This window comes from Pseudomonas tructae, from assembly GCF_004214895.1.
Taxonomy (GTDB): domain Bacteria; phylum Pseudomonadota; class Gammaproteobacteria; order Pseudomonadales; family Pseudomonadaceae; genus Aquipseudomonas; species Aquipseudomonas tructae.
Genome location: NZ_CP035952.1, coordinates 57672 through 114272, shown reverse-complemented (window position 1 = coordinate 114272; position 56601 = coordinate 57672). Strand labels below are relative to the sequence as shown.

The 56601-nt window shown below is 62.0% G+C and carries 50 protein-coding genes, 1 other RNA gene and 1 pseudogene (1 of these 52 cut by a window edge); 34 read left to right on the top strand and 18 right to left on the bottom strand.

The genetic code is table 11. The annotated features are described in order from the left end of the window. The first annotated feature begins 185 nt into the window (after positions 1-185). Both EXN22_RS00530 and EXN22_RS00525 read left to right on the top strand, forming a co-directional pair. Positions 186-2084 carry a cytochrome c/FTR1 family iron permease gene (locus tag EXN22_RS00530; RefSeq protein ID WP_130261970.1) on the top strand — a complete coding sequence of 633 codons (1899 nt, stop codon included), beginning with the start codon at positions 186-188 and terminating at the stop codon, positions 2082-2084. A gap of 60 nt (positions 2085-2144) precedes the next feature. Further along, a complete protein-coding gene (locus EXN22_RS00525; protein WP_130261969.1) occupies positions 2145-2621 on the top strand; it encodes a YaiI/YqxD family protein in 477 nt (158 codons plus the stop codon). Positions 2622-2679: 58 nt separating this feature from the next. Here EXN22_RS00525 and elbB read toward each other — a convergent pair whose 3' ends face one another. After that, positions 2680-3348 carry an isoprenoid biosynthesis glyoxalase ElbB gene (elbB, locus tag EXN22_RS00520; RefSeq protein ID WP_130261968.1) on the bottom strand — a complete coding sequence of 223 codons (669 nt, stop codon included), beginning with the start codon at positions 3346-3348 and terminating at the stop codon, positions 2680-2682. A 113-nt stretch (positions 3349-3461) separates the two neighbouring features. Here elbB and EXN22_RS26790 point away from each other — a divergent pair. Further along, positions 3462-4484: pseudogene (locus EXN22_RS26790) on the top strand (sterol desaturase family protein); the annotation flags it as partial. Positions 4485-4589: 105 nt separating this feature from the next. On the opposite strand, the gene EXN22_RS00510 reads toward EXN22_RS26790, so the two are convergent. After that, on the bottom strand, positions 4590-5234 hold the full coding sequence (locus EXN22_RS00510) for a DedA family protein (RefSeq protein WP_130261967.1): 645 nt from the start codon (positions 5232-5234) through the stop codon (positions 4590-4592). Between the two features lie 207 nt (positions 5235-5441). On the opposite strand from EXN22_RS00510, the gene hemB reads away from it, so the two are divergent. Next, positions 5442-6452, top strand: coding sequence for a porphobilinogen synthase (gene hemB / locus EXN22_RS00505; RefSeq protein WP_130261966.1), 1011 nt, complete (start codon positions 5442-5444; stop codon positions 6450-6452). Between the two features lie 19 nt (positions 6453-6471). Beyond that, positions 6472-8703, top strand: coding sequence for a polyphosphate kinase 1 (ppk1, locus tag EXN22_RS00500; RefSeq protein ID WP_130261965.1), 2232 nt, complete (start codon positions 6472-6474; stop codon positions 8701-8703). Here the strand turns inward: ppk1 and ppx are convergent. Further along, positions 8690-10192, bottom strand: coding sequence for an exopolyphosphatase (gene ppx / locus EXN22_RS00495; RefSeq protein ID WP_130266737.1), 1503 nt, complete (start codon positions 10190-10192; stop codon positions 8690-8692). The two genes, ppk1 and ppx, sit on opposite strands and share 14 nt — an antisense overlap. A gap of 241 nt (positions 10193-10433) precedes the next feature. On the opposite strand from ppx, the gene trxA reads away from it, so the two are divergent. The 6 genes from trxA to EXN22_RS00465 all read left to right on the top strand — a co-directional run bounded on the left by trxA (position 10434) and on the right by EXN22_RS00465 (position 16472). Continuing rightward, positions 10434-10763 carry a thioredoxin TrxA gene (gene trxA, locus EXN22_RS00490; RefSeq protein ID WP_130261964.1) on the top strand — a complete coding sequence of 110 codons (330 nt, stop codon included), beginning with the start codon at positions 10434-10436 and terminating at the stop codon, positions 10761-10763. 229 nt (positions 10764-10992) lie between these two features. After that, a complete protein-coding gene (gene rho, locus EXN22_RS00485; protein ID WP_028942380.1) occupies positions 10993-12252 on the top strand; it encodes a transcription termination factor Rho in 1260 nt (419 codons plus the stop codon). Between the two features lie 121 nt (positions 12253-12373). Then, positions 12374-13840 carry a 4-hydroxy-3-polyprenylbenzoate decarboxylase gene (ubiD, locus tag EXN22_RS00480; RefSeq protein ID WP_130261963.1) on the top strand — a complete coding sequence of 489 codons (1467 nt, stop codon included), beginning with the start codon at positions 12374-12376 and terminating at the stop codon, positions 13838-13840. After that, the gene (locus EXN22_RS00475) at positions 13841-14809 is read left to right on the top strand and encodes a CDP-6-deoxy-delta-3,4-glucoseen reductase (RefSeq protein ID WP_130261962.1); all 969 of its coding nucleotides are present in this window, start codon (positions 13841-13843) and stop codon (positions 14807-14809) included. A gap of 276 nt (positions 14810-15085) precedes the next feature. Then, a complete protein-coding gene (locus tag EXN22_RS00470) occupies positions 15086-15751 on the top strand; it encodes a gamma-glutamylcyclotransferase (protein ID WP_130261961.1) in 666 nt (221 codons plus the stop codon). A gap of 79 nt (positions 15752-15830) precedes the next feature. Beyond that, positions 15831-16472 carry an energy transducer TonB gene (locus tag EXN22_RS00465; protein ID WP_130261960.1) on the top strand — a complete coding sequence of 214 codons (642 nt, stop codon included), beginning with the start codon at positions 15831-15833 and terminating at the stop codon, positions 16470-16472. Between the two features lie 26 nt (positions 16473-16498). Here EXN22_RS00465 and EXN22_RS00460 read toward each other — a convergent pair whose 3' ends face one another. Next, positions 16499-17476 carry an NADPH:quinone oxidoreductase family protein gene (locus tag EXN22_RS00460; RefSeq protein ID WP_130261959.1) on the bottom strand — a complete coding sequence of 326 codons (978 nt, stop codon included), beginning with the start codon at positions 17474-17476 and terminating at the stop codon, positions 16499-16501. 156 nt (positions 17477-17632) lie between these two features. On the opposite strand from EXN22_RS00460, the gene EXN22_RS00455 reads away from it, so the two are divergent. Beyond that, positions 17633-18037, top strand: a complete 405-nt coding sequence (locus EXN22_RS00455; RefSeq protein WP_130261958.1) for a flagellar basal body-associated protein FliL — start codon at positions 17633-17635, stop codon at positions 18035-18037. Here EXN22_RS00455 and EXN22_RS00450 read toward each other — a convergent pair whose 3' ends face one another. The 4 genes from EXN22_RS00450 to EXN22_RS00435 all read right to left on the bottom strand — a co-directional run bounded on the left by EXN22_RS00450 (position 18038) and on the right by EXN22_RS00435 (position 23384). Beyond that, positions 18038-19153 carry an ABC transporter permease gene (locus EXN22_RS00450; RefSeq protein ID WP_130261957.1) on the bottom strand — a complete coding sequence of 372 codons (1116 nt, stop codon included), beginning with the start codon at positions 19151-19153 and terminating at the stop codon, positions 18038-18040. After that, on the bottom strand, positions 19153-21876 hold the full coding sequence (rbbA, locus tag EXN22_RS00445; protein ID WP_130261956.1) for a ribosome-associated ATPase/putative transporter RbbA: 2724 nt from the start codon (positions 21874-21876) through the stop codon (positions 19153-19155). The genes EXN22_RS00450 and rbbA overlap by 1 nt, the downstream gene beginning before the upstream one ends. After that, positions 21873-22838 carry an HlyD family secretion protein gene (locus EXN22_RS00440; protein ID WP_407691939.1) on the bottom strand — a complete coding sequence of 322 codons (966 nt, stop codon included), beginning with the start codon at positions 22836-22838 and terminating at the stop codon, positions 21873-21875. The genes rbbA and EXN22_RS00440 overlap by 4 nt, the downstream gene beginning before the upstream one ends. 96 nt (positions 22839-22934) lie before the next feature. Continuing rightward, positions 22935-23384 carry an EVE domain-containing protein gene (locus EXN22_RS00435; RefSeq protein WP_130261955.1) on the bottom strand — a complete coding sequence of 150 codons (450 nt, stop codon included), beginning with the start codon at positions 23382-23384 and terminating at the stop codon, positions 22935-22937. A gap of 178 nt (positions 23385-23562) precedes the next feature. On the opposite strand from EXN22_RS00435, the gene EXN22_RS26135 reads away from it, so the two are divergent. Beyond that, complete coding sequence (locus EXN22_RS26135) at positions 23563-23703, top strand: hypothetical protein (RefSeq protein WP_165392175.1); 141 nt, start codon at positions 23563-23565, stop codon at positions 23701-23703. A gap of 18 nt (positions 23704-23721) precedes the next feature. Here EXN22_RS26135 and EXN22_RS00430 read toward each other — a convergent pair whose 3' ends face one another. The 4 genes from EXN22_RS00430 to EXN22_RS00415 all read right to left on the bottom strand — a co-directional run bounded on the left by EXN22_RS00430 (position 23722) and on the right by EXN22_RS00415 (position 25129). Continuing rightward, entirely contained in the window at positions 23722-24330 is a 609-nt protein-coding gene (locus EXN22_RS00430; RefSeq protein ID WP_130261954.1) for a 5-formyltetrahydrofolate cyclo-ligase, read from the bottom strand. Positions 24331-24409: 79 nt separating this feature from the next. Next, positions 24410-24587, bottom strand: a non-coding RNA gene (gene ssrS / locus EXN22_RS00425) — 6S RNA. 18 nt (positions 24588-24605) lie between these two features. Then, positions 24606-24923 (bottom strand): cell division protein ZapA, encoded by a 318-nt coding sequence (locus EXN22_RS00420; RefSeq protein WP_130261953.1) that lies wholly within the window; start codon positions 24921-24923, stop codon positions 24606-24608. Further along, entirely contained in the window at positions 24920-25129 is a 210-nt protein-coding gene (locus tag EXN22_RS00415; RefSeq protein WP_130261952.1) for a TIGR02449 family protein, read from the bottom strand. Before EXN22_RS00415 ends, EXN22_RS00420 begins: the two co-directional genes overlap by 4 nt. 152 nt (positions 25130-25281) lie before the next feature. On the opposite strand from EXN22_RS00415, the gene EXN22_RS00410 reads away from it, so the two are divergent. The 10 genes from EXN22_RS00410 (at position 25282) to gcvP (ending at position 37524) form a co-directional block, all read left to right on the top strand. Beyond that, complete coding sequence (locus EXN22_RS00410) at positions 25282-25836, top strand: YecA/YgfB family protein (protein WP_130261951.1); 555 nt, start codon at positions 25282-25284, stop codon at positions 25834-25836. A gap of 22 nt (positions 25837-25858) precedes the next feature. Beyond that, the gene (pepP, locus tag EXN22_RS00405) at positions 25859-27193 is read left to right on the top strand and encodes a Xaa-Pro aminopeptidase (RefSeq protein WP_130261950.1); all 1335 of its coding nucleotides are present in this window, start codon (positions 25859-25861) and stop codon (positions 27191-27193) included. Next, positions 27190-28383 carry a 2-octaprenyl-6-methoxyphenyl hydroxylase gene (gene ubiH / locus EXN22_RS00400; protein ID WP_130261949.1) on the top strand — a complete coding sequence of 398 codons (1194 nt, stop codon included), beginning with the start codon at positions 27190-27192 and terminating at the stop codon, positions 28381-28383. Before pepP ends, ubiH begins: the two co-directional genes overlap by 4 nt. Positions 28384-28385: 2 nt before the next feature. Further along, positions 28386-28868: a DUF4442 domain-containing protein gene (locus EXN22_RS00395; protein ID WP_130261948.1), complete on the top strand. Its 483-nt coding sequence runs from the start codon at positions 28386-28388 to the stop codon at positions 28866-28868. Positions 28869-28877: 9 nt separating this feature from the next. Further along, complete coding sequence (locus tag EXN22_RS00390; RefSeq protein ID WP_165392265.1) at positions 28878-30095, top strand: 2-octaprenyl-3-methyl-6-methoxy-1,4-benzoquinol hydroxylase; 1218 nt, start codon at positions 28878-28880, stop codon at positions 30093-30095. Between the two features lie 102 nt (positions 30096-30197). Beyond that, complete coding sequence (locus EXN22_RS00385; protein ID WP_130261946.1) at positions 30198-31199, top strand: extracellular solute-binding protein; 1002 nt, start codon at positions 30198-30200, stop codon at positions 31197-31199. A 113-nt stretch (positions 31200-31312) separates the two neighbouring features. Continuing rightward, entirely contained in the window at positions 31313-32935 is a 1623-nt protein-coding gene (locus EXN22_RS00380) for an ABC transporter permease (protein ID WP_130261945.1), read from the top strand. A gap of 121 nt (positions 32936-33056) precedes the next feature. Next, a complete protein-coding gene (gene gcvT / locus EXN22_RS00375; protein WP_130261944.1) occupies positions 33057-34139 on the top strand; it encodes a glycine cleavage system aminomethyltransferase GcvT in 1083 nt (360 codons plus the stop codon). Positions 34140-34187: 48 nt separating this feature from the next. After that, on the top strand, positions 34188-34571 hold the full coding sequence (gene gcvH, locus EXN22_RS00370) for a glycine cleavage system protein GcvH (RefSeq protein WP_130261943.1): 384 nt from the start codon (positions 34188-34190) through the stop codon (positions 34569-34571). A 79-nt stretch (positions 34572-34650) separates the two neighbouring features. Then, positions 34651-37524 carry an aminomethyl-transferring glycine dehydrogenase gene (gcvP, locus tag EXN22_RS00365; RefSeq protein WP_130261942.1) on the top strand — a complete coding sequence of 958 codons (2874 nt, stop codon included), beginning with the start codon at positions 34651-34653 and terminating at the stop codon, positions 37522-37524. A gap of 80 nt (positions 37525-37604) precedes the next feature. Here the strand turns inward: gcvP and EXN22_RS00360 are convergent, their stop codons facing one another. The 3 genes from EXN22_RS00360 to EXN22_RS00350 all read right to left on the bottom strand — a co-directional run bounded on the left by EXN22_RS00360 (position 37605) and on the right by EXN22_RS00350 (position 40084). Continuing rightward, positions 37605-37919, bottom strand: a complete 315-nt coding sequence (locus EXN22_RS00360; protein WP_130261941.1) for a DUF2388 domain-containing protein — start codon at positions 37917-37919, stop codon at positions 37605-37607. 91 nt (positions 37920-38010) lie between these two features. Then, entirely contained in the window at positions 38011-39678 is a 1668-nt protein-coding gene (locus EXN22_RS00355; protein ID WP_130261940.1) for a GspE/PulE family protein, read from the bottom strand. An 85-nt stretch (positions 39679-39763) separates the two neighbouring features. Then, positions 39764-40084, bottom strand: coding sequence for a hypothetical protein (locus EXN22_RS00350; protein WP_130261939.1), 321 nt, complete (start codon positions 40082-40084; stop codon positions 39764-39766). Positions 40085-40210: 126 nt separating this feature from the next. Between EXN22_RS00350 and EXN22_RS00345 the strand changes: the two genes are divergently transcribed. Next, positions 40211-40681, top strand: a complete 471-nt coding sequence (locus EXN22_RS00345; protein WP_010221186.1) for an Lrp/AsnC family transcriptional regulator — start codon at positions 40211-40213, stop codon at positions 40679-40681. Between the two features lie 3 nt (positions 40682-40684). Here the strand turns inward: EXN22_RS00345 and EXN22_RS00340 are convergent, their stop codons facing one another. Then, entirely contained in the window at positions 40685-42076 is a 1392-nt protein-coding gene (locus tag EXN22_RS00340) for a CYTH domain-containing protein (protein WP_130261938.1), read from the bottom strand. A gap of 126 nt (positions 42077-42202) precedes the next feature. Here EXN22_RS00340 and argE point away from each other — a divergent pair, with 126 nt between their 5' ends. Then, positions 42203-43360: an acetylornithine deacetylase gene (gene argE, locus EXN22_RS00335; protein WP_130261937.1), complete on the top strand. Its 1158-nt coding sequence runs from the start codon at positions 42203-42205 to the stop codon at positions 43358-43360. Positions 43361-43475: 115 nt separating this feature from the next. Next, positions 43476-44774: an amino-acid N-acetyltransferase gene (argA, locus tag EXN22_RS00330; protein WP_130261936.1), complete on the top strand. Its 1299-nt coding sequence runs from the start codon at positions 43476-43478 to the stop codon at positions 44772-44774. Between the two features lie 69 nt (positions 44775-44843). Here argA and EXN22_RS00325 read toward each other — a convergent pair whose 3' ends face one another. Continuing rightward, a complete protein-coding gene (locus EXN22_RS00325; RefSeq protein ID WP_130261935.1) occupies positions 44844-46220 on the bottom strand; it encodes a glutamine synthetase family protein in 1377 nt (458 codons plus the stop codon). A gap of 605 nt (positions 46221-46825) precedes the next feature. Here EXN22_RS00325 and EXN22_RS00320 point away from each other — a divergent pair. From EXN22_RS00320 to EXN22_RS00290, 7 genes are all read left to right on the top strand, one after another. Beyond that, a complete protein-coding gene (locus tag EXN22_RS00320) occupies positions 46826-48184 on the top strand; it encodes a glutamine synthetase family protein (protein ID WP_130261934.1) in 1359 nt (452 codons plus the stop codon). A 47-nt stretch (positions 48185-48231) separates the two neighbouring features. After that, a complete protein-coding gene (locus EXN22_RS00315) occupies positions 48232-49590 on the top strand; it encodes an aspartate aminotransferase family protein (protein WP_130261933.1) in 1359 nt (452 codons plus the stop codon). Positions 49591-49759: 169 nt separating this feature from the next. Further along, positions 49760-50857, top strand: coding sequence for a polyamine ABC transporter substrate-binding protein (locus EXN22_RS00310; protein WP_130261932.1), 1098 nt, complete (start codon positions 49760-49762; stop codon positions 50855-50857). Positions 50858-51020: 163 nt separating this feature from the next. After that, the gene (locus tag EXN22_RS00305) at positions 51021-52115 is read left to right on the top strand and encodes a polyamine ABC transporter substrate-binding protein (protein WP_130261931.1); all 1095 of its coding nucleotides are present in this window, start codon (positions 51021-51023) and stop codon (positions 52113-52115) included. Between the two features lie 59 nt (positions 52116-52174). Further along, positions 52175-53317 carry a polyamine ABC transporter ATP-binding protein gene (gene potA / locus EXN22_RS00300; RefSeq protein ID WP_130261930.1) on the top strand — a complete coding sequence of 381 codons (1143 nt, stop codon included), beginning with the start codon at positions 52175-52177 and terminating at the stop codon, positions 53315-53317. Beyond that, positions 53314-54234, top strand: coding sequence for an ABC transporter permease subunit (locus EXN22_RS00295; protein WP_130261929.1), 921 nt, complete (start codon positions 53314-53316; stop codon positions 54232-54234). The genes potA and EXN22_RS00295 overlap by 4 nt, the downstream gene beginning before the upstream one ends. After that, the gene (locus EXN22_RS00290; RefSeq protein ID WP_130261928.1) at positions 54231-55121 is read left to right on the top strand and encodes an ABC transporter permease subunit; all 891 of its coding nucleotides are present in this window, start codon (positions 54231-54233) and stop codon (positions 55119-55121) included. The genes EXN22_RS00295 and EXN22_RS00290 overlap by 4 nt, the downstream gene beginning before the upstream one ends. A gap of 47 nt (positions 55122-55168) precedes the next feature. Here EXN22_RS00290 and EXN22_RS00285 read toward each other — a convergent pair whose 3' ends face one another. Next, positions 55169-56329, bottom strand: a complete 1161-nt coding sequence (locus tag EXN22_RS00285; protein WP_130261927.1) for an AAA family ATPase — start codon at positions 56327-56329, stop codon at positions 55169-55171. A gap of 144 nt (positions 56330-56473) precedes the next feature. Here EXN22_RS00285 and EXN22_RS00280 point away from each other — a divergent pair, with 144 nt between their 5' ends. After that, a protein-coding gene (locus EXN22_RS00280) for an efflux RND transporter periplasmic adaptor subunit (RefSeq protein ID WP_130261926.1) crosses the window boundary here: on the top strand, positions 56474-56601 show its start. It continues 964 nt past the right edge of the window; 128 of the gene's 1092 nt are visible here — the first part of the coding sequence; the start codon lies at positions 56474-56476; its stop codon lies off the right edge, out of view.

The window sequence follows — 56601 nt, the reverse complement described above, 5'->3', positions numbered from 1 at the left end:
TTTTGCTTTGCAAGCTTGCCGTTGTGCCAGCATTTCCATATCGGCCGACGAACGGTTGTTCTTTAACACGCTGATGGATGACGCATTTGTCACAAAATTTTTCAAGGTTTCATCCGGCAAGCCTTGAGCCAAGCGCAGTGGAAGTGAACAATGCTTTACCTCGTATTTTCATTTGAGAGTCGCTCATGATTCGCCGTTCCCGCTTATTCGCCTGGCTGCTCTGGCCGGTGCTGGCGCTGAGCAGTGCCACGCTGCTGGCCGACAGCGTCGATGGCGCCGCCAAGGCCCTGCACCTGCTCGACTACATCGGCGCCGATTACCCGGCCACCGTCGAGGCGGGCAGGGTCATCGACGAAGGGGAGTACCGCGAACAACTGGAATTCATCGATGTACTGCAGGGCCTGATCGTGGCGTTGCCGGCGCGGCCGGAGCGCCAGGCGCTGGAGCAAGGTGTGGTCACCTTGCGTCAGGCGGTCAGCCAGCGGCAGGACGGCCCTGGCGTCGCCCGTCAGGCGCGGCAGCTCGGTGCGCAACTGGCGGTGGCGTATGAAGTCAGCCAGGCGCCGATCATCACCCCGGACCCGACGCGCGGTGCGCCGCTGTACGCCCAGCATTGCTCGGTGTGCCATGGCGATAACGGTGCCGGCGATGGCCCGGCCGGCCTTGGCCTGACCCCGCCACCGGCTAACCTGCGCAGTGCCGAGCGGCTTGACCGCTTGAGCCTGTTCGACCTGTACAACACCCTTGGCCTGGGGATCGAAGGCACCGACATGCCGTCGTTCGCCGACCAGCTCGATGAGCGTCAGCGCTGGGACCTGGCGACGTATGTCGCAAGCTTCACGGCCGATCCGGCCAAGGCCAAGGGCGACAAAGCCTACAACCTGGCCGACCTGGCCCGTCAGACCCCCGCCGAAGTCGAAGCCAGCGATGGGCCGCAAGCGCTGCTCCAGTTCCGTGCCCAGCGGGCGCAACCGCCGCAGGTCCAGCGTGGCCCGGCGCAGTTGCTGGACTACACCGCAGCGACTCTGGACAAGAGCCTGGCGGCCTATCAGGCCGGTGATCATGAGCAAGCCTATGACCTGTCGGTGGCGGCCTATCTGGAAGGCTTCGAGCTGGTGGAGAGCTCGCTCGACAACGTTGATGCCGCTGTGCGCAAAGACACTGAAAAGTCGCTGATGGCCTACCGTCAGTCACTGCAGGACGGCTTGCCCCTGGAGCAGGTGCAACAGCGCCTGGAGGCGGCCAAGGCCAAACTCAAGGACGCTGCGGGCCTGCTCGGCGGTGATGGCCTGAGCTGGTCGTTGAGCTACATCTCCGGCCTGCTGATCCTGCTGCGCGAAGGCCTTGAGGCCATTCTGGTGTTGGCGGCGATTCTGGCTTTCTTGCGCAAAACCGGTCAGCAGTCGGCGGTGCGCAGTGTCAATGTCGGCTGGGGCCTGGCCTTGCTTGCCGGGTTGGGAACCTGGGCGCTGGCGGCTTATGTGATTGATGTCAGCGGTGCGCAGCGCGAGTTGCTTGAAGGCTGCACGGCGCTGTTCGCCAGTGTCATGGTGCTCTGGCTGGGCGTGTGGATGCATGATCGTCGTCACGCAGCCGCCTGGCAGGACTACATCAAGAGCAGCCTGGTCGGTGGTGGCGGGCGTTTCGGCTTTGCCGTGCTGGCGTTCTTTTCGGTGTACCGCGAGCTGTTCGAGGTCATCCTGTTCTATGAAACCCTCTGGCTGCAGTCCGGACCTGCCGGGCACAACGCGGTGCTGGCCGGTGGCGCTACGGCGCTGTTGCTGCTGGTGGGGCTGGCCTGGGTGATTTTGCGTGGCTCGGCCAAGTTGCCGCTGGCGCTGTTCTTCAGCATCAACGCGGCGTTGCTGTGCGCCTTGTCGGTGGTGTTCGCCGGCCACGGGGTCAAAGCCTTGCAGGAAGCTGGGGTGTTTGGCACACGTCCGGTGGCATTCTTCGACTTCGACTGGCTGGGCATCCATGCTGACGCCTATTCACTGGCCGCGCAGGCGTTGGCATTGCTGGCCATCGCCATCCTCTACGGGCGTAGCCGCCTGGCCGAGAAGCGCCGCCAGCCAGCAGGTTGATTTGAAGCAACACGGGAGAGCAGGGATACTGTTCGCCCGTTTTTGTTGGAAATCTGTGCCATGCGCGTGTGGATCGATGCCGACGCCTGCCCCAAGGCGGCCAAGGATCAACTGGTCAAATTCGCCCTCAAGCGTCAGCTGGAAGTGGTGCTGGTCGCCGGGCAGAGCCAGATCAAGCCGGCGTTTGCCTGCGTCAAGCTGATCGTCGTGCCCAGTGGGCCGGATGCTGCCGACGATTACCTGGTCGAGCATGCCGTGCCGGGCGAGCTGGTGATTTGCAGTGATGTGCCGTTGGCCGATCGCCTGGTCAAGAAGGGCGTTGCCTGCCTCGATCCGCGTGGCAAGGAGTTTGACGAAGGCAACATGGGCGATCGCCTGGCGGTGCGCAATCTGTTTACCGACCTGCGCGAGCAGGGGCAGGTCGGTGGCGGGCAAGCGCCTTATGGCGATCGTGAGAAGCAGGCCTTCGCCAACTCGCTGGACCGTATCCTGACCCGCCTGAGTGGGAGCGGGCTTGCCCCGCGAAGAGGCCGTTAGCGGCAGCAGGTTGTCTTCGCGCACGAATCGCGGGGCAAGCCCGCTCCTACAGGGGTGTTCAGTCGTTTTCGTGGGTCAGTTCCAGTACCCGGTCGACCAGCTTGTAGATGCCGCCAGCAGCTTCACTGATGCTTTTTGCCAGCATGTAGGCCGGGGTGCTGACCAGTTTGCGCTGGGTGTCTTCGACGATGTCATGGACATCGCACTCTTCATGGGTGCCGCCCATCTTGACGATAGCGGCGCTGGTGCCAGCATCGTTGCCGATGGTGCAGACCACGCCGGGGCCGTAGATCTTGGCTGCCAGGGCCGGTGAGATGCAGATCAGGCCGACCGGCTTGCCGGCTTCGGCGAAGGCTTCAGCCAGGGCCAGGACATCCGGGTGCACGCTGCAGCCCGCGCCTTCCACGGCAAAGTTCGAGAGGTTTTTTGCCGCGCCAAAGCCGCCCGGCACGATCAGCGCATCGAAGTCCTTGGCATCGGCTTCGCGCAGGTCCTTGACCTCGCCGCGGGCGATCCGCGCCGATTCCACCAGCACATTGCGGGTCTCGGGCATTTCTTCGCCAGTCAGGTGGTCGATCACATGCATTTGCGCGATGTTCGGTGCAAAGCACTGCACTTGCGCGCCGCGCTGGTCGAGGCGCAGCAGGGTGATCACGCTTTCGTGAATTTCGGCGCCGTCATAGACGCCACAGCCGGAAAGAATCACAGCAACTTTTTTTGCGGTCATGCTCACTACTCCCGATTCGAGGCGCTAAATGTCCTCTAGTTTGGCAGATGTCGCCATAGGGTTTATGCCATTCCCGGCCTAATCTTGCAGGATAGGCTGGAGATGGAAGACCCATGGACCTGATCCTGTTGGCGGTACCGTTTTTCATTGTGCTGATCGTTGTCGAATTGCTTGCCGATCGGTTGCGGGGCGTGCGCACCTATCGCCTGGCTGATTCGATCAACAGCCTCAGCGCCGGCGTGCTGTCGACCACCACCGGCCTGCTGACCAAAGGCGTGGGCCTGGTGACCTATGCGCTGGCCTGGGAGCACCTGGCGCTGTTCGAGCTGCCGGGCGAGGCGTTGTGGGTGTGGGTGCTGGCGTTCGTCGTCTATGACTTTTGCTACTACTGGCTGCACCGCTTCGGCCACGAGCGCAACATCCTCTGGGCCGCGCATTCGGTGCATCACCAGAGCGAGGACTACAACCTGTCCACGGCCCTGCGCCAGACCAGCAGCGGCTTTTTGCTGTCGTGGATCTTCTACCTGCCGCTGGCCGTGCTGGGGGTGCCGCCGCTGGTGTTCATTACCGTTGCGGCGCTGAACCTGCTGTACCAGTTCTGGGTACACACCCGGCACATTCCCAAGCTGGGCTGGTTCGAATGGTTGTTCATCACACCGTCCAATCATCGCGTCCACCATGCGCAGAATCCTCTGTACTTGGATCGCAACTACGGCGGAGTGTTCATTGTCTGGGACCGTCTGTTCGGCACCTTCCAGGAAGAGGATGACAATGAGCCGGTGATTTTCGGCGTGACCACGCCACTGGCCAGCTGGAACCCGTTGTGGGCCAACCTGCAGTTCTATGCCCAGCTGTGGAACGATGCGCGCCGTGCCGAGCGCTGGCGGGACAAGCTGCGGATCTGGTTCATGCCCACCGGCTGGCGCCCGGATGACGTGGAGCGGCGTTACCCGCAGGCCAAGCAGGACCTGAGCCGCTTCAAGAAATTCGAGGTGCCCCTGGCCTGGCCGCAGCAGCTTTATGTGGCGATGCAGTTTGCGGTGTATGTGGGTTTGGGCAGTTACTTGATGGAGCGTGCCGAGCAGTTGTCGGTCGCCGCCCTGTTGCTGGGCTGCGGCTTGATGGCGTTTGGCTTGTTCGTGCTGGGGACGGCACTGGAGAATCGCCCCTGGGCGTTGCGGCTGGAGGTGCTGCGCCTGGGGTTGAATGTCCCGGCCATGGTGCTGGCCGGGATCACCGGGCTATGGCCGGTCGCTGCCCTGGCTTGGGTCCTGCTGCTTGGCTACAGCTTGCTCAGCCTTGTCGGCCTCTATGGCAGCCGCTTCCTTGCGCGCAACACGCGCAGCCTTGAAGCGCCGGCGCAGCCACAGGCAGCCGCCGAGCAGCAGCAGGCCGCCGAGCACCCATAGCTCGTACTTCTTCACGTTGCCGAGCAGGCCTTCGAGAATGGCGCCAAAGTGATAGGCTGCGGCGCCCAGGGCCAGGGCCCAGACGGCGGCGCCAATGCCGTTGAGCAGCAGGTAGCGGCGCGGCGGGTAGCCGGACAGGCCGATGGCGACCGGCATCACCGTGCGCAGGCCGTAGACGAAGCGAAAACTCAAGACCCAGATATCCGGATGGCGGCGTATGTGCTCCAGCGCGCGGTCGCCCATCATCTGCCAGCGCGGTTTGCGCGCCAGCAGCTTGCGCCCATGGCGACGGCCCATGAAGTACCACAGCTGATCACCCGCGTAGCTGCCGAAGAAGGCCACCACGACCACCAGGTTGATATCCATATATCCACGGAACGCAAGGAAGCCTGCGAGAACCAGGATGGTCTCACCTTCGAAAAACGTGCCGAGAAAAAGGGCAAAGTAGCCGAAATCCTGCAGGAATTGTTGGAGCATTTTCTGGGTGCTGGCGAAATGAACGCGAAGCCTAACCCTTCGTGGCCTCTGGGGAAAGTGTCCAAATGTGTCTCGACGTGAACATTTCCTACAAGGACAATGGCTGCGTCCTCAAGTCGCAGGGTTGCCCTTGGCTGTCATACAGGCGTCATAATGGCCGCTTATAACTGTCGCGCTCGCCCGCCTGCGCGGGCTCAGGAGTCTGCCGTGAGCTTTACCCCCGCTAACCGTTTGTTTCCTGCCACCCGTCTGCGTCGCAACCGTCGTGATGACTTTACCCGTCGCCTGGTTCGCGAAAATGTTCTGACTGTCGATGACCTGATCCTCCCGGTGTTTGTCCTCGATGGCGAAAACCGCCGCGAAGAGATCGCCTCGATGCCGGGCGTCGAACGTTTGTCCATCGACCTGTTGCTGGAAGCTGCGCAAGAGTGGGTGAACCTCGGGATTCCGGCCCTGGCCCTGTTCCCGGTCACTCCCGTAGAGAAAAAGTCCCTGGATGGCGCCGAAGCCTGGAACCCCGATGGCATCGCCCAGCGTGCCACCCGCGCCCTGCGTGAGCGCTTCCCGGAACTGGGGGTGATCACCGATGTTGCCCTGGACCCGTTCACCACCCACGGTCAGGACGGCATTCTCGATGAGGAAGGCTACGTCCAGAACGATATTACCGTCGATGCCCTGGTGCGCCAGGCGCTGTCCCATGCCGAAGCCGGCGCCCAGGTGGTTGCGCCATCGGACATGATGGACGGCCGCATCCAGGCCATTCGCGAAGCCCTGGAGCTAGCCGGTCATGTCAACGTGCGGATCATGGCCTACTCGGCCAAGTACGCCAGCGCCTATTATGGTCCGTTCCGCGACGCGGTCGGCTCGGCGCTGAACCTGGGCAAGGCCAACAAGGCCTCCTACCAGATGGACCCGGCCAACAGTAACGAGGCCTTGCATGAAGTGGCCGCCGACCTGTCGGAGGGCGCCGATATGGTCATGGTCAAACCGGGCATGCCGTACCTGGATATCCTGTACCGGGTCAAAGAAGAATTCAAAGTGCCGACCTTCGTTTACCAGGTCAGCGGCGAGTACGCCATGCACATGGCGGCAATTCAGAACGGCTGGCTCAGTGAAGGGGTTATCCTTGAATCCCTCACCGCTTTCAAACGGGCGGGCGCCGATGGCATCCTCACCTATTTCGCTGTTCGCGCTGCTCAATTGATGAGAGGGCAGTAACGCCCTTCAGGAACGCTAGATGAATAACGAAGTACTTACCGACGTTGCAGTCAAAGACGCCCAGCCTGTGCCCGAACAGATGGTCGAGACCCCGCCGGAGCCGCCTGCGGTAGCGGAGCCGGTGGTCGAGGCCCCTGCGCCGGTGCCGGTGGCCGCGCCTGCCATCGTCATTCCCGGTCTGGACGACAGCAGCCTGTACATTCATCGCGAATTGTCCCAGCTGCAGTTCAACATCCGCGTGCTGGAACAGGCGCTGGATGAGTCCTATCCGTTGCTTGAGCGGCTGAAGTTCCTGCTGATCTTCTCCAGCAACCTGGATGAGTTCTTCGAAATTCGTGTGGCGGGCCTGAAGAAACAGATCACCTTCGCCCGTGAACAGGCTGGCGCTGACGGTTTGCAGCCGCACCAGGCGCTGGCCCGTATCAGCGAGGTGGTGCACAGTGAAGTGGATCGCCAATACGCGATCCTCAACGACGTGCTGTTGCCGGAGCTGGAAAAACACCAGATCCGCTTCATCCGCCGCCGGCACTGGAACACCAAGCTCAAGACCTGGGTGCGGCGCTTCTTCCGTGACGAGATCGCGCCGATCATCACCCCGATCGGTCTCGACCCGACCCACCCGTTCCCGTTGCTGGTGAACAAGAGCCTGAACTTCATCGTCGAGCTTGAAGGTGTCGATGCCTTTGGCCGCGATTCGGGCCTGGCGATCATCCCGGCGCCGCGTTTGCTGCCGCGGGTCATCAAGGTGCCTGAAGATGTCGGCGGAGCGGGCGACAACTATGTGTTCCTGTCGTCGATGATCCATGCGCATGCCGATGACCTGTTCCAGGGCATGAAGGTCAAGGGCTGCTATCAGTTCCGCCTGACCCGCAACGCCGACCTGGCACTGGACTCCGAAGATGTCGAAGACCTGGCCCGGGCCCTGCGTGGCGAGCTGTTCTCGCGTCGATATGGCGATGCGGTGCGCCTGGAAGTGGCCGACACTTGCCCTAAACACCTGTCCGATTACCTGCTCAAGCAGTTCAGCCTGAGTGAGAGCGAGCTGTATCAGGTCAATGGCCCGGTCAACCTGACCCGGCTGTTCAGCATCACCAGCCTGGACAGTCACCCGGAGCTGCAATACACGCCGTTTACCCCGGCAATCCCCAAGCTGTTGCAGAACAGCGAGAATATTTTCAGCGTGGTCAGCAAGCAGGACATCCTGCTGATGCACCCCTTCGAGTCGTTCACCCCGGTGGTCGATCTGCTGCGCCAGGCGGCCAAGGACCCGCACGTCCTGGCCGTGCGCCAGACCCTGTACCGCAGCGGCGCCAACTCGGAGATCGTCGATGCGTTGGTTGACGCTGCGCGTAACGGCAAGGAAGTCACCGCGGTGATCGAATTGCGTGCGCGCTTCGACGAAGAGTCCAACCTGCAGATGGCCAGCCGCCTGCAGGCTGCGGGTGCGGTGGTGATCTATGGTGTGGTGGGCTTCAAGACCCACGCCAAGATGATGCTGATCCTGCGCCGCGAAGCCGGCGAGATCGTCCGCTACGCGCACCTGGGGACCGGTAACTACCACGCTGGCAACGCCCGCCTGTATACCGACTACAGCCTGTTGACCTCCGACGACGCCCTGTGCGAAGACGTCGGCAAGCTGTTCAGCCAGTTGATCGGCATGGGCAAGACCCTGCGCATGAAAAAACTGCTGCACGCGCCGTTCACCCTGAAAAAGGGCATGCTCGACATGATCGCGCGCGAAACCCAGTTCGCCCTCGACGGCAAACCGGCGCACATCATCGCCAAGTTCAACTCGCTGACCGATCCGAAGATCATCCGTGCGTTGTACAAGGCCAGCCAGTCCGGGGTGCGTATCGATCTGGTAGTGCGTGGCATGTGCTGCCTGCGCCCGGGCATTGCCGGGGTGTCGCATAACATTCAGGTGCGCTCGATCATCGGTCGCTTCCTCGAGCACACGCGGGTGTTCTACTTCCTCAATGGCGGCGAAGAGCAGATGTTCCTCTCCAGCGCCGACTGGATGGAACGCAACCTCGACAAGCGCGTCGAGACCTGCTTCCCGGTCGAGGGCAAGAAGCTGATCCTGCGGGTGAAAAAGGAGTTGGAGGGGTACCTGACCGACAACACCCACGCCTGGATCCTGCAACCGGATGGCCGCTACGTACGCAGCACGCCAACCGGCAACCAGAACCCGCGCAGTGCCCAGGCCGCTCTGCTCGAGCGCCTGAGCAACCCGGTGCTTATCGTACGCTGAGGACGAAGCCGACCCGGGCCAGCCATTCTGCTTCCAGGCCGAAATCGGCCTGGGTCAGCTGGTTCTCTTCCAGCCAGCCGGCAGGGAACTCGACGTCCAGGCTGTCGCCCTTGGCGTGCAGGGTGACCTTGGGCATCTGCTGGGTGCCGCGGATGTGGTGGAACAGGATCGCAAAGCGCAGCAGCACGCACAGGCGAATCAGTTTGACGGCGTCATCGCCGAACTCGGCGAACTTGTCCTTGGGAATGTTGCGCCGGTGGCCGCGCACCAGCAGGGCCAGCATCAACTGGTCTTCACGGGAGAAGCCGGCAAGGTCGGAGTGCTCGATCAGATAGGCGCCGTGCTTGTGGTAATGGTAGTGGGCGATGTCCAGCCCCACTTCATGGACCTTGGCTGCCCAGCCCAGCAATTCGCGCCAGATCCCGTCTTCCAGGTCCCAGGCCTTGGCCACCTGGTCGAAGGCATGCAGGGCCTTGCGCTCAACCCGTGCCGCCTGCCCCTGGTCAACGTGATAGCGCTCCATCAGCGAGGTCAGGGTGCGTTCACGCACGTCTTCGTGGTGATGGCGGCCGAGCAGGTCGTACAGTACGCCTTCGCGCAGGGCGCCGTCGCAGTGGTCCATGCGTTGCAGTTCGAGGGCGTCGAAAATCGCTTCGAGAATCGCCAGGCCCGCCGGGAAGATCGCCCGGCGGTCGGGCTTGACCCCGTCAAAGTCGATCTTGTCGGTTTCCCCCAGCTTGAACAGCTTGCGCTTGAGCCAGGCCAGGCCTTCGGCATTGACCTCGCCGTTACCCATGCCGCCGGACTTGAGGGCCAGGCCGATGGCGCGGATGGTCCCGGAGGAGCCGATGGCTTCATCCCAGGTCAGGCGGTGCAGGGCATTCTCGATGCTCATCAGCTCCAGGCGCGCGGCGGTGTAGGCCTGGGCATAGCGCGCCGGGGTGATCTTGCCGTCGCGGAAGTAACGCTGGGTGTAGCTGACACAACCCATCTGCAGGCTCTCGCGCAGCAGTGGCTCGAAACGCTGGCCAATAATGAATTCGGTACTGCCGCCGCCGATGTCGGCGACCAGGCGCTTGCCCGGGGTGTCGGCCAGCGTGTGGGACACGCCGAGGTAGATCAGGCGGGCTTCTTCACGGCCAGAGATGACTTCCACCGGGTGGCCGAGGATGGCTTCGGCGCGGCGGATGAATTCGCCGCGGTTGCGCGCCTCGCGCAGGGCGTTGGTGCCGACGATACGTACGGCACCGTCGGGCATGCCGTTGATCAGCTGGGCAAAGCGCTTGAGGCAGTCCAGGCCGCGTTGCATGGATTCTTCGCTGAGCTGGCGCTCTTCGTTGATGCCGGCGGCCAGCTGAACCTTTTCACCCAGCCGCTCAAGGATGCGGATTTCGCTGTGGTGAGCCTTGGCGACCACCATGTGGAAACTGTTGGAGCCCAGGTCTATGGCAGCGATCAAGGACAGATTCTTGGCTGTGGTTTGCGGCATGGTCATGGGTTCTCGGTCGATAACCCGGCAATCCTGCCACGATCCGGCGCTGGCGCCAACGCGCAGCGTATCAAGGCTTGATATGGGGCAGGTTGTGCGGGAAATATGACTTTCCCGTGACAGCAGCGATATGCGCGGTCATGCACAACTATAGTTACACTCAATCGTTCCCGGCTTCCTGTAGGCAGCGGGTGCGGCTATGATGGGCCACGTTTTTTTGCTTACGACCTTGGAGACTTCCATGAGCAGCGATCTTATCAAACACGTCACCGACGCCACCTTCGAAGCCGAAGTCCTGAAGGCTGAAGGCCCGGTGCTGGTCGACTACTGGGCTGAATGGTGCGGCCCTTGCAAAATGATCGCGCCGGTTCTGGACGACATCGCTTCTACTTACCAGGGCAAACTGACCGTCGCCAAGTTGAACATCGACGACAACCAGGAAACCCCGGCCAAGCACGGCGTGCGTGGCATCCCGACGCTGATGCTGTTCAAGAACGGCAACGTCGAGGCCACCAAGGTCGGCGCACTGTCGAAATCTCAGCTGGCAGCCTTCCTGGACGCCAATCTCTGAGTGAAAAAAGCCCCGCATTCGTCGGGGCTTTTCTTTGTCTGGTGACTAGACGCCAGAAAAAGCAGGTGTTACATTCGGCCTCGCACTGTTTCTTCGGTGCCCTCTGCACGCCGTCGCCGACGCATCCCTAATTCGAATCAGTACGCGATCCTGTCGCCTTCTTTGCGGCGCGGCTTCATTAAGCCAGAAGCTTAATTTCCCCTTCTTACATGATTACGTCACTCCCCTTATGAACCTGACTGAACTCAAGCAAAAGCCGATTACCGATCTGCTCGAAATGGCCGAACAGATGGGCATAGAAAATATGGCCCGTTCGCGCAAGCAAGATGTGATTTTCTCTCTGTTGAAAAAGCATGCGAAAAGCGGCGAGGAAATCTCCGGTGACGGCGTGCTGGAGATTCTCCAGGACGGCTTCGGCTTCCTGCGCTCGGCCGATGCCTCGTACCTGGCCGGCCCGGACGACATCTATGTGTCGCCAAGCCAGATCCGCCGTTTCAACTTGCGTACCGGCGACACCATCGTCGGCAAGATCCGCCCGCCAAAAGAAGGCGAGCGGTACTTCGCCCTGCTCAAAGTCGACACCATCAACTTCGACCGGCCGGAAAACGCGAAGAACAAGATCCTGTTCGAGAACCTGACGCCGCTGTTCCCCAACGAGCGCCTGAAGATGGAAGCCGGCAACGGCTCCACCGAAGACCTCACCGGCCGGGTTATTGACCTCTGCGCCCCGATCGGCAAAGGCCAGCGTGGCCTGATCGTCGCTCCGCCAAAGGCGGGCAAGACCATCATGCTGCAGAACATCGCGGCCAACATCACCCGTAACAACCCCGAGTGCCACCTGATCGTCCTGCTGATCGACGAGCGCCCGGAAGAAGTGACCGAAATGCAGCGCACCGTGCGCGGCGAAGTGGTTGCTTCCACCTTCGACGAGCCGCCAACCCGCCACGTGCAGGTTGCCGAGATGGTCATCGAGAAGGCCAAGCGCCTGGTTGAGCACAAGAAAGACGTGGTCATCCTGCTCGACTCCATCACCCGTCTGGCCCGTGCCTACAACACCGTGATCCCGAGCTCCGGCAAGGTCCTGACCGGTGGTGTCGATGCCCACGCCCTGGAGAAACCGAAGCGTTTCTTCGGTGCCGCGCGTAACATCGAAGAAGGCGGTTCGCTGACCATCATCGCCACCGCGCTGGTCGAAACCGGCTCGAAGATGGACGAAGTGATCTACGAAGAGTTCAAGGGTACCGGCAACATGGAGCTGCCCCTGGACCGCAAGATCGCCGAGAAACGCGTCTTCCCGGCCATCAACATCAACCGTTCGGGTACCCGTCGCGAAGAACTGCTGACCGCCGATGACGAACTGCAGCGCATGTGGATCCTGCGCAAGCTGCTGCACCCGATGGACGAAGTTGCAGCCATCGAGTTCTTGATCGACAAACTCAAGCAGACCAAGACCAACGATGAGTTCTTCCTGTCGATGAAACGCAAGTAATTCGACGCGGTATGCGAAAGCCGGGGAAACCCGGCTTTTTGCTGTCTGCACTTTGGCTATTCTGGCCGGGTTCAGCGTACACTTTGCACCCCGACCGATACGGCCAAGACGAGGCTTTTGCATGCAGTATCGCGATTTGCGCGATTTTATCCGCGGCCTGGAACAGCGCGGCGAACTCAAGCGCATCCAGGTTCCGATCTCTCCAGTCCTGGAAATGACCGAAGTCTGCGACCGCACGCTGCGCGCCAAAGGCCCGGCGTTGCTTTTCGAAAAGCCGACCGGCTTCGATATTCCGGTGCTCGGCAACCTGTTCGGCACGCCGGAGCGGGTAGCCATGGGCATGGGCGCCGAGTCCACCGAAGAGCTGCGTGAAATCGGCAAGCTGCTGGCTTTCCTCAAGGAGCCCGAGCCACCCAAGGGCCTCAAGGACGCCTGGTCGAAGCTGCCGATCTTCAAGAAGGTCATTTCCATGGCGCCGAAGGTGGTCAAGGACGCGCCGTGTCACGAAGTGGTCATCGAGGGCGATGATGTCGACCTCGGCCTGCTGCCGATACAGCACTGCTGGCCGGGCGACGTTGCACCGCTGATCACCTGGGGCCTGACCGTTACCCGTGGGCCGAACAAGGACCGCCAGAACCTGGGTATCTACCGTCAGCAGGTGATCGGCCGCAACAAGGTCATCATGCGCTGGCTGAGCCACCGTGGCGGCGCCCTGGACTATCGCGAGTGGTGCGAGAAGCACCCTGGGCAGCCGTTCCCGGTGGCCGTGGCCCTGGGTGCGGACCCGGCGACCATCCTCGGCGCCGTGACGCCGGTGCCCGATACCCTCTCCGAGTACGCTTTTGCCGGCCTGCTGCGTGGCAACCGCACCGAGCTGGTCAAGTGTCGCGGCAATGATCTGCAGGTGCCGGCCACCGCCGAGATCATCCTCGAAGGCGTGATCCATCCAGGCGAGATGGCGCCTGAGGGGCCCTATGGCGACCACACCGGTTACTACAACGAAGTCGACAGCTTCCCGGTGTTCACGGTCGAGCGCATCACTCACCGCACCAAACCGATCTACCACAGCACCTACACCGGCCGGCCGCCGGATGAACCGGCGATCCTCGGCGTAGCGCTGAACGAAGTGTTCGTGCCGATCCTGCAGAAGCAGTTCCCGGAGATCACCGACTTCTACCTGCCGCCCGAAGGCTGCTCGTACCGCATGGCGGTGGTGACCATGAAAAAGCAGTACCCAGGCCACGCCAAGCGTGTAATGCTGGGGGTTTGGTCGTTTTTGCGACAGTTCATGTACACCAAATTCGTTATTGTCACCGACGACGATATCAATGCGCGGGACTGGAACGATGTGATCTGGGCAATTACCACGCGCATGGACCCCAAGCGCGATACAGTGATGATCGACAATACCCCGATCGACTACCTGGACTTCGCCTCGCCGGTGTCGGGGCTGGGTTCGAAGATGGGCCTGGACGCAACGCACAAGTGGCCGGGTGAAACCACGCGCGAGTGGGGGCGGGTCATCGTCAAGGATGAGGCCGTCACCCGGCGGATCGATGAGCTATGGCATCAGTTGGGAATAGACTAAATGCAGGTAACCTTGCAGCCGTCCGGGGCCGTTTTGGCACTCAGGCCCGGAGAAAGGATTCTCGATGCGGCGCGGCGCCTGGGCTATGACTGCCCGCAGAGCTGCCGTAATGGTAACTGCCACGTCTGTGCCGCCCTGCTGGTGGAAGGCCGGGTGCGCCAGGACGGCGTGGAGCGTGATCACGGCGAACTGTTCACTTGTATCGCCGAACCCCTGGAGGACTGTGTCTTGTTGTGGGATGGCGTGCTGGCCCTGGGCGAGCTGCCGGTAAGGAAGCTGGCTTGTCAGCTCAGTGAGTGTGTCGAAGTCGGCGGCGATGTCTGGCGTGTGCGCCTGCGCGCGCCGGCTGGCAAGCCGCCACGCTACCACGCCGGGCAGTACCTGATGATCGAGCGCGACAGTGGTGACAAGGCGGCTTTCTCGCTGGCCTCGGCACCCCACAGCGGCCGCGATCTGGAACTGCATGTACTGGCCCGTGAGAACAGCGCCGTGGAGCTGATTGCGCAACTGCGGCGCACCGGCATGGCGTGGCTTGAAATGCCATTCGGTGACACGCACCTGGCCGAACTGCCTGACGGCCCGCTGGTGCTGATCGCTGCCGGTACCGGCATGGCGCAGATGCACAGCCTGATCGAACATTGCCGTGCCAGTGGTTTCAAGCATCCGGTGCACCTGTACTGGGGTGTGCGGTTGCCTGAAGACTTCTACCAGATCGAGCACTGGGATGAATGGGAGCGTCTGCCCAACCTGTTCCTGCACAAGGTGGTCAGCGACCTGTGTGGCTGGGAAGGGCGCTGCGGCATGCTGCACGAGGCGGTGTGCGAAGACATCAGCGAGCTGACCGGTGTGTATGTTTATGGCAGCGGTTCGCCAAACATGATCTATGCCACCCTCGATGCCCTGGTCGAAGCCGGCATGGATGCGCATCAGATGCGCGCCGATGTATTCGCTTATGCCCCGCGCAATTGAATGACGGAATAAGGCACGCTGCAACAGCGTGCCGGTTTACATAAAAGACAGTGCAGGTCGCGGTTATAAGCGGCTGATTCTTGCCGGCATTGAAAATAACTTTCACTACACTTGAAACAGTGCACCTGATATGGCTTCGGCACGACCGTTGTTATCGGTTCAGGGCGCCTGGGGGCTTGTATTCCGGCGCTTATCTGCCGTACGGTAACTCTGTGCACAGTGCCTTGCCTTATAGTGCAACGCTTTGGTAATTCACGGGGAAGTGTGGCGGCAGCTATGTCGGCGAGCGAAACGGTATCTTTGAATGTGGCCTATCCGCCGTTGCTTGATTTCGGCGAACAATTAACTCGCGAGCAACTTGTTCATTCCGTCCAGCACACCATGTCGCGGCATCAGGGTGGCCCGGTATGGTTGTTTGCCTACGGCTCGTTGATCTGGCGTCCGGAGTGCAACGCCGTTGAACGGCGTCGGGCGCGGGTGCATGGTTATCATCGCGGCTTGTACTTGTGGTCCCACGAGCACCGCGGCACGCCGGAATGCCCGGGTCTGGTCTTCGGCCTGGACCGTGGCGGTTCATGCAGTGGTTTTGCCTACCGGCTGCCAGAGGACTGCCTGCAAGAGTCGCTGCTGGCCTTGTGGCAGCGGGAGATGCCTTACCCTGCGTACCGTCCGCACTGGCTCAATTGTCGCCTGGAAGATGGCAGCAAAATCCAGGCCCTGGGTTTCGTCCTTGAACGGCATTTGCCCTGTTATGCCGGCAACCTGCCCGATACCTTGCTCAGCCAGATCTTCGCCAATGCCAAGGGCAGGTACGGCAGCACCCGCGACTATGTCGAGCAGACTCTGCACGCCTTGCGTAGCCATGCCATGCCCGATCGCAACCTGGAAGCTCGCTTCAGGCGCTGTCACGTGCAGTTGCAGGCCAACATTCTGTCTCAATAATGAGAATCGTTACTTTGTCTGGAAAGCGTTGAGGCGCTAGTATCGCGGTCTGAGGTTCAATGGACAGGCAGGATCAAGGATGAAGTGGTTCGCAGCGTCGTTGCTGTTGGCAGCCGGGGTGGCCCAGGCTGATATCAAACTGGAGTTTGTCGAAAAAACCATCCCGGTGTATCCGGCCGAGTTACGCAAGTCGGCCATTACCGGTTCGGTCAGGGTGGGCTTCAAGGTTCGCTTTGATGGGGTGGTCAGCGATGTGCAAGCCCTTCAAAGCAGTGACCCGGCATTTACCGCGGCTGCGCTGGAGGCCGTGCGCCATTGGCGTTTCAAACCGTGGACGGTATCGACCGAAAACCCGCCGATGGTCGATGTGGAGAATGACCTGGTCTTTCGTCTCAACGACAAAAGGCAGTGGATGGAGATCTTCGAGCGTGCCGGCCTGATCGTGATGACCTGCAGGCAGTTCAATGACGAGGTGGCGTTGTACCGCAAGGATGCGCCCACCCGCTCACTCAACGACATGCAAACCACCCGGGTGTCGATTCGTATGATCGCCCAGGCTACCGAAGGCGGTGCCACCAGTTTCAAAAAGTCGCGGGTTGCCTCGCAGGCTTTCGAGCAAGCACTGCCGGGGATCGTCGAGCGCTGTCGAACCTATCCTGGCCTGGACTTTGTCGATGTCTGGCCTTCGCCACTGCGCGAGAAGCTTGCCCAGGCGCTTTGAGGCCCCTGGGCAAGTGCCTGTTCGGCTCAGGCGGTGGTAACCACCAGTTTGCCCACTGCCTTGCGCTGGCCAAGCAGCTCGATGGCTGCACCCGCTTCAGCCAGCCCGAAGGTCTGCGATACCAGCGGCTTGAGCTTGCCCTCGGCAAACCAGGCAAACAACTGCTGGAAGTTCGCCGCATTGTCCGCCGGCTGACGCTGGGCAAACGCTCCCCAGAACACCCCGAGCACCGCCGCGCCCTTGAGCAGCGCCAGGTTGACCGGCAGCTCGGGAATGCGCCCGCTGGCAAAACCGACCACCAGCAAACGGCCGTTCCAGGCGATACCGCGCACCGCCTGGTCAAACAGATCGCCGCCGACCGGGTCGTAGATCACATCGGCGCCATTACCGCCGGTCAGGCGCTTGATCTCGTCCTTGAGGCTGGCTTGGCTGTAGTTGATAAGCTCATCGGCACCCGCCGCCTTGGCCACGGCAAGTTTCTCGGCGCTGCTGGCTGCGGCAATCACCCGCGCGCCCATGGCTTTGCCGATTTCCACCGCTGCCAGGCCAACCCCACCGGAAGCGCCCAGCACCAGCAGTGTTTCTCCGGCCTTGAGCTGGCCGCGCTGATTGAGGGCGTGCATCGAGGTGCCGTAGGTCATGCCGAAGGCGGCAGCCGTGGTGAAGTCCATCTGCGCCGGAATCGGCAGCACGTTATAGGCCGGTACTGCCACCTGCTCGGCAAAGCTGCCCCAGCCAGTCAGGGCCATGACCCGGTCGCCAACTTTCAGGTTGCCAGCCTTTTCACCCACGGCGCTGACCACACCGGCGGCTTCGCCACCGGGTGAGAACGGCAGCGGCGGCTGGAACTGGTACTTGCCCTCGATGATCAGGGTGTCGGGAAAATTGACCCCGGCGGCCTGCACATCGAGCAGAATCTCGTTCTTCTTCGGCACGGGGCTGGCGACGTCCTCCACCACCAGGTTTTGCGCCGGACCAAGGGCTTTGCACAACACAGCTTTCATCGGGACTATTCCTTTGCGCGTAGTGGCCGATAAGTGTAGGTGGGCGAGGTGCCGGGTCAACGAGCATGGCCCGCCCTGATAGGCCGGCATAAGCCCGGGCTTGGGTTTGACCGGCGCGCTGGGTATGCTGGCGCCAACTGTATGAGGAGCGAATTCGTGAAAGCGTGGATCTTGATGGTACTGGCGCTGATGCTGCCGATGGTGGCCATGGCCGAGGAAGCCAAGGAAGGGGAGCCGAAAGTCTCCTACATCTCCCTGAGCCCGCCGTTTGTGGGTAACTATGCCCTCGATGGCAGCCCGAAACTGCGCGTGTACAAGGCCGATGTGGCCCTGCGGGTCAATAGCGACGCTGCCGCGGCAGTGGTCAAGCATCACGAGCCGCTGATCCGTAACCAGCTGGTGGCGCTGTTCACCCAGCAGAACCTGGAAGCCATGAGCAACGTCGAGGCCAAGGAAAAGCTGCGTCAGGAAGCTCTCAAGCAAGTTCAGCAAGTGCTCGAAAACGAAGAAGGCAAGCCGACCGTTGACGACCTGCTGTTCAACAACCTGATCGTCCAGTAATCAGGACGTCAGGCTGCGGCGAAAGCGTGCCAGGGCAATGGCGAAAAAGGCCAGGCCAATGGCGGCGAGCGCCGCAAGGTCGGGCCACACCACTTCCAGCCCGGCGTCGCGAAACAAAATTGCCGCACTAAGGCTGACGAAGTGGGTTGAGGGCGAGCCCTGCATGACCCATTGCAGCCACTGCGGCATGCTGTCCAGCGGTGTGCTGCCGCCCGAGAGCAACAGCATCGGGATGATCACCGGAATTGCCAGCAGACCGAATTGCGGGGTCGAGCGTGCCAAGGTGGCGAGGAAGATCCCCAGCGCGGTACTGGCGAACAGGTACAGCGCCGTCACCGCCAGAAACAATCCCAGCGATCCTGCCAGAGGCACTCCTAGCGCCCCTTTGACAATCACTTCCAACGACACCCAGGTGCACAGCACCACGACCAGGGCATTGCTGCCGATTTTTGCCAGCATGATCTCCAGGGCGGTGAGCGGCAGTACCAACAGGTGGTCGAGGGTGCCGTGTTCACGCTCGCGCAGCAGCGCCGTGCCAGTCAGCACGATAGCCAGGATGGTGATGTTATTGACGATCTGGATCACCGCCAGGAACCAGCCGCCCTCAAGGTTGGGGTTGAACAGTGCGCGGGCGCTGAGCAGGGCCGGCCCGCTACTGGCCGAGCCCTGGTTGGCGTAATCACGCAGTTCGTGCTCGACGATCCGGCCAATGTAACCGGCGCCCATGAACGCCTGGCTCATGGCGGTGGCGTCGACGTTGACTTGCAGCTCTGGCGAGCGTCCGGCGAGCAGGTCGGTCTGGAAGTTCACCGGCACATTGATTACGAAGGTGTAGCGGCCGCTGTCCATGGACTGGTCGAGCTGGTCGTAGGCCAGCGGCACAGCGCGCTGGAACTCCGGCGGCTGCAAGGCTTCGGCAAGCTTGCGCGAAACCAGGCTGTGGTCTTCGTCGACCACTGCGACGCTGGCGTTGTGTACGCCTATCACGGAGCCTGCGGCCGGCATATAGATTGCCACGCTGAAGGCATACAGCAGGAACAACAGCAGCACGCTGTCGTGGCGCAGGCTGGTCAACTCTTTGAGCCCCAGGCGCAGGGTATGGGCCAGGCGATGCATCAGACCTCCTGCTTTTTCAGCATGGCCAGGCTCAGGCCGGTGAAGCCGACAAAGAAGCCCAGCAGTGCCAGGCACTGCGGCCACAGCTCACGCAAGTCCAGGGCCTTGGTAAAGGTGCCGACGGCGATGTCGAGAAAGTAGCCGGCCGGGAACAACTGGCCCATCAATGCCGCAGCGCCATCGAGTGAGGAGCGCGGTACGATCAGCCCGGAGAACTGGATGGTCGGCAGGCTGGTGATGATCATGGTGCCGAGGATCGCGGCGATCTGAGTGCGGGTAAAGGCCGAGATCAACAGGCCCAGGCTGGTGGTCGCCAACAGGTACAACAGGCCGCCGCAGGCCAGGGCCAGGGCGCTGCCCTTGAACGGCACGCCAAACAGCCAGCGGTTCATCGCCACCAGCAGCACCAGGTTGATCAGGCTTACCGCCAGGTAGGGCGCCTGCTTGCCGAGCAGGAATTCCAGGCGGGTCAGCGGTGTGGCATAGAAGTTGGTGATCGAGCCCAGTTCCTTCTCACGCACGATGCCCAATGCGGTGAGCATGGCCGGGATGAAGGCGAGGATCAGCGCCATCACTCCGGGGCCGATGGCGTTCACGCTGACCACGTCCTGGTTGTAGCGAAAGCGGGTCTCCAGGCGCACCGGGCTTTGCCCAGGCTGGGCCTTGCTGCTCAACGCTGCCAGTTGCTCAAGGTTGGCTTGGTGCACGGCCTCGACATAGTTGCGGCTGGTTTCGGCACGGAACGGCATGCCGCCGTCGAGCCAGGCGGCCACCACCGGTTGGCGCCCGGCGTACAGGTCGCGGCCAAAGCCGGGTGGGATCTCCAGAGCCAGTTTGATTTCCGATCGCTGCAGGCGCTTGTGCAGTTGGGCGGCGTCGCGGATCGGCGTCTGTTCGGCAAAATAACGCGAGCCACGGAACGCCTCCAGGTAAGCCCGGCTTTGCGGGCTCTGGTCCTGGTCGTAGACAGCGAAGGCAAGGTTCTCCACATCCAGGGAGATGCCGTAGCCGAAGATCACCATCATGAACAGCGCGCCGAGCAGGGCAAAAGCCAGGCGCACCTTGTCGCGCAGCAGTTCCTTGCCTTCGCGGGTGGCAACGGCGAACAGGCGCTTCACGCTGAAACCTTGGCGCAGGTGCAGGGGCGCAGTACTGGCTGGGGTCTGCAACTCGGTGCTGGCTGCGGGCGCTTCGCTGGCGCCCTGGGCCTGTTCCAGGCAGGTGACGAAGGCGTCTTCCAGGGTGGCGCCGCCAAATTGCTGTTGCAGCGCTGCCGGGGTATCGCAGGCCAGGACCTTGCCAGCATGCATCAGCGAGATCCGGTCGCAGCGCAGGGCTTCGTTCATGAAGTGGGTGGAGAGGAAGATGGTTACCCCCTGGTCCCGCGACAACTCGATCAGCAAACGCCAGAAGTCATCGCGAGCGGCAGGGTCGACGCCTGAGGTTGGTTCGTCGAGGATCAGCACTTCCGGGCGATGCAGTACCGCCACCGCCAGTGACAGGCGCTGACGCAGACCCAGGGGCAGGGCGCCGGATTGCTGGTCGGCGATGGCGCCAAGATCGAAGCGCTCGATCAGCTCGGTAATTCGCGGGCCGCTTTCGGCCTTGGGCAGATCGAACAGCCGTGCATGCAGGTCCAGGTTCTGCCGCACGCTCAGTTCGCCATACAACGAGAAGCTCTGGGACATGAAGCCGACCCGCTTGCGCGTGGCCAGGTCCTTGGCGTTCACCGGGCGGCCGAGCAGGGTGGCGCTGCCTTCGCTGGCCGGCATCAGGCCGGTGAGCACCTTCATGGTGGTGGTCTTGCCACAGCCGTTGGAGCCGAGAAAGCCGAAGATCTCGCCCCGGCCGATGGCAAAGCTGACCTTGTTCACGGCGGTGAAGTCGCCGAAGCGCAGGGTCAGCTCGTGAGCTTCGATGGCTATTTCGGCATTGGCGTTATCACGCGGCGGGATCAGCAAGGGCTGCTGGCTGTGCTGGCTATCGCCTTGAAAGTGGGTGAAGGCGTCATCGAGCTTGCCGCTTGCGGTGGCGTCGGCAAGTGATCGACTCAAGCCTGCGGCAATCAGCCGGCCACGGTCGAGCATCAGGCAGTGTTCGAACTGTTCGGCCTCTTCCATGTAGGCCGTGGCGACCAGCAGGGTCAGTTGCGGGCGCTCCTGGCGCACCTGCTCGATCAGCTCCCAGAAGCGCCGGCGCGACAGCGGGTCGACACCGGTGGTGGGTTCATCGAGGATCAGCAGGTCCGGTTCGTGAATCAATGCGCAGCAAAGCCCGAGCTTCTGCTTCATGCCGCCCGACAATTTGCCTGCCGGGCGCTCGGCAAAGCGCAGCAGGTCGGTGGCCAGCAGCAGGTTGTGCATGCGCTGCTCGCACTCCTTGGCGCCAAGGCCGAACAGGGTGGCGAAGAAGCGGATGTTCTCGCTGATCGACAGCTCAGGGTAGAGGTTATTGCCCAGCCCTTGGGGCATGAAGGCGATGCGCGGGTACAGGCTGTTGCGATGGCGGCGCTGGCGGATCGAGCCGCCGAGCACTTGCAGCTCACCGCTTTGCAGCTTTTTCACCCCGGCTATGAGGCCGAGCAGGCTCGATTTGCCAGCACCGTCCGGGCCGATCAAGCCGCAGCGTGTTCCAGCCGGTAGGCTGAAGGCGATGTCCTGCAGGGCATTCAACCCGCCGTAGCGGTGGCAGATGCCCTCGGCGTGCAGCGCCGGCGCGCTCATTGCAGGTTGGCCGGCCAGTCCACATCAGCGGTGCGCACATAGCCTGCGCCCGGCATGCCGGGTTTGGCCTGGGGCACGGCGCTCGGTTCGCTCAGGCGCAGCTTGACCCGGAACACCAGCTTCTGGCGCTCGTCACGGGTTTCCACTTGTTTGGGGGTGAATTGTGCTTTGGCCGCGACAAAGGCGATTTTCGCCGGCAACGCCCGGTCGGGCAAGGCATCGAGGACGATGCGCGCCTGATCGCCGACGGTCAGGCGGCCGGTGGTGGAGGCGGGCAGGTACAGGTTCATGTACTGATCGCTCGGATCGATCAGCATCAGTACGCGGCCGCCGGCACCGAGCACTTCACCCGGCTCGGCCAGGCGTAGCTGGATCACCCCGTTGATCGGTGCACGCAGGCTGCTGTCGTCGATTTCGCTGGTCAGTTGCGCGACCTGGGCTTGGGCAGCGCCGATCGCGGCCTTGATCGCGGCCAGTTGCGCACGGGCGGCGAGCACGGCGGAGTTGCTGGTGTCATAGCGGGCTTGCTGTTGATCAAGCAATTGCTGGCTGGCGTAATTGCGCTGGAAAATCTCGCGAACGCGCTTGAGCTCCTGGCTGGCCAGCAATTGCTCGCTCTGGCGTAGTTGCACCGTGGCCTGGGCTGCCGAGTAGTTTTCCTGGGCGCGCAGCACTTCGGCTTCGGCCTGGCTGCGTTGGGCTTCGAGGGTGCGGGTGTCGATGCGGGCGAGCAACTGCCCCTGCTTGACCGTATCGCCTTCATCGACCAGCACCTGGGCCAGGCGCCCGGGAATCTTGCTGGCGATCTGCACTTCGGTGGCTTCAAGCCGGCCATTGCCCATGCTCAGGCCTTCGGGCAGGCGGTCATGCAGGGACTTCCAGTAGCCCAGGCCGCCAGCGGCCAGGAGCAGGGCGATCAAGGCGCCGGCGAAGAGTTTGGGCGTGTGTTGGCTCATCGACATGGGGGAGGCAATCCTTGCTGCATTAACGTCAAATTGTGACGCCGCACCGGTCCTGGTGCGTTGATGTTCGTCAAATGAGCGGCAATCCTACCCTGTTTATCGCAGTGCGAGTACCGCGGCCCATTGTTCGGCGGTAACCGGCATCACCGAAAGCCGGCTGCCCTTTTGTACCAGTGCCAGTTCGGCCAGGGCGGTTTGCTGCTTGAGATAGCCCAGTTGCAAAACCTTGCCGAAGGTTTCGACATGGGCGACGTCCACGGCGCTCCACGGGTTTTTTTCGGCGTTGGCTTTGGCGTCGAAGTAATGGCTTTGCGGGTCCAGCGCGGTGGGATCGGGGTAGGCTGCGGCGCTGATGCGGGCGATGCCGGCAATGCCCGGTTCCGGGCAGCTGGAGTGGTAGAAGAAGAATTGGTCACCCACGGCCATGGCGCGCAAGAAGTTGCGCGCCTGGTAGTTGCGCACGCCGTCCCAGCGGGCTTCGCCCAGGCGGGCCAGGTCTTTGATCGAGAGTTCGTCGGGCTCGGATTTCATCAGCCAATAGGCCATGGGTGCTGCTCCAGACAAAGTTGGAAATAACCTGTTTCAGGAAACCGACGGTCGGTTGGCGTCAACGTTTGCGTGTCGCCTCAGGTTGTCGGAGAATGCGCGCATTTTAAGCTTGACGCTGCTGCAACAACAAAATCGTTGCTGACAACGTGATCAGTTTGCCTGAGGGGGGCAATCGATGAATCGCAAACCGGATTTACTCTGGATTCTGGTATTTCTGTTCGGTTTGGGTGTTGTCACTACCGGTTATGCGCAAAGCCTTTGGGAACGCAAGCTCGACGCCCCCTACGAAATGCCGGTCAATCCGCAACAGCGTTGATTGCCTTGCTGGCGCTTTTCATGCGGGCGCCAGGTACCAGCCACGGTCCGAGACCGTCCCCTGCAGCGGTACATCCCAACTGGCTTGCGCCAGACGCTCGACCTTCTGGCATTCATGGGCCAGGCCCAGCAGCAACGGTTTTTTCCAGGCCTTGCGACGGGCCTGATAGGCCAGGCTGCGGTCATAGAAACCACCGCCCATGCCGAGCCGGCCACCTATTTCATCAAAACCCACCAGCGGCAGCAGGATCAGGTCCAGCGCCCAGATCGGTCGTTGCCGGGCGAGATTGATGTGCGGCTCGGGGATGCGAAAGCGGTTGGGCCGCAGTTTCTCGCCGGCCTCGATGCGCTGGAACACCATCTTGGTTTTCGGCCAGGCGTGCAGCACCGGCAGGTAGGTATGCTTGCCCCGGCGCTGGGCTTCAAGCATCAGCAGGCGCGGGTCGATTTCGCAATCATTGGGCAGGTAAAGGGCGATGTGCTTTGCCCGGCGAAACAGCGGGTGCTGCGCCAGTTGTCGGTACAGGCCACGGGCTGCCTGGCGTTGTTCGGCCGGCGTCAGGGCGCGGCGGGCATCGCGAAGCAGGCGGCGAAGTTGGGGGCGGGTAAGCGGCGCGGTGTCGGTCATGGCACGGGCGGTCCCAGAGAGGGCTGCCACCCACGGGTGGCAGCTCGATTGCCGGCGCAGAAGGGCAGGCAAAGAATTCAGGCTCCCCGACGAACCGCTGTCGGTGTAGCCCTTGAACCCGAAAGTTCAAGGTGGAGATTGCAGGAGGCGTTAAGGCTTTCCGTCAAGCGGACATGCACACCGGCCCCACGTGCAACCCCCGTGGTTGTGCGTATCGGCTCAGGGACATGACCGACTGGCAAGCACTCCAGGGAGTGGCGCCAGTATACCGATACTCAACCCTTATTTGAATCTTGATCGTCGGCCAAGGCCTGATCGACGCGTTCGAGCAGGTCGCGGACCTGTTCGCGGGTAGCGCCAGCGGCCGGTACATCCGGGCGTTCCTGGTTGTGCAGCAGGTCGTGGGTAATGTTCAGCGCGGCCATCACGGCAATCCGGTCGGCGCCGATGACTTTGCCGCTGCTGCGAATCTCGCGCATCTTGCCGTCCAGGTAGCGCGCGGCGCTGACCAGGTTGCTGCGCTCTTCCGGCGGACAGATGATCGAATACTCTTTGTCGAGAATTTGAACAGTGACGCTATTGCTTGAGCTCATGAGTCTTGCTCCAGGGCCTTGAGTCGCAAAATCATCGATTCGACCTTACGCCGGGCGATTTCATTTTTTTCGATGAGGTGGGCGCGCTCTTCACGCCAGGATTTTTCCTGAGCTAATAAGAGTGTGTTTTGCCGTTTTAGTTGCTCGACCCGCTCAATCAGCAGTTCGAATCGGCCCATCAGCGCTTGCAGATCGTTCTCTTGCATTGGTTGCCACTCGATTCGGTCTTGCGGGTGGTTGCCCGGTTTATGCCCTGGCTAGCCCGGAGTTGGCCGCGTCGATGGTCTTGGCGCGCCTGCCGGTGCTAGGATACAAGGTCTTCATTCTAGTCATTGCGCCGTCTGGCGCCTAGTTGCCCATGCCCAATATCAATTCGCCGTACACCGCTTTCGCCACCTTGCTCAGCAGCAACGGGCATCCTGTTTCCCCTGCCGAACTGCACGGGCTGTTGCTCGGGCGCAGCTGCGCCGGTGCCGGCTTCGATGCCGAGGGCTGGTTGGCAGACGCCGCCGGCCTGTTGGAAAGCGAGCCGGCAGACAACGTTCGTAACGCTTTGATCGGCCTGCAGGAGATGGTCAAGGGTGAGTTGTCTGGTGAAGACATCACCATCGTTCTGCTGTTACCAGGCGATGATGCACCGCTGACCGAGCGAGCCGCTGCTCTTGGCCAGTGGTGCCAGGGCTTTCTCTCCGGTTTCGGGCAGAACGCCGGTGGCCTGGAACTGAGCGCCGACGCCAAGGACGTGCTGAACGACCTGGTTGCCATTTCTCAGATCCAGGAGGCCCTGGAAGAGTCCGAAGACGGCGAAAACGACTATATGGAAGTCATGGAATACCTGCGCGTTGCGCCGCTGCTGCTCTTTACCGAGCTGGCCAAGCCGGGCGAACCTGCGGCCAAACCTTCGCTGCACTGATCAACCAGGATTGCCACTGCCCATGAGCCACATCCCCAAGTCGGAATACGCCCGTCGACGCAAGGCGCTGATGGCGCAGATGGAACCCAACAGCATCGCCATCCTGCCCGCCGCCGCGGTTGCCATCCGCAACCGCGACGTCGAGCACGTGTACCGCCAGGACAGCGACTTCCAGTACCTCAGCGGCTTCCCCGAGCCCGAGGCGGTGATCGCCCTGATTCCTGGTCGCGAGCACGGCGAGTACGTGCTGTTCTGCCGCGAGCGCAACCCCGAGCGCGAGCTCTGGGATGGCCTACGCGCCGGCCAGGAAGGGGCGATTCGCGACTTTGGTGCGGATGACGCCTTCCCCATCACCGATATCGACGACATCCTCCCCGGCCTGATCGAGGGCCGCGACCGGGTGTATTCGGCCATGGGCAGCAACCCGGAGTTCGACCGTCACCTGATGGAATGGATCAATGTGATCCGCTCCAAGGCGCGCCTTGGCGCCCAGCCGCCGAACGAATTCGTTGCCCTGGATCATCTGCTGCACGACATGCGCCTGTATAAATCGGCGGCGGAAGTGAAAGTGATGCGTGAGGCCGCGGTGATTTCCGCCCGTGCCCATGTGCGAGCGATGCAGGCCTGCCGCGCCGGTCTGCGCGAGTACAGCCTGGAAGCCGAGCTGGATTACGAGTTTCGCAAGGGCGGGGCGAAGATGCCGGCCTATGGCTCGATCGTCGCTGCCGGACGCAACAGCTCCATCCTGCATTACCAGGAGAACGACGCGCTGCTCAAGGACGGTGACCTGGTGTTGATCGATGCCGGTTGCGAGATCGACTGCTATGCCAGTGACATCACCCGTACCTTTCCGGTTAGCGGGCGTTTTTCGCCAGAGCAGAAGGCCATCTATGAGCTGGTGCTCAAGGCGCAGGAAGCGGCCTTTGCCGTCATTGCCCCAGGCAAGCACTGGAACCACGCCCACGAGGCCACGGTGCAAGTGATCACCGAAGGCCTGGTGGCACTGGGCTTGCTCAAGGGCCAGGTGCAGGACCTGATTGAAAGCGAAGCCTATCGGGCCTTCTACATGCACCGCGCCGGGCACTGGCTGGGCATGGATGTGCACGATGTTGGCGAGTACAAGGTCGGCGGCCAGTGGCGAGTGCTCGAACCGGGCATGGCCCTGACCGTGGAACCTGGCATCTACATTGGTGCCGATAACCCGAGTGTCGCGAAAAAATGGCGCGGCATCGGTGTGCGAATCGAGGACGACGTAGTGGTAACCAAGCAGGGCTGTGAAATCCTGACCTCCGGCGTACCCAAGACGGTCGCTGAAATCGAAGCCGTGATGGCTGCCGCGCGCAGTGACGCGGCATGAACCGGGTCAACCTCGCAATCATCGGTGGCGGCCTGGTCGGTGCCAGCCTGGCATTGGCCCTGCAGGCCGGGGCAAAGGCGCGTGGCTGGAAGATCCTGCTGATCGAGCCCTTCGCCCCCGGCGACAGTTTCCAGCCGAGCTATGACGCCCGTTCTTCGGCGTTGTCCTACGGCACCCGGCAAATCTACGAGCGCCTGGGCCTGTGGCAACAGATCAGCCGCCGCGCCGAGCCGATCCGCCAGATCCAGGTTTCCGACCGTGGTCGTTTTGGCGCCACGCGCCTGGATGCACTGGAAGAAGGCGTGCCGGCGCTGGGTTATGTAGTCGAGAACGCCTGGCTCGGTCAGTGCCTGTGGAAGGGCCTGGACGCCGAGGTGGTGAGCTGGCGTTGCCCGGCGGAAGTCACTGCCATGCAGGCGCTCGAAGACGGCTATCGGTTGTCGCTCAACGATGACACCACGCTTGAGTGCGACCTGGCGGTGCTGGCCGATGGCGGCCGTTCCGGCCTGCGCGAGCAACTGGGCATTCATGTCAGTCAGCGGCCGTACAACCAGAGCGCCCTGATCGCCAACATCACCCCGAGCGAAGCCCATTGCGGCCTGGCGTTCGAGCGTTTCACCGATGAAGGGCCGATGGCTTTGCTGCCGTTGCCGGAAAACCGCTGCGCGCTGGTCTGGACCCGCGCCGGGATGGATGCCAAGCGCCTGGCTGAGCTGGACGAGCGCAGCTTCCTTAGCGAGTTGCAGGACATGTTTGGCTACCGCCTGGGTGCCCTGCGCCAGGTCGGCGCCCGGCACCTGTATCCGCTGACGCTGATCGAGGCCCAGGAACAGGTGCGTCCGCATCTGGTCGTGCTCGGGAACGCCGCGCACAGCCTGCACCCCATTGCCGGGCAAGGCTTCAACCTGTCGCTGCGCGATGTGCAATCACTGGCCGACGGCCTGCTGGCCAACCCCGGTTTGCCGGGGGACTTCGCCATCCTGCAGGCCTACCGCGAACGCCAGCGTCTGGATCAGGACCTGACCGTGGGCTTCTCCGATCGCGTTACCCGCTTGTTCGGCAGTGCTCAGCCGTTGGTGGCCACCGGCCGCAACCTGGGTCTGCTCGGCCTTGACTTGCTGCCCCCGGCCAAGCGCTGGTTCGCCCGCCAGGCCATGGGTCTGGGAACTCGCCCGGACCCACGGAGCTGAGCATGAGCGACCCGCACAAACTGGCCCGGCGCGCGCGCAGGCTGCGCTGGCTGCTGAACATTTACCCGCCGTACCTGGGCGCGGGCATTCGTGTGCTCAGCGTCAGCCCCGACCTGCGCCATATCCGCGTGCGCATGGGCCTGCGCTGGTTCAACCGCAACTATGTCGGTACCCAGTTCGGCGGCAGCCTGTACTCGATGGTCGACCCGTTCTACATGCTGATGCTGATGGAACTGCTTGGGCGTGAGTACATCGTCTGGGACAAAGCTGCCGCTATCGACTTCGTGTCGCCGGGCAAGGGGCCGGTGTTCGCCGACCTGCGCATTGACGATGCCCTGCTCGACGATATTCGCCAGCACACCGCTGGCGGTAAAAAGTACCTGCCACGACTTCAGGTCGATGTCCGTGACGCTGCCGGTGAACTGGTGGCGCGGGTCGACAAAACCCTTTACGTGCGGCTCAAGCCGCAAGCGAGACAGGCTTAAGGCATGGAAATGCGCGCAGATCTGTTGATTGTCGGTGCCGGTATGGTCGGCAGCGCCCTGGCCCTGGCGTTGCAGCACAGCGGCCTGGAAATTCTCTTGCTCGACGGCAGCCCGCTGTCGATCAAGCCGTTCGACCAGCAGTCGGCGTTCGAGCCGCGGGTCAGCGCCTTGTCGGCGGCCAGCCAGCGCATCCTCGAGCGCCTGGGCGCCTGGCAGGGTATCAGCGAGCGGCGCCTGAGCCCGTACTCGGACATGCGCGTGTGGGATGGCAGCGGTACCGGCCAGATCCACTTCTCGGCGGCCAGTGTGCATGCCGAGGTGCTGGGCCATATCGTCGAAAACCGGGTGGTACAGGATGGCCTGCTGGAGCGTCTGCACGACAGCGAAGTCGGCCTGCTGGCCAATGCCCGCCTGGAGCAGATGCGCCGCTCTGGCGATGACTGGCTGCTGACCCTGTCTGACGGTCGCACCCTGCGTGCACCGTTGGTGATTGCCGCTGATGGCGCCAACTCGGCGGTGCGCCGCCTGACCGGCTGTGAGACCCGTGAGTGGGATTACCTGCACCACGCCATCGTCACCAGCGTGCGTTGTGCCCAGCCGCATCAGACCACGGCCTGGCAGCGTTTTACCGATGAGGGGCCGCTGGCGTTCCTGCCCCTGCTGCGCGACGGCCAACAGGACTGGTGCTCGATCGTCTGGTCGACCACGCCGGAGCAGGCGGAGCACTTGATGGCCTTGAGCGACGAAGCGTTCTGCGTCGAGCTCGAACGCGCCTTCGAAGGGCGTCTGGGCGGCGTGCTGCAGGCCGATCCGCGGGTCTGTGTGCCATTGCGCCAGCGTCACGCCAAACGCTACGTGGCCGAAGGCCTGGCGCTGATCGGCGATGCCGCGCACACCATTCACCCGTTGGCCGGGCAGGGTGTCAACCTCGGTTTTCTCGATGCCGCGGTGCTGGCCGAAGAGCTGCAGCATGCCTACGAGCGAGGCGAGCGCCTGGCCGATGTTCGCGTGCTGAGCCGTTTCGAACGCCGGCGCATGCCGCACAACCTGGCCTTGATGGCGGCGATGGAAGGTTTCGAGCGGCTGTTCCAGGCCGATCCCCTGCCGCTGCGCTGGTTGCGTAACAGTGGCCTGAAATGGGTCGAGCAACTGCCCGAAGCCAAGGCGCTGTTCGTGCGCCAAGCCTTGGGCTTGAGCGGTGACCTGCCGGAACTGGCGCGGGCCTGAGGCCCCCGCAACATCTGGTAACTCCTCCTTTGTCAGTTCGGTTGAGAAGCCAAATGGGATTAACTACCATTTGCGCCTCTCATGACTTCCGAGGACCGCACCATGTTGCCACGCAAGCACGTACTGGCCGCTCTGGCTCTGACCCTGTTCGGCACAGCCGCCCAGGCGGCGGACGAGGTGGTGGTGTATTCCTCGCGGATCGACGAGCTGATCAAGCCGGTATTCGACGCCTACACCAAAGAGACCGGGGTGAAGATCAAGTTCATCACCGACAAGGAAGCGCCGCTGATGCAGCGGATCAAGGCCGAGGGCGAGAACGCCACCGCCGACCTGCTGCTCACCGTCGACGCCGGTAACCTCTGGCAGGCCGAGCAGATGGGCATCCTGCAGCCGATCAAGTCGGACGTCATCGACAAGAACATCCCGGCCCAATACCGCGCCTCGTCCCACGACTGGACCGGCCTGAGCCTGCGCGCGCGGACCATCGCCTACTCCACCGAGCGGGTCAAACCCGAAGAGCTGACCACCTACGAAGCCCTGGCTGACAAAAATTGGGAAGGTCGCCTGTGCCTGCGCACCGCGAAGAAGGTCTACAACCAGTCACTGACCGCCACCCTGATCGAAACCCATGGCGAGAAGAAAACCGAAGAGATCATCAAGGGCTGGGTCAACAACCTGTCCACCGACGTGTTCTCCGATGACACGGCGCTGCTGCAGGCGATCAACGCCGGCCAGTGCGACGTCGGTATCGTCAACACCTACTACTACGGTCGCCTGCACAAGGAAAACCCCAAGCTGGCGGTCAAACTGTTCTGGCCCAACCAGGCTGACCGTGGCGTGCACGTCAACCTTTCGGGTATCGGCCTGACCAAGTATGCGCCGCATCCTGAGGCGGCGAAGAAGCTGGTTGAATGGATGACCGGCGCCGAGGCGCAGAAGATCTTCGCCGGCGTGAACCAGGAATTCCCGGCCAACCCGGCTGTGAAACCTTCGGAAGAAGTGGCCGCCTGGGGCACCTTCAAAGCCGATAGCATTCCTGTGGAAGTGGCCGGCAAACGCCAGGCCGAAGCCATTCGCCTGATGGATCGGGCTGGCTGGAACTAAGCTTCAGGCTTTATCCTTCCGAGGCCCTATCGCGGGGCAAGCCCGCTCCCACAAACCTGTGGGAGCGGGCTTGCCCCGCGATTCGTCTTTGAATCCGCTAGAGAACCATCCCCTTGGCCCACCCCGCCCAACGCCGCTGGTACCCCCTGGTCTTCAGCATCGCCGCCCTGGTACTGCTGCCGCTGAGCGTGCTGCTGCTGTCCTGGCAGGCGGTCGACATGCAGATCTGGTCGCACCTGCTCGACACCCAGATGAGCCGCTTGCTGGGCAACACCCTGACGCTGATCCTCGGTGTCGGTGTCGGAGTGACGGTGCTGGGGGTGAGCCTGGCCTGGCTCACCAGCTTGTGCGAATTCCCCGGGCGACGCTGGCTCGACTGGGCATTGATGCTGCCCTTCGCGATTCCGGCCTATGTATTGGCGTTCGTCTTCGTCGGTCTGCTGGATTTCGCCGGGCCAGTGCAAACCTTGCTGCGCGAGTGGTTCGGGCCTATGCGTTTGCCACGGGTGCGTTCCACCGGTGGGGTGATCACCGTGCTGGTGCTGGTGTTCTACCCGTACGTCTACCTGTTGGCGCGTAATGCCTTTCTGGCCCAGGGCAAAGGCCTGATGGAGGCTGCACGGGTGCTCGGGCTATCACCCTTGCAGGCATTCTGGCGGGTCGCCATGCCCATGGCACGGCCGGCCATCGGTGCGGGTGTGGCGCTGGCGTTGATGGAGACCCTGGCGGATTTTGGCGCAGTCTCGGTGTTCAACTTCGACACCTTCACCACGGCCATCTACAAGACCTGGTATGGCTTCTTCAGCCTTTCCAGCGCTGCGCAGCTGGCCAGCCTGCTGTTGCTGGCGGTGATGTTGGTGCTGTACGGCGAGCGGCGTGCCCGCGGTGCGGTGCGCAGTAGCAATGAACGGCCACGGGGCAAGGCGCTCTACCACCTGCGTGGCGTCAAGGCATTGGCCGCCAGCAGCTGGTGTGTGCTGGTGTTCGCCTGCGCCTTCGTGGTGCCGATGCTGCAACTGGTGACGTGGTTCTGGCAGCGCGGGCGTTTCGACCTCGATGAGCGCTACGCCGGGTTGATCCTGCATACCCTCTACCTGGGCGGCATGGCAGCGCTGATTACGGTCTGTGTTGCCCTGGTGCTGGCGTTCGCCCGGCGTCAGGCGCCAACCTCGGGGATTCGCGCAGGCGTCGGCCTGGCCAACCTGGGTTATGCCTTGCCCGGCTCGGTACTGGCGGTGTCGATCATGCTTGCCTTCAGCTACCTCGATAACCAACTGGTGGTGCCACTTTCCAACTGGCTGGGAGGCGCTGGCAAGCCGTTGCTGCTCGGTAGCCTGTCGGCCTTGCTGCTGGCGTACCTGGTGCGCTTTATCGCCGTAGCCTACGGCCCGCTGGAAAACAGCCTGGAGCGGATTCGGCCGTCTTTGCCAGAAGCTTCCCGCAGCCTGGGGGTCGGTGGCCCAAGATTGTTTTTCAAGGTGTATCTACCCTTGCTGGTGCCCGGTGCCCTGAGTGCGGCGCTGCTGGTGTTTGTCGACGTGCTCAAGGAAATGCCGGCAACCCTGCTGATGCGCCCCTTCGGCTGGGATACCCTGGCGGTTCGGGTGTTCGAGATGACCAGCGAAGGTGAGTGGGCACGGGCTTCGTTACCGGCGCTGACCCTGGTGCTGGTTGGCCTGTTGCCGGTCATCGGCCTGATTCGACGTTCGGCCCGGCACCCGGGTCAAACGCGCTGAGGGTGTAAGGCTGCGTCCTTGCGGCTACAATGCGCGGCATTCGCTGCGGCCGGTCCTACAGACCGGGTAGCTGCATCGCTGCCAGCCGCCGTAGCCTCGCCACGCCCGGAAGGAGAAACCCATGGGACAGCGTACGCCTCTGTATGACCAGCACTTGGCCCTCGGCGCCAAGATGGTCGATTTTGGCGGTTGGGATATGCCCCTGCATTATGGCTCGCAGGTCGAGGAACACCATCAGGTGCGCCAGGCCTGCGGGGTCTTCGATGTATCCCATATGACCGTGATCGATATCCGCGGTGCTCAGGCTGGCGTCTGGCTGCAGCAGGTGCTGGCCAATGATGTAGATCGCCTGCATGCCACCGGCAAGGCTCTGTACAGCACCATGCTCAACGAGCAGGGCGGGGTGATCGACGACATGATCGTCTACCGTTGCGAAGACGGTTACCGTCTGGTGGTCAACGCTTCGACCCGCGACAAGGACCTGGCCTGGTTGCAGGCGCGCATGATCGGTTTCGAAGTCGAGCTGAACGAGCGCCCGGAGTTGGCCATTCTCGCTATCCAGGGCCCGCATGCGCGAGAAAAGGTCGCGGAGTTGGTGAGCGCCGCACGCGCCGCGCTGATCCGTGAACTCAAACCCTTCGAAGGCCTGGCCGACGGTGACTGGTTTATCGCCCGCACCGGTTACACCGGTGAGGATGGCCTGGAAATCATCTTCCCGGCAATGCAGGCCCCGGCGTTCTTCAACGACCTGGTCGGCGCCGGTATTGCACCCAGCGGTCTTGGTGCGCGTGATACCTTGCGCCTGGAAGCGGGGATGAACCTGTATGGCCAGGACATCGACGAAGACCACACACCGCTGACCTCGAACCTGGGCTGGAGCGTCGCCTGGGAGCCGGCAGGGCGCGATTTCATGGGGCGCCAAGGCTTGTTGGGTGAAATCGAGCACGGTGTTGAGCAGAAACTGGTCGGCCTGGTGCTCGAAGAACGCGGGGTTTTACGCGCCCATCAGGTGGTCCGTGTCGCCGGGATTGGCGAAGGTGAGATCACCAGTGGTAGTTTCTCTCCTACGCTGAGCAAATCCATTGCGCTGGCGCGGGTGCCGATGGCTACCGCCGATCGTGCCGAGGTGGAGATTCGCGGCAAGTGGTACCCGGTGCGGGTGGTCAAGCCGACCTTCGTGCGCCATGGCAAGATCCTGATCTGAACCTATTTCTGGCGGGCCAAACCGCTGAGCCAATCGAGGACAACAATTATGAGTAATATCCCCGCCGACCTGCGTTTTGCCGAAAGCCACGAATGGGCCCGGCTCGAAGCCGATGGCACTGTGACTGTCGGGATCAGCGACCACGCTCAGCAAGCCCTGGGTGACGTGGTGTTCGTCGAGCTGGCGGAAGTCGGCAAGGTTTTTGCCGCTGGCGATGCTGCGGGTGTGGTCGAGTCGGTGAAGGCCGCATCGGATATCTACGCACCGGTCAGCGGTGAAGTGATTGCCGTCAATGAGGAGCTGGCCGACAGCCCTGAGCAACTGAACGAAGAGCCGTACGAGAGCTGGATCTTCAAGCTCAAGCCAAGCGACAAGGCCGAGCTGGACAAACTGCTCGACGCCGCCGGCTACCAAGCCGCCATCGGCGAATAGTTTCACGCAGGCGGCAATCTCTTCCTAGACTCAATATGCCTCGAGCGCTCGAGGCTTGGTCGAGGAAGAGAGAGCCGCTATGTCCCAGTCGCCGTCCCTGAGCCAACTGCAAGACCGCAATCCTTTCCTGCGTCGCCACCTGGGGCCCGATACCTCGGAGCAGCAGGCCATGCTCGCCACCCTTGGGGTTGGCAGCCGCCGCGAGCTGATTGAACAGACCGTGCCACCGGGCATTCGCCTGAACCGGCTGCTGGAATTGCCCTCTGCCCTCGATGAGCAGGCCGCCCTGGCCAGGCTCAAGGGCTATGCCGAGCAGAACCAGGTGTGGACCAGCCTGATCGGCATGGGCTACCACGGCACCGTCACCCCCACGGTCATTTTGCGTAACGTCCTGGAAAACCCGGGCTGGTACACCGCCTACACCCCATACCAACCGGAAATCGCCCAGGGCCGCCTGGAAGCCTTGCTCAATTTCCAGCAGATGATCATCGACCTCACCGGCCTGGACCTGGCTAACGCCTCGTTACTCGACGAAGCCACTGCCGCGGCCGAAGCCATGGCTCTGGCCAAACGCATGGCCAAGTCGAAAAGCAATGCCTTCTTCGCCGATGAACACTGTCACCCGCAAACCCTCTCAGTGCTGCAGACACGTGCCGAGGGCTTCGGCTTCGAGCTGATCATCGACACTGTGGATAACCTCGCCAAGCACCAGGTATTCGGGGCCTTGCTGCAGTACCCCGACACCCACGGCGAAGTGCGTGATCTGCGCCCGTTGATTACCCAGCTGCATGCCCAGCAGGCACTGGCCTGCGTCGCGGCTGATCTGCTCAGCCTGGTGATGCTGATGCCGCCGGGCGAGCAGGGCGCAGACGTGGTGCTGGGCTCGTCCCAGCGTTTTGGCGTACCCATGGGCTTTGGTGGCCCGCATGCGGCGTTTTTTGCCTGCCGTGACGAGTTCAAACGGGCCATGCCGGGGCGCATCATTGGTGTTTCCAAGGACGCCCGGGGCAATACTGCGCTACGCATGGCCCTGCAGACCCGCGAGCAGCACATCCGCCGCGAGAAGGCCAACTCCAACATCTGCACGGCCCAGGTGCTGCTGGCCAATATCGCCGCGTTCTATGCGGTGTATCACGGTCCGCAAGGTTTGCAGCGTATTGCCCAGCGTGTGCATGCGCTGACCTTTGTGCTGGCCGCAGGCCTTGAGAGCAAAGGCATCAAGCGCCTCAATGAACACTTCTTCGACACCCTGACCCTGGAAGTTGGCGGCAGTCAGACGGCAATCATCCAGAGCGCCGAAGCGGCGCAGGTCAACCTGCGGATACTTGGCCGCGGGCAACTGGGCGTGAGCCTTGACGAAACCTGCGACGAAGGCACGGTCATGCGCCTGTTCGATATCTTTCTGGGGGCCGACCACGGGCTGGATATCGCCACCCTCGATGCCCTGGCGCAGCCCGAAGGCATTCCACCGGCGCTGGTGCGGCGCTCGGCGTTCCTCAGCCATCCGGTGTTCAACCTGCACCACAGCGAAACCGAGATGCTGCGCTACCTCAAGCAGCTGGAGAACAAGGACCTGGCGCTGAACCAGTCAATGATCCCGCTGGGTTCGTGCACCATGAAGCTCAATGCCAGCAGCGAGATGATCCCGATTACCTGGCCGGGCTTTGCCCTGTTGCATCCCTTTGCACCGGCAGCCCAGGTGCAGGGTTACAAGGCGATGATCGACGAGCTGGAAAGCTGGTTGTGTGCAATCACCGGCTTCGATGCCATCTGCATGCAGCCCAACTCCGGTGCCCAGGGCGAGTACGCCGGTCTGATGGCGATCGCCAAGTACCACCGCAGCCGCCACCAGCCCCAGCGCGATATCTGCCTGATCCCGGCCTCGGCCCATGGCACCAACCCGGCCTCGGCGCAGATGGCCGGGATGCGCGTGGTGATCGTCGAGTGCGACCAGGCTGGTAACGTCGATCTGGCCGACCTCAAGGCCAAGGCACAGGCGGCCGGCGAACAGCTGTCGTGCCTGATGGCCACCTACCCCTCGACCCACGGTGTGTACGAGGAGGGCATCAGTGAGATGTGTGAAGTTATCCACAAGCACGGTGGCCAGGTGTACATGGACGGTGCCAACCTCAACGCCCAGGTCGGTCTGGCGCGGCCGGCGGATATTGGCGCCGATGTCTCGCACATGAACCTGCACAAGACTTTTTGCATCCCCCACGGTGGTGGTGGCCCGGGCATGGGGCCGATTGGTGTTCGTGCGCACCTGGCGCCCTTTGTCGCCAGTCATCCGGTGGTACCGTTACCCGGGCCCGACCCGCAGAACACCGCCGTCAGCGCCGCACCCTGGGGCAGTGCGAGCATCTTGCCGATCAGTTGGATGTACATCGCCATGATGGGCCCGCAATTGGCCGATGCCAGTGAGGTGGCGATTCTCTCGGCCAACTACCTGGCCGAACAGTTGGCGGGTGCTTTCCCGGTGCTCTACCGGGGCCGCAATGAACGGGTGGCCCATGAGTGCATCCTCGATCTGCGGCCACTGAAAGCCCTGACCGGGATCAGCGAGGAGGATGTGGCCAAGCGCTTGATGGATTACGGTTTCCACGCACCGACCATGTCCTTCCCGGTGCCGGGGACCTTGATGGTCGAGCCGACCGAGAGTGAGTCGAAGGCCGAGCTGGATCGTTTTGTCGAGGCGATGCTGAGCATTCGCGCCGAGATCCGCGAGGTTGAGGAGGGTAACTGGCCGGCGGAGGACAACCCGCTCAAGCGTGCGCCGCATACGCTCGAGGATGTGCTCGGAGTGTGGGAGCGACCTTACAGCATTGCCCAGGGCGTGGCGCCCAGTGCTCATGCGCGGATGCACAAGTACTGGCCGGCGGTGAACCGGGTCGACAATGTGTATGGGGACAGGAATCTGTTTTGTGCCTGTGTACCGGTGGATGACTATCGTTAAGCGGTATGGCACATCGCGGGTCAAGCCCGCTCCTACAGGTTTGTAGGAGCGGGCTTGACCCGCGATGCTTTTGAGGTTTGTTACTCAGCTACCGCATTCTTGGCCAGGATTGCATTGGCCAGTTCCATATCGCTGACGTTCAAACCCGGGTTGTCGGCGCGGACTTTGTGCATTGCCGCTTCCAGGTACGGGCCGCGAATCGCGCCTTCACTGGCGACAAAGCTGCCGGCATCATCCTGGGCAGCCACGACCAGTTTGTGATCCTTGGAGGTCAGGTAAGAGGACGCGGTGGTGGCGCCGGACGAGATGACGTTGCGCCAGAAGGTATCGGCCATGGCAGATCCAACCGGCAGGGAGAGCAGGGCAAGGGTTGCGGCTGCAAGTTTGAAGCGCATTCGGGGTGACTCCAACGTAGGTGAACTGGGGGCTTTGATCGGGTTTACGCGATTCTAGTTCCCTGGCCTGGTAAAAGGTTTGGCGAGCGTTTCAGGCCGTGACACGAAGCACTTCCGCCATGCTCGTCTGTCCTGTTTCGACTTTATCCAGGCCACTTTGCTTGAGGCTCTTCATCCCTTCATCGAGTGCCAGCTGGCGCAGGCTCGGCAGGTCAGTGTCATGTTCGATGCGCGACCTGAACGCATCACCCACACTCAGCAACTCGAAGAGGGCACTACGGCCGTGATACCCGGTCTGCCGGCATTCTCGGCACCCTGCCGGCTGATCACTCGGCTGCGACCCCTTGCAGTGCTTGCACAGGGTGCGCACCAGGCGCTGGGCCATGACCCCGATCAAGCTGGCCTTGAGCAGGTAGGGTGCGATGCCCAGCTCCAGCAAGCGGGTCACGGCGCCGCAGGCATCGTTGGTGTGCAAAGTCGAGAGCACCAGGTGCCCGGTAAGGGCGGCCTGGATCGCTACTTGAGCGGTTTCCAGGTCGCGTATCTCGCCGATCATGATCACATCCGGGTCCTGGCGCAGGAGGGCGCGGGTGCCGGCGGCAAAGTCCAGGTCGATGGCTGGTTGCACCTGCAATTGGTTGAAGCCCGGCTCAACCATCTCGATCGGATCTTCGACGGTACACAGGTTGATTTGCGCGGTGGCCAGGTGCTTGAGGCTGGCATAGAGGGTGCTGGTCTTGCCCGAGCCGGTGGGGCCGGTGACCAGGATGATGCCGTGGCGATGGTCAAGCATGGCTAACCAACGCGTGAGGTCGTCGCCATCGAGGCCCAGTTGAGCGAAGTCCTGTTGCAGCAACTGTGGGTCGAAGACACGCAGCACCAGCTTCTCGCCGAAGGTGGTGGGCAGGGTCGACAACCGCAGCTCGACCTCTGCTCCGCCCGGTAAGCGGGTCTTGATCCGCCCGTCCTGAGGGCGGCGCTTTTCAGCGACATTCATGCGCCCCAGGCTTTTCAGGCGGCTGACCACCGCCAACGTCACGGGTGCCGGGAACTGGTAGACCGGATGCAGTACGCCATCGATGCGAAAGCGCAGCTGACCCTGATCGCGCCGGGGTTCAAGGTGGATATCGCTGGCGCGCTGCTCGAAGGCGTACTGCAACAGCCAGTCGACGATACTGACGATATGCGCGTCGTTGGCTTGTGCTTCAGAGCCGCGAGCGCCAAGTTCAAGCAACTGTTCGAGATTGTTCGCAGCCGTTGGCGTTAACTGTTGCAGGCTGGCGCCGCTGACCGATTGTGCGACCTGGAAGAACGCCTGGCTGAGCTGGCGGATCTGTACCGGGCTTGCCAGCACGCGTTTGATCGGCCGCTGCAGCACTTGGGCCAGGTCCGCTTCCCAGGCGCATACATAGGGTTGTGCGCTGGCTACGGTGACGCTGTGGGCATCGGCAGCCACCGCAAGAATGCCGTGGCACCGGGCGAAACCTGCGGACATCAGACCGGTGAGCCGGGCAAGGTCGGTTTCCAGGGGGTCGATATGCAGGTAGGGCTGGCCCGAGCGCCTGGCCAGCCATTGGCACAGGGAGTTCAGGTCGAGACGCTCAGCTAGCTGCTGGCTGGCAATCCATTCCAGTGGATGCTGGTCGCTCTGCACGGGCGGGAAGCTGGCGCGATCAATCGGACTGATGAGTTGATCGGCTACCAGTTCACCAAGCAGGGTGTCGAGGTCAAGCCAGCGATCTTCGCCGGGGGTGTGCATGAGTGCAGGCTTCCTTGCCGCGCCACCGACAGTGATGGCCTGGACAAGGTTAGCCGTAGGCCAAAGCCTTGCGGGTGAACAAGGGTTACCAGGCTTTTCCGATCTCGCTCAAGCGCACCTCGGTGACGCAGATCAGATTGCGCATTTTTTGTGCAATCAGCTCGGCGCGGTGCCAGCTCAGGCCGCTGATGCCGATCTCGATGTTGAGCAGGTCATCGTGTTGCTCGACGTTGACCCGATGCGGCACCAGGAACTGCAAGGCAAACAGGTTGAGCACCCGGCACAGGCTGTCGGGCTCGGCTTCTACCTGCAGTTGATAGCGGACATCGCTATGGGCGTTGTTGGCTGCCCAGACATCGTTGCGCAAGGGCATGAGAGGGCTGTCGAGCCGTTGAAGTGCGCTCATGGGTTTCTCCGAAGAAAGTGGAGAAATTTTTACATGCAGGCCGGGGTATTTCTTCTCTATGATCGTTTGGAAATCGCCATGAATTGAATAGATTAATTTGCAGTTGTTCGTTTTGGAGAAATATTCATGCACAGCGAACTGGACGCCTATGACCGGCGGATCCTGGCCTTGTTGCAGGACGATGCCTCGCTTTCCAGCGCGCAGATTGCCGAGCGCGTGGGCCTGTCGCAATCGCCTTGCTGGCGGCGCATACAGCGCTTGAAAGAAGAGGGGGTGATTCGCGCCCAGGTGACCCTGCTCGACCGCAAGAAGATTGGCCTGAACACGCAGATTTTCGCCGAGGTCAAACTCAATGCCCACGGACGCTCCAACTTCACCGAGTTCACCGAGGCGATCCGCGGTTTTCCGGAAGTACTGGAATGCTATGTGTTGATGGGCGCAGTGGACTTTCTGTTGCGCATTGTCACCCCGGACATCGAAGCCTACGAACGTTTCTTCTTCGAAAAGCTGTCGATGGTGCCGGGGATCCAGGAGGTCAACTCGACCGTGGCCTTGTCTGAAATCAAGTCCACGACGAGTCTGCCGGTGCTGCCCTGAGCCTTACTTGCGCAGCAGGTGCTTCCAGCCGCGGCTCTGGAACACGGCCATGGCCTGTTGAGCACGGGCTTCAAGGACCTCGGTACGTACGTCGGCTTCTACTTCGTCGCTGATTGGCAGGTTGGCAAGTTCCTGCAGCTTGTTCAGCTCGCCGAACAGACGGTCCAGGTCGGGGCTCTCCAGCACCTGACGGGCATGGTGCAGCCAGGCCAGCAGGCGCTCGATGCGCGGCAGCTGTTCGGCCAGGTCTTCGGGCTGGCGATGATACAGTGGCAGGTTCAAGGCCTTGGCTTCGTCGGCCAGCAGCACGTTCAGCCAGTTGGCCAGTTGTGCGGCACCCTGGCGGTCGCCACGCTTGTTGCGCTCGACGGTCCAGCCACGGGCCAGCAGCCAGCGCGACGCTTCCAGGGAGAACTGACCCCAGCGAGTGTCCAGCAGCTCTTCGGCGAACTGTTCAGGTGCGGCACGGCGAACGTCTTCGTCGTCGTTACCGGCCAATACCAATGGGCGCCAATCTTCGAGCAGGGCGTCGAGGCTGCTGCGCAGGGTAGCGGTAGTCGGGCGCGGTGCGGCCTGGCCCAGGCTGCTGAGCAGGGCACGCAGCTCTGCCAGGGCCTGAACCCAATCCTGCAGCAGGCGCCAGTGGCCGGTGAAATGGTACTGTTCGGCCAAGCGCTGGCTGGCGCCAAGCAGTTGCAGGGCCAGGGCGGCGAAAGCCTCGTCCAGTGGCATCTCGGCGCTCAGTTGAGCGGCCGGCAGGCTCAATGCATAGCTGGCCGGGTCGAGCAGGCGGTAGCCGCGCTCGGCCTTGCTGATATCGCAGGGGAACAGCGGCAGGCTGGCAGACAGCTCGGCGGCCAGTTCCAGCAGCGCTTCAGGGGCGCCTTCACGCAGTTCCAGCTCCAGCTCGCAGATGGCTTCCTTCTGCTTGCCCGCGACAACCGTGCCCAGGTCCAGCGCGGCCTCGATCACCACCTTGGCTTTGCCACGACCCCAGGCGATTTCTGCGTATTCGCGGGTGAAATCGGTGGTGAACAGGGCTTTGATGGTCTTTTTGTCGACCTCGGCGAGTTCGGCCGGCCAGCAGGTGTCGTCGAGCTTTTTCAGGTCGAGTTTGGCCTTGGGCAGCTGCCATTCGTGCTCGTTACGCTGGGACAGGCCGGCAACGCTCTGGCCGCGGGTCTTGAGGGTCTGGATAACCACGTCACCATCACGACGCAGGCGCAGGGCGACCTTGGCCGCGGCCAGGTCGCGCTCCGGGGTGTCGAAGTACTGGTTAAGCAGTTCGCGGCTCTGCCACCCGGACTTGTTGCGCTTGTTCAGCAATGGGTGTTCACGCAGGGCGGCGAGGGTCTCGCGGCTGACCCGCAGTTTGATTTCGGTTTCTTTATGCATTGCTGGGTAATCCAGGCTCGAATGACAGGGAGCGTCTTGGGGGTGCAGTGTACAGGAGTCGGCTCGCGGCGGTTTATTCCCGGTGCCGGATGGCCCTATGATGAGCTTCGCCCAAGGAGAAAGCGCATGCCGTTGCCATCGCTCAAAGAGCAGTTCGCCGCCCTGATCGCCGCGCCATCGGTCAGCTGTACCCAGCCGTCGCTGGATCAGTCCAACCGCGCGGTGATCGACCTGCTGGCCGGCTGGCTGGGGGACCTGGGTTTTGCCTGCGATATCCAGCAGGTCACTCCGGGCAAGTTCAACCTGCTGGCCAGCTACGGCAGCGGCCCGGGCGGGCTGGTGCTGGCCGGGCATAGCGACACGGTGCCGTACGACCCCCAACTGTGGCAGACCGATCCGCTCAAGCTGACCGAGATCGACGGGCGCTGGGTGGGCCTGGGCAGTTGCGACATGAAGGGTTTTTTTGCCCTGGTCATTGAAGCCGTGCAGCCGTTGCTTGAGCATGACTTCAAGCAACCCCTGCTGATTCTCGCCACCTGTGACGAGGAAAGCTCGATGTCCGGCGCCCGCGCCCTGGCCGAGGCCGGCAGGCCCCTGGGCCGCGCAGCGGTGATCGGTGAGCCGACCGGGCTCAAGCCGATCCGCCTGCACAAAGGGGTGATGATGGAGCGCATCGACATCCTTGGGCGCAGTGGCCATTCGTCCGACCCGAGCCTGGGCCATAGCGCTCTGGAAGCCATGCACCAGGTCATGGGCGAGCTGATGGGCCTGCGCCGGCAATGGCAGCAGGAATACAACAATGCCCAGTTCAGTGTGCCGCAGCCGACGATGAACTTCGGTTGCATCCATGGCGGCGACAATCCCAACCGCATTTGCGGCCAATGCGCCCTGGAGTTCGACCTGCGCCCGCTGCCGGGCATGGACCCGGAGGTGCTGCGCAGTGCCATTCGTCACAAACTGGCGCCGCTGGCTGAGCAACATCAGGTGCGTATCGACTACGCACCCTTGTTCCCCGAGGTGCCGCCGTTCGAGCAAGCCGCCGATGCGGAACTGGTACGGGTAGCCGAACGTCTTACCGGTCATCGCGCCGAAGCGGTAGCCTTTGGCACCGAAGCGCCTTATCTTCAGCGCCTGGGTTGCGAGACCCTGGTGCTTGGCCCCGGCGACATCGCCTGTGCCCACCAGCCGGGCGAGTACCTTGAAATGTCACGCTTGCAGCCTACTGTGCGTCTATTGCGTGAGTTGATCGAACATTATTGCCTCAGCCCGGTAATTGCCCCCTGAGCTGAACCGTTTTGCAGAGGAGATTGCGCGTGACGCCAAGCCTGTTCCGACGATAACCCTTCGAGCGCTGTGTGCTTTCCCGTTCTTGTCCCTATTTTTTACAGGCTCTCCGGTTATGCCCGAATACGTCAATTGGCTGCGTCACGCTTCGCCCTACATCAACGCCCACCGCGATTGCACCTTCGTGGTCATGCTGCCCGGCGATGGGGTTGAACATCCCAACTTCGGCAATATCGTCCACGACCTGGTGCTGCTGCACAGCCTTGGCGTGCGCCTGGTGCTGGTCCATGGTTCGCGCCCACAGATCGAAAGTCGCCTGGCTTATCGCGGCCTGACCCCGCACTACCACCGGGGCATGCGTATCACCGATGCCGCCACCCTGGAATGCGTGATCGACGCCGTCGGGCACCTGCGCATCGCTATCGAGGCGCGCCTGTCGATGGACATGGCCGCCTCGCCAATGCAGGGCTCGCGCCTGCGCGTGGCGGCGGGCAACCTGGTCACCGCACGGCCGATCGGCGTGGTTGAAGGCGTCGACTACCACCACACCGGCGAGGTGCGCCGGGTCGACCGCAAAGGCATCAATCGCCTGCTCGATGAGCGCTCCATCGTCTTGCTGTCGCCGCTGGGCTATTCACCGACCGGCGAGATTTTCAACCTGGCCTGTGAAGACGTCGCCACCCGCGCCGCGATCGAGCTCAATGCTGACAAGCTGCTGCTGTTCGGCGCCGAGCGCGGCCTGCTCGATGAGCAGGGCCGCCTGGTGCGCGAGCTGCGTCCGCAACAGGTACCCGCGCATTTGCAGCGCCTGGGTAGCGACTATCAGGGTGAGCTGCTCGATGCTGCCGCCGAAGCCTGCCGTGGTGGTGTGGCGCGCAGCCATATCGTCAGTTATGCCGAAGACGGTGCCTTGCTCACCGAGCTGTTCACCCGTGATGGTGGCGGTACCCTGGTGGCCCAGGAGCAGTTCGAGAAGGTGCGCGAGGCGGCGATCGAGGACGTCGGTGGCTTGCTGGACCTGATCAGCCCGCTGGAGGAACAAGGCATCCTGGTGCGTCGTTCGCGCGAGGTGCTGGAGCGTGAGATCGAACAGTTCAGCGTGGTCGAGCGCGAAGGCATGATCATCGCCTGTGCGGCGCTGTATCCGATTGCCGATTCCGAGTCTGGCGAGTTGGCATGCCTGGCGGTAAACCCGGAATATCGCCATGGTGGCCGTGGCGATGAACTGCTCGAACGCATCGAGGCGCGGGCGCGGGAGATGGGGCTCAATACCCTGTTCGTGCTGACGACCCGGACAGCGCACTGGTTCCGCGAGCGCGGTTTCGTACCCAGTGGGGTCGAGCGGCTGCCGGCGGCGCGGGCATCGCTGTACAACTATCAGCGCAACTCGAAGATCTTCGAAAAGGCCTTGTAAAGCATCGCGGGGCAAGCGCGCTCCTACAGACAACCGCTGTGGGAGCGGGCTTGCCCCGCGAAAAGAGCATCAAACGGTATGCAGATACCAGTTGTACTCAAGGTCGGAGATGGAGTGTTCGAACTCCTCCAGCTCGCTCTCTTTGCAGGCCACGAAGATATCGATGTATTTCGGGTCGATGTACTTGGCCATGATCTCGCTGTCGTCCAGCTCACGCAGTGCATCACGCAAGTTGTTCGGCAGGCTCTGCTCGTTCTGCTCGTAGGAGTTACCTTCGGTCGGTTCGCCCGGGTCGACCTTATTGGTCAGGCCGTGGTGAACGCCGGCCAGCACAGCGGCCATCAGCAGATACGGGTTGGCGTCGGCACCCGCTACACGGTGCTCGATGCGTACGGCATCCGGAGAACCAGTTGGCACGCGCAGGGCCACGGTACGGTTGTCCAGGCCCCAACTTGGGGAGTTGGGCACGTAGAACTGGGCACCAAAACGGCGGTACGAGTTGACGTTCGGGCAGAGGAACGCCATCGACGCTGGCAGGGTCTCGAGCACACCGCCGATCGCGTGACGCAATGCGGCGTTCTGCTCGGGATCCTCGCTGGTGAAGATGTTCTTGCCATCTTTGTCCAGCACCGAGATATGCACGTGCAGACCATTACCCGCCTGGCCTGGATACGGCTTGGCCATGAAGGTGGTGTCCATTTCATGGTCGTAGGCGATGTTCTTGATCAAACGCTTGAGCAGTACCGCGTAGTCACAGGCCTTGATCGGGTCGGCAACGTGGTGCAGGTTCACTTCGAACTGCGCCGGGGCACTTTCCTTGACGATCGCATCGGCTGGAATGCCTTGCTCTTTGGCGCCCTCGAGGATGTCCTGCAGGCAGTCGACGTACTCGTCGAGGTCATCAATCAGGTAGACCTGGGTCGAGATCGGGCGCTTGCCGGAAATGGGTGAGCGCGGCGGCTGCGGACGGCCGTTCACGTTCTCCTGGTCGATCAGGTAGAACTCCAGCTCAAATGCGGCGCAGATGGTCAGGCCCAGTTCGTCGAACTTGCTCACGACCTGGCGCAGAACCTCTCGCGGGTCGGCGAAGAAGGGCGCGCCTTCGAGCTCGTGCATGGTCATCAGCAGCTGCGCGGTGGGGCGCTTCTGCCAAGGTTCATTGCACAGGGTATCGGGGATCGGATAGCAGATGCGGTCGGCATCGCCGATGTCCAGGCCAAGGCCGGTGCTTTCGACGGTCGAACCGTTGATATCCAGGGCGAAGAGGGAGGCCGGCAGGTTGATGCCTTTCTCGTAAACCTTGTGGAGGCTGGTGCGCTCGATGCGCTTGCCGCGCACCACACCATTCATATCTGCAATCAGAAGGTCAACGTAGAGAACCTCAGGATGTTCCTTAAGGAACGCGTTCGCTTCGTTAAGCTGAACGGCACGCGGGGGTACCGACATGATGCAACACCTTTGTTGTTAAAAATATCAATCAATGTGGGCTTGCAGGTTCAGTCAATCGGAAAGCATTGCTGAAGTCAAGCCAACCCCATGATGCCCTAAAATGGCCCTCAAGCGGCATTTTTGCTGCAATTGAGGGCGCCGACAAGGGCTGCTTTCGTACGGTAACGGCGATCTTGAGCGGGCCGTGTTCTATTTTTTACGGGGGTGTTGTGTAAAAAAATGAACAAGGCTAAGCTCGGTGGCAACCCATAACACCAATAATACCGGGGGTTACATGTCACGCCTGCCGACAACCGGCATCATCGCCCGCCGTTCACTGAACGGTTTGCACGCGTTCCTCGCGGGTGGCTTGCGCCATGCGCCAGCACCTTGCGCCCCGGCTGAAATAATTGACGGCCCGGGCGTCCTGCCTGCTGCCGACGCCTCTTCGAATCACCTCTGCCATCACTATAGCGGGCTCGTCAGCCTTGCGGGAATTGCCCGTTGCGCTCTCCCTGCGCCTGACTTTTGCTTTCGCTTGGTGGGGCATCCAGAATGTCTGGGACGGCCCACTCCGGGTGTCGTCCTGACGTCTGTCCAGACATTTACCTCCTGAGGTATTTATGAGTAGCAACCTCGACCAGCTCACCGATTGGTTGAAAGAACACAAGATCACCGAAGTCGAGTGTCTGATCAGCGACCTCACCGGTATCACCCGTGGCAAGATTTCGCCGACCAACAAGTTCATCGCCGAAAAAGGCATGCGTCTGCCCGAGAGCGTGCTGCTGCAGACCGTGACCGGCGACTATGTCGATGACGACATCTATTATGAGCTGCTCGACCCGGCTGACATCGACATGATCTGCCGCCCCGACGAGAACGCGGTGTTTCTCGTGCCCTGGGCCGTCGAGCCGACCGCCCAGGTGATCCACGACACCTACGACAAGCAGGGCAATCCGGTCGAGCTGTCGCCGCGCAACGTGCTCAAGAAGGTTCTGAAACTCTACGCCGACAAGGGCTGGCAGCCGATCGTGGCGCCTGAGATGGAGTTTTACCTGACCAAGCGCTGCGAAGACCCGGACTTCCCCCTGCAGCCGCCGATCGGCCGCTCCGGGCGCCCGGAAACCGGCCGCCAGTCGTTCTCTATTGAAGCCGCCAACGAATTCGACCCGCTGTTCGAGGACGTCTACGACTGGTGCGAGCTGCAGAACCTGGACCTCGACACGCTGATCCACGAAGACGGCACGGCGCAGATGGAAATCAACTTCCGTCACGGCAATGCCCTGGCGCTGGCCGATCAGATCCTGGTGTTCAAACGCACCATGCGCGAGGCTGCGCTCAAACACAACGTCGCCGCCACCTTCATGGCCAAGCCGATGACCGGCGAGCCGGGCAGTGCCATGCACTTGCACCAGAGCGTCATCGACGTGCATACCGGTAAGAACATCTTCTCTGATGAAGATGGGCGTATGAGCGAACTGTTCCTTAATCACATCGGTGGTCTGCAGAAGTTCATCCCGGTGGTGCTGCCGCTGTTCGCGCCGAACGTCAACTCGTTCCGCCGCTTCCTGCCCGACACTTCGGCGCCGGTGAACGTCGAGTGGGGCGAAGAGAACCGTACCGTCGGCCTGCGTGTACCGGATGCCGGCCCGCAGAACCGCCGGGTCGAGAACCGCTTGCCAGGCGCCGACGCCAACCCGTACCTGGCGATCGCCGCCAGCCTGCTGTGCGGTTTTATCGGCATGGTCGAAGGCCTCAAGCCAAGCGCGCCGGTCCAGGGCCGTGGTTACGAGCGGCGCAACCTGCGCCTGCCGCTGACCATCGAGGACGCCCTGGAGCGCATGGAGAACTGCAAGGCACTGGAACCCTACCTGGGCAAGAAATTCATTGCAGGCTACGTCGCCACCAAACGCGCCGAGCATGAAAACTTCAAACGCGTAATCAGCTCCTGGGAACGTGAGTTCCTGCTGTTTGCGGTCTGACTAACCCGGAGCCGCAGGACCGCGGCCGTCAACAAACGGAGAAGCACATGAGCGTCAACAACCCGCAAACCCGTGAGTGGCAAACCCTTAGCAGTGAGCACCACCTGGCACCTTTCAGTGACTATAAACAGCTGAAAGAGAAGGGGCCGCGGATCATCACCAAAGCCGAGGGCGTGCACCTGTGGGACAGCGAGGGCAACAAGATCCTCGACGGCATGGCGGGCCTGTGGTGCGTGGCGGTCGGTTACGGCCGGGAAGAGCTGGTTAAGGCGGCTGCCGAACAGATGCGCGAGCTGCCGTACTACAACCTGTTCTTCCAGACCGCTCACCCACCGGCACTGGAGCTGGCCAAGGCCGTTTCCGCCGTGGCGCCCAAAGGCATGACCCATGTGTTTTTCACCGGTTCCGGTTCTGAAGGCAACGACACCAACCTGCGTATGGTCCGCCATTACTGGGCGCTCAAGGGCAAGCCGCAGAAGCAGGTGATCATCGGCCGCATCAACGGTTATCACGGGTCCACCGTGGCCGGCGCGGCCCTGGGTGGCATGAAAGGCATGCATGATCAAGCCGGGACGCTGCCAGGCATCGAGCATATCCCGCAGCCGTACTGGTTCGGCGAGGGTGGCGACATGACCCCGGACGCGTTCGGCATCTGGGCCGCCGAGCAGTTGGAAAAGAAAATTCTCGAAGTCGGCGAAGACAAGGTCGCCGCCTTTATCGCCGAGCCGATCCAGGGCGCAGGCGGGGTAATTATTCCGCCAGACAGCTACTGGCCGAAGGTCAAGGAAATCCTCGCCAAGTACGAGATCCTGTTCATTGCCGACGAAGTGATCTGTGGCTTCGGTCGTACCGGTGAGTGGTTCGGTTCCGATTACTATGACCTCAAGCCCGACCTGATGACCATCGCCAAGGGCCTGACTTCCGGTTACATCCCCATGGGCGGTGTAATCGTACGTGACGAAGTGGCCAAGGTGCTCGGCGAAGGCGGCGACTTCAACCACGGCTTCACCTACTCCGGTCACCCGGTGGCGGCGGCGGTGGGCCTGGAAAACCTGCGGATCCTGCGCGACGAGAAGATCATCGAGCGTGTTCACGCAGAAACGGCACCGTATTTGCAAAAGCGTCTGCGTGAGCTGGGTGATCACCCGCTGGTGGGTGAAGTCCGCGGCCTGGGTATGCTCGGCGCCATCGAGCTGGTCAAGGACAAGGCTACCCGTGCCCGTTACGAAGGCCAGGGCGCCGGCATGATCTGCCGCCAGCACTGCTTCGACAACGGTCTGATCATGCGCGCCGTCGGCGACACCATGATCATCGCCCCGCCGCTGGTGATCAGCCACGCAGAGATCGACGAGCTGGTGGAAAAGGCGCGCAAATGCCTGGACTTGACGCTCGAAGCACTGAACTAGCCAGGTGCTAGGCTAGCGTAATGGCATCAATGAGTCTCAAGGTGCCTCTTTGGTTGAAAGAGCGCCTTGTAACTTGCCAGACTAGCGGCTGTTTCAGTCGCTCGGAGCTTGCGCCGAATAAGCCGGCCGCTGAACAGATGGCTAAATAAAAAATTCTGGAGCATTACGCATGAAGAAATTGGGCAAGACGTTGTTGGCTATGTCCCTGATGGGCGCCATGGCCAGTGCTGTTCACGCGGATGACAAAGTGCTGCACGTCTATAACTGGTCCGACTACATCGCACCAGACACCGTAGCCAACTTTGAAAAAGAGACCGGCATCAAGGTCGTCTACGACGTCTTCGACAGCAACGAAACCCTCGAGGCCAAGTTGCTGGCAGGCAAGTCCGGCTACGACGTGGTCGTGCCGTCGAACAACTTCCTGGCCAAGCAGATCAAGGCCGGCGTCTACCAGGAACTGGACCGCTCCAAGCTGCCTAACTGGAAGAACCTTGACCCGGCACTGCTCAAGGCTGTTGGCGATGCCAGCGATCCAGGCAACAAGTTCGCCTTCCCCTACATGTGGGGCTCGATCGGCATTGGTTACAACCCGGAAAAGGTCAAAGCCGCGCTGGGAGTGGACAAAATCGACTCGTGGGACGCGGTGTTCAAACCTGAGAACATCGCCAAGCTCAAAAGCTGCGGCGTGAGCTTCCTCGATGCCCCGACCGAAATGCTCCCGGCGGCGCTGCACTACCTGGGCTTGCCGAGCGACAGCACCAAGAAGGAAGACTTGAAGAAGGCCGAAGACTTGTTCCTGAGCATCCGTCCGTCGGTCACCTACTTCCATTCCTCCAAGTACATCTCGGATCTGGCCAACGGCAACATCTGTGTGGCAGTGGGTTACTCGGGTGACCTGGAGCAGTCCAAGGCCCGTGCTCATGAGGCTGGCGACAAGGTCAAGCTGAACTACATCATTCCGAAGGAAGGTGCGGGTACCTTCTACGACATGGTCGCCATTCCTAAGGACGCCGAGAACGTCGAAGCGGCCTACAAGTTCATGGACTACCTGCTGCAACCCAAAGTGATGGCCGCGATCACCAACGCCGTACGTTTCCCGAACGGTAATAAGGCGGCCACCGAGTTTGTGGACAAGGATATTACTAGCGACCCGAGCATCTATCCATCCGATGAAGTGAAAGCAAAGCTTTACGCCATCAAAGCTCCAGAGAAGGCGGCCCAGCGCGACATCACGCGCAGCTGGACCAAGATCAAGTCGGGCAAGTAAACCTGATTACCTCCCTGGGTGAGGTGTAAATCCTGCCCAGGGAGCAAGAAAGCACAAATTTTTTTTGCGGCACGAGTGCATCGAAGGTAAGTTGCGCGCCGGTTTGCTTATCCGACAGGTATTTCTGTCGTTTGCTACGGGCACATTTGTGAGGACCTCCCACTTGTCTATTTCTGTATTTCGCAAGGCCATGCTGGCTGGAGCGGGTCTGACGCTGGCGATCAGCGTCCAAGCGGCGCCCACGGTGCACATTTATAACTGGTCCGACTACATCGGTCAGACCACCCTCGCGGACTTCGAAAAAGCCACAGGCATCAAGCCGGTGCAGGATGTCTTCGATTCCAACGAAACCCTGGAAGGCAAGCTGCTGGCCGGTCGTACCGGGTATGACGTGGTCGTGCCGTCCAACCATTTCCTCGGCAAGCAGATCAAGGCGGGCGCGTTCCAGAAGCTCGACAAGGCGCTGCTGCCCAACTATGCGAACCTGGACCCGGCGCTGATGAAGCGCCTGGACAAGAACGATCCGGGCAACCAGTACGCCGTCCCCTACCTGTGGGGCACCAATGGCATCGGCTACAACGTCGAGAAGGTCAAGACGGCGCTGGGTACCGACAAGATCGATTCCTGGGCCATGCTGTTCGAGCCGGAAAACATCAAGAAGCTCTCCAAGTGCGGAGTCGCTTTCCTCGACTCGGCCGACGAGATGCTTCCGGCGGTGCTCAACTACATGGGGCGCGACCCCAACAGCACCAACCCCAAGGACTACGCCGACGCCGAGAAGAAACTCCTGGCTGTGCGTCCTTACGTGACCTATTTCCACTCATCCAAATACATTTCGGACCTGGCCAACGGCGACATCTGCGTGGCCGCCGGTTTCTCCGGCGATGTGTTCCAGGCCAAGTCCCGCGCTGAAGAAGCCGGCAAGGGCGTCAAGGTGGCCTATGCGATTCCCAAGGAGGGCGGCAACCTCTGGTTCGACATGCTGGCGATCCCCAAGGACTCCAAGAATGTCAAAGAGGCTCACGCCTTCATCAACTATTTGCTGAAGCCTGAGGTGATTGCCCAGGTCAGTGATTACGTCGGTTATGCCAACCCGAACCCCAAGGCTGGCGATCTGATGGACCAGAGCGTGCGAACCGACGCAGCGGTTTACCCACCGCAAGAAGTGCTGGACAAGTTGTACGTCAACTCCGAGCTACCTCCCAAGGTGCAACGGTTGATGACCCGTAGCTGGACCAAGGTCAAGTCGGGCAAGTAAAAATCCAGGGTCCGTCACGGCAGGGGCGGGCGCAAAAAATCTTGTTGGGAGTTTCACAAATGGCAGTTGCCTCCGGTGCCTATAAGAAAGCCCTCGAGGGCGACCAGCAACCTAAACAGGTGCTGGTCAAAATCGACCGGGTCACGAAAAAGTTCGACGAAACGGTCGCCGTGGACGATGTGTCCCTGGAAATCAAGAAGGGCGAGATCTTCGCCCTGCTAGGTGGCTCGGGTTCGGGTAAATCCACCTTGCTGCGCATGCTCGCCGGTTTCGAGCGCCCAACCGAGGGGCGCATCTTCCTCGATGGTGTGGACATCACCGATATGCCGCCCTACGAGCGGCCGATCAACATGATGTTCCAGTCGTACGCGCTGTTCCCGCACATGACCGTGGCCCAGAATATCGCCTTCGGCCTGCAGCAGGACCGCATGCCCAAGTCCGAGATCGACGCCCGCGTGGCCGAGATGCTCAAACTGGTGCACATGACCCAGTACGCCAAGCGCAAGCCGCACCAGCTCTCCGGTGGTCAGCGTCAGCGTGTGGCCCTGGCCCGTTCGCTGGCCAAGCGGCCCAAACTGCTGCTGCTCGATGAGCCGATGGGCGCGCTGGACAAGAAGCTGCGTTCGCAGATGCAACTGGAGCTGGTGGAGATCATCGAGCGGGTCGGTGTGACCTGCGTGATGGTGACCCACGACCAGGAAGAGGCCATGACCATGGCCCAGCGCATCGCCATCATGCACCTGGGCTGGATCGCCCAGATCGGCAGCCCGATCGACATCTATGAAACCCCGACCAGCCGCCTGGTCTGCGAGTTCATCGGTAACGTCAACCTGTTCGAAGGCGAAGTGGTCGACGATGCCGAAGGCCACGCGGTGATTTCCAGCCCCGAGCTTGAGCGGCGCATCTACGTCGGCCACGGTGTCACCACCTCGGTGGAAGACAAGCGCATCACCTACGCCCTGCGTCCGGAAAAACTGCTGGTGACCACCGAGCAGCCGACTTGCGAGCACAACTGGTCGTGCGGCAAGGTGCACGACATTGCCTATCTGGGCGGCCATTCGGTGTTCTACGTCGAACTGCCTGGCGGCAAGATCGTCCAGTCGTTCGTCGCCAACGCCGAGCGCCAGGGCACCCGGCCGACCTGGGGCGACCAGGTTTATGTCTGGTGGGAGGATGACAGCGGCGTGGTACTGCGCTCATGAACGCGCGCAAGCTCAAGCGAGCGTTCAACCGAATAAAGCCCGAGGGGCGCCATCTGGTGATCGGCGTGCCGTTCATCTGGCTGTTCCTGTTCTTCATGCTGCCGTTCTTCATTGTCCTGAAGATCAGCTTCGCTGAAGCCGACGTGGCGATTCCGCCGTATACCGAGATCTACAGCTACGTCGAAGACAAGCTGCAAGTGGTACTCAACCTGGCCAACTATGGCCTGTTGACCGAGGACGAGCTGTACATCTCGGCATACCTGGGCTCGTTGAAGATGGCCTTCTTCAGCACGCTGCTGTGCCTGCTGATCGGCTATCCGATGGCCTACGCCATTGCCAATGCGCGCAAGGAGTCCCAGACCGTGCTGTTGCTGCTGATCATGATGCCGACCTGGACGGCGATCCTGATCCGTGTGTATGCCTGGATGGGCATCCTCAGCAACAACGGTCTGCTCAATGCCTTCCTGATGTGGCTGGGCCTGATCGATCAGCCCTTGCAGATCCTCAACACCAACCTTGCGGTGTATATCGGCGTGGTCTATTCGTACCTGCCGTTCATGATCCTGCCGCTCTACGCCAACCTGGTGAAGCATGACCAGAGCTTGCTCGAGGCGGCTTCGGACCTGGGTTCGAGCACCTTCAACAGCTTCTGGAAAATCACCGTGCCGCTGTCGAAGAACGGCATCATCGCCGGCTGCATGCTGGTGTTCATTCCGGTGGTGGGTGAGTTCGTCATTCCTGAACTGCTCGGCGGCCCGGAAACCCTGATGATCGGTAAAGTGCTCTGGCAAGAGTTCTTCAACAACCGTGACTGGCCGGTGGCCTCTGCCCTGGCGGTGGTGATGCTGGCGATCCTGATCGTACCGATCCTGCTGTTCAACCGTAGTCAGGCCAAAGAGATGGAGGGCAGGGCATGAAGCGTTTCAGTTTCTCCAAATTGATGTTGGTCCTGGGCCTGCTGTTCATCTACCTGCCCATGCTGATCCTGGTGATCTACTCGTTCAACGCCTCCAAGCTTGTGACGGTGTGGGGCGGCTGGTCGGTGAAGTGGTACGTCGGCCTGCTCGACAACACCCAACTGATGGGCTCGGTGATGCGTTCGCTGGAGATCGCCTGCTACACGGCGATCGCCGCAGTGGCGCTGGGTACCCTGGCCGCCTTCGTGCTGACCCGGGTCACCCGCTTCAAGGGCCGTACCTTGTTCGGTGGCCTGGTCACCGCGCCATTGGTCATGCCCGAGGTGATCACCGGCCTGTCGCTGTTGCTGCTGTTCGTGGCCATGGCGCAGATGATCGGCTGGCCGCAGGAGCGCGGTATCGTCACCATCTGGATCGCCCACACCACCTTCTGCGCAGCCTATGTGGCGGTGGTGGTATCGGCGCGCTTGCGTGAGCTGGACCTGTCGATCGAAGAAGCGGCCATGGACCTCGGTGCACGGCCATGGAAGGTGTTCTTCCTGATCACCATTCCGATGATCGCACCGTCCCTGGCGGCGGGCGGGATGATGTCCTTTGCCTTGTCGCTGGATGACCTGGTGCTGGCCAGCTTCGTTTCCGGTCCGGGCTCGACCACGCTGCCGATGGAAGTCTTCTCTGCCGTGCGTCTGGGTGTGAAGCCGGAAATCAACGCGGTGGCCAGTTTGATCCTGCTCAGCGTGTCGCTGGTGACCTTCATGGTCTGGTACTTCAGCCGTCAGGCCGAAGAGCGTCGTCGCCGGGCGATTCAGCAGGCGATCGAAGAAAGCGCTGCCGACTCCTGGAAACAACCGGACGTGCGTCGCGCGCCGACGCCGGTTTCGGCGTGATCTGAAACACCTCGCGGGGCAAGCCCGCTCCTACACAGGAGCGGGCTTCACTCCGGCCAGTGCCAGGCCGGCTCGTCCAGCATCCCCTGACCGGCAATGCGGGTTTGTCCCAGCAACTTCTCCAGCACGATCGAATTGCAGGTCGCATCCTGCTCCAGCGCCGCCACCAAGCGTCGTGCATGTGACACCACCCATACCTGACACTGCTCCGACGCGCGGATGATCAAGCGTGCCAGCGCTGGCAACAAGTCCGGGTGCAAGCTGGTTTCTGGCTCGTTCAGCACCATCATGGTCGGCGGCCGTGGGGTCAGCAGCGCGGCGACCAGCAGCAGGTAGCGCAAGGTGCCGTCCGAAAGCTCGGCAGCACTGAGCGGGCGCAACAAACCCTCTTGATAGAACAAAACGCCGAACGCCCCACCGGGCACTGCATCGATTTCCAGGCGTGCGCCGGGGAAGGCATCAGCGATGGTCGCCTGCAAGGCGTCCGGGGCGCCAATCTCGATAATCGTCTGTAGCGCTGCGGCCAGGTCGCGGCCGTCGTGGTGCAGCACCGGCGTGCGCGTACCCAGTTGCCGACGACGGGCCGGAGCGTCGCGGTCAGTGCGAAAGTGATCGTAGAAGCGCCAGCCGCGAATGCGCTCGCGCAGCAGCAACACTTCAGGCGAGGAGCGCAGGTTGCCAACCTGGTCGAACAGGCTGTCGAAGTTTGGCGTGTGCTGCGCCTGCACCTCCCATTGCCGTCCTTCGCGAACCTTGACCATCGGCCCCTGGCGATCCACCAGCAGGCTGGCCGGGCGGTACAGCGGTCCTGCCCAGATGCTTTCGCGCTTGATCTGCGGGTCGAGGGCGAACTGTGATTCGCTTGGCTCCGGCAAGCCCAGGCCGATGGCGTAACCGAACTCCTCGTCAGTAAAGCCCAGGCGCAAGCGCCGTGCATGCTGGCGTGGGCCGCCCTGGATGGCGACTTCGCCGTTGCTCATGCGCCGGCTGATCTGCTCGGGGCCGGCCCAGAACGTTGAGTCCAGCCCGCCCTCCGCCGCCAGCGCATTGACCACGCCGCCTTGCGCGGTTTCGGCGAGCAGGCGCAAGGCCTTGTACAGGTTGGACTTGCCACTGCCGTTGGGCCCGGTGATGACATTCAAGCGTGCCAGCGGCAGCACCAGATGATTGATCGAGCGGTAGTTGGTGACAGCCAGGGTGGTCAGCATGGCAGCGTCCATTCAGGCAAAGAGGGCAGTATCGCCGAATCGGCGCAATAGACGAATTGTGTATGCCGACAAGCGATCAAGGAAACCCTGATCTACGCTAACACTCGCATTCCTAATTAGATCTGGCACATGCAAGGAGCCTGCATGAGGGTGTTGCGTCCTGTATCGCTTGTCTGCCTGGGGGGATTACTGCTGCTGACCGGGTGCGGTGAGAAAAAAGCCGCTGAAATCGAACTGCCCAGGGTCGGCGTGCAACGTGTACAGCCCGGTGA

What these genes read in the sequence shown, in the direction of transcription:
- rbbA (WP_130261956.1), bottom strand. Translation starts at nt 21,876, where the DNA reads ATGAGCGCGCCGGCGCTGCACGCCGAGGGCATCTGCCACCGCTACGGC.
- EXN22_RS00465 (WP_130261960.1), top strand. Translation starts at nt 15,831, where the DNA reads ATGAAGTGGTTCGCAGCGTCGTTGCTGTTGGCAGCCGGGGTGGCCCAG.
- EXN22_RS00355 (WP_130261940.1), bottom strand. Translation starts at nt 39,678, where the DNA reads ATGCACACCCCCGGCGAAGATCGCTGGCTTGACCTCGACACCCTGCTT.
- EXN22_RS00325 (WP_130261935.1), bottom strand. Translation starts at nt 46,220, where the DNA reads ATGTCGGTACCCCCGCGTGCCGTTCAGCTTAACGAAGCGAACGCGTTC.
- EXN22_RS00385 (WP_130261946.1), top strand. Translation starts at nt 30,198, where the DNA reads ATGTTGCCACGCAAGCACGTACTGGCCGCTCTGGCTCTGACCCTGTTC.
- EXN22_RS00345 (WP_010221186.1), top strand. Translation starts at nt 40,211, where the DNA reads ATGCACAGCGAACTGGACGCCTATGACCGGCGGATCCTGGCCTTGTTG.
- EXN22_RS00430 (WP_130261954.1), bottom strand. Translation starts at nt 24,330, where the DNA reads ATGACCGACACCGCGCCGCTTACCCGCCCCCAACTTCGCCGCCTGCTT.
- EXN22_RS00285 (WP_130261927.1), bottom strand. Translation starts at nt 56,329, where the DNA reads ATGCTGACCACCCTGGCTGTCACCAACTACCGCTCGATCAATCATCTG.
- argA (WP_130261936.1), top strand. Translation starts at nt 43,476, where the DNA reads ATGCCCGAATACGTCAATTGGCTGCGTCACGCTTCGCCCTACATCAAC.
- pepP (WP_130261950.1), top strand. Translation starts at nt 25,859, where the DNA reads ATGAGCCACATCCCCAAGTCGGAATACGCCCGTCGACGCAAGGCGCTG.
- ubiD (WP_130261963.1), top strand. Translation starts at nt 12,374, where the DNA reads ATGCAGTATCGCGATTTGCGCGATTTTATCCGCGGCCTGGAACAGCGC.
- EXN22_RS00310 (WP_130261932.1), top strand. Translation starts at nt 49,760, where the DNA reads ATGAAGAAATTGGGCAAGACGTTGTTGGCTATGTCCCTGATGGGCGCC.
- EXN22_RS00410 (WP_130261951.1), top strand. Translation starts at nt 25,282, where the DNA reads ATGCCCAATATCAATTCGCCGTACACCGCTTTCGCCACCTTGCTCAGC.
- ubiH (WP_130261949.1), top strand. Translation starts at nt 27,190, where the DNA reads ATGAACCGGGTCAACCTCGCAATCATCGGTGGCGGCCTGGTCGGTGCC.
- EXN22_RS00510 (WP_130261967.1), bottom strand. Translation starts at nt 5,234, where the DNA reads ATGCTCCAACAATTCCTGCAGGATTTCGGCTACTTTGCCCTTTTTCTC.
- ppx (WP_130266737.1), bottom strand. Translation starts at nt 10,192, where the DNA reads ATGCCGCAAACCACAGCCAAGAATCTGTCCTTGATCGCTGCCATAGAC.
- EXN22_RS00435 (WP_130261955.1), bottom strand. Translation starts at nt 23,384, where the DNA reads ATGGCCTATTGGCTGATGAAATCCGAGCCCGACGAACTCTCGATCAAA.
- potA (WP_130261930.1), top strand. Translation starts at nt 52,175, where the DNA reads ATGGCAGTTGCCTCCGGTGCCTATAAGAAAGCCCTCGAGGGCGACCAG.
- EXN22_RS00475 (WP_130261962.1), top strand. Translation starts at nt 13,841, where the DNA reads ATGCAGGTAACCTTGCAGCCGTCCGGGGCCGTTTTGGCACTCAGGCCC.
- EXN22_RS00415 (WP_130261952.1), bottom strand. Translation starts at nt 25,129, where the DNA reads ATGCAAGAGAACGATCTGCAAGCGCTGATGGGCCGATTCGAACTGCTG.
- EXN22_RS00295 (WP_130261929.1), top strand. Translation starts at nt 53,314, where the DNA reads ATGAACGCGCGCAAGCTCAAGCGAGCGTTCAACCGAATAAAGCCCGAG.
- argE (WP_130261937.1), top strand. Translation starts at nt 42,203, where the DNA reads ATGCCGTTGCCATCGCTCAAAGAGCAGTTCGCCGCCCTGATCGCCGCG.
- EXN22_RS00470 (WP_130261961.1), top strand. Translation starts at nt 15,086, where the DNA reads ATGTCGGCGAGCGAAACGGTATCTTTGAATGTGGCCTATCCGCCGTTG.
- EXN22_RS00390 (WP_165392265.1), top strand. Translation starts at nt 28,878, where the DNA reads ATGCGCGCAGATCTGTTGATTGTCGGTGCCGGTATGGTCGGCAGCGCC.
- EXN22_RS00440 (WP_407691939.1), bottom strand. Translation starts at nt 22,838, where the DNA reads ATGTCGATGAGCCAACACACGCCCAAACTCTTCGCCGGCGCCTTGATC.
- trxA (WP_130261964.1), top strand. Translation starts at nt 10,434, where the DNA reads ATGAGCAGCGATCTTATCAAACACGTCACCGACGCCACCTTCGAAGCC.
- EXN22_RS00525 (WP_130261969.1), top strand. Translation starts at nt 2,145, where the DNA reads ATGCGCGTGTGGATCGATGCCGACGCCTGCCCCAAGGCGGCCAAGGAT.
- EXN22_RS00530 (WP_130261970.1), top strand. Translation starts at nt 186, where the DNA reads ATGATTCGCCGTTCCCGCTTATTCGCCTGGCTGCTCTGGCCGGTGCTG.
- EXN22_RS00290 (WP_130261928.1), top strand. Translation starts at nt 54,231, where the DNA reads ATGAAGCGTTTCAGTTTCTCCAAATTGATGTTGGTCCTGGGCCTGCTG.
- EXN22_RS00350 (WP_130261939.1), bottom strand. Translation starts at nt 40,084, where the DNA reads ATGAGCGCACTTCAACGGCTCGACAGCCCTCTCATGCCCTTGCGCAAC.
- ppk1 (WP_130261965.1), top strand. Translation starts at nt 6,472, where the DNA reads ATGAATAACGAAGTACTTACCGACGTTGCAGTCAAAGACGCCCAGCCT.
- EXN22_RS00395 (WP_130261948.1), top strand. Translation starts at nt 28,386, where the DNA reads ATGAGCGACCCGCACAAACTGGCCCGGCGCGCGCGCAGGCTGCGCTGG.
- rho (WP_028942380.1), top strand. Translation starts at nt 10,993, where the DNA reads ATGAACCTGACTGAACTCAAGCAAAAGCCGATTACCGATCTGCTCGAA.
- EXN22_RS00360 (WP_130261941.1), bottom strand. Translation starts at nt 37,919, where the DNA reads ATGCGCTTCAAACTTGCAGCCGCAACCCTTGCCCTGCTCTCCCTGCCG.
- gcvT (WP_130261944.1), top strand. Translation starts at nt 33,057, where the DNA reads ATGGGACAGCGTACGCCTCTGTATGACCAGCACTTGGCCCTCGGCGCC.
- gcvP (WP_130261942.1), top strand. Translation starts at nt 34,651, where the DNA reads ATGTCCCAGTCGCCGTCCCTGAGCCAACTGCAAGACCGCAATCCTTTC.
- EXN22_RS00320 (WP_130261934.1), top strand. Translation starts at nt 46,826, where the DNA reads ATGAGTAGCAACCTCGACCAGCTCACCGATTGGTTGAAAGAACACAAG.
- EXN22_RS00315 (WP_130261933.1), top strand. Translation starts at nt 48,232, where the DNA reads ATGAGCGTCAACAACCCGCAAACCCGTGAGTGGCAAACCCTTAGCAGT.
- EXN22_RS26135 (WP_165392175.1), top strand. Translation starts at nt 23,563, where the DNA reads ATGAATCGCAAACCGGATTTACTCTGGATTCTGGTATTTCTGTTCGGT.
- EXN22_RS00420 (WP_130261953.1), bottom strand. Translation starts at nt 24,923, where the DNA reads ATGAGCTCAAGCAATAGCGTCACTGTTCAAATTCTCGACAAAGAGTAT.
- EXN22_RS00340 (WP_130261938.1), bottom strand. Translation starts at nt 42,076, where the DNA reads ATGCATAAAGAAACCGAAATCAAACTGCGGGTCAGCCGCGAGACCCTC.
- gcvH (WP_130261943.1), top strand. Translation starts at nt 34,188, where the DNA reads ATGAGTAATATCCCCGCCGACCTGCGTTTTGCCGAAAGCCACGAATGG.
- elbB (WP_130261968.1), bottom strand. Translation starts at nt 3,348, where the DNA reads ATGACCGCAAAAAAAGTTGCTGTGATTCTTTCCGGCTGTGGCGTCTAT.
- EXN22_RS00460 (WP_130261959.1), bottom strand. Translation starts at nt 17,476, where the DNA reads ATGAAAGCTGTGTTGTGCAAAGCCCTTGGTCCGGCGCAAAACCTGGTG.
- EXN22_RS00450 (WP_130261957.1), bottom strand. Translation starts at nt 19,153, where the DNA reads ATGCATCGCCTGGCCCATACCCTGCGCCTGGGGCTCAAAGAGTTGACC.